A 57,671-nucleotide genomic window follows, 5' to 3' on the forward strand; every position below is an offset into this window, starting at 1 on the left:
GCCGGCGTCTCGGTTCAACCGGTCGGCTTCCTCGTCGTCCACGGCGGAACTGTTCGCCTGTTGCCCGTTGACGGCAATGCCGTGATGGATCGATTGATCGATCTGGCGCCGCAGGTGCTGGATCGCATCCGGGACATGGTCGCCGATAAAGAGGAGGAAAAGGAAGAGTGTCTCGAAGAGTGCCATGAGGCAGACGAGAGGGCTCACTAAAGGCGAAAACAAAGAACAGAGCGGCGATCCGGAAAGTCGGGTCGCCGCTCTGTTGCGTTTTAGCCTATTCGAAGAGGCGCCAATGATCCTCCGGTGGATCGGTGGGATGCGGCATTGGAACGTTATCTGACGGGAGCGGCTCTCTGTCGGCGCGACCGAGGGGAGGCGCCTTGATTGAATCGGGCGCCGGTCCATCGGGTGATGATGTTCCCGGAACCGGCCGTTGCGGCGCCGGTTGTGCAGGCGTTGTGGCCGGCGGGGGACCCGTCGAGGGGGAGGGAGTGGTCGATGGAGACGCCGAGGGGGGAGAGGTGGACGGCGTTTGGGGAGGCGCTCCGCCGGACACCGAAGAGCCAGGCGGCGAGCTATCGACAAGATTGGGAACCGGCGACGTATCGGGCGCCTGTTCGGCCCGCTCCTCCCTTTTTGGACCGGGGCGAACCCAGGGGTCGACATCCTTCGGACCCACGTAGCGGGCCGTCCGGTGCGCATCATACCCCTCCGGCTGCGCAAAGGCGGCGACAGGATAATCGTGAAGGGATGTGCTCAGCACCTCCCGGAACATCTGGGCGGGATAGGAGCCGCCGTAGACCTGTTTCAGGTAATGCTGGCCATCGGTGCGGTCATAGCCCATCCAGACGGCGCAGGTCACTTCCGGTGTATAACCCACAAACCAAGCGTCCTTGTTGCCCTTGACGTTCTTAAACTCGGGCAGGGGCGGCAGTTCTGTCGTCCCCGTTTTTCCGGCGACGGGGCGGCGCATCTGCGCCCGGTAGCCGGTGCCTGATTGGACGGCCGTGATCAGCATGTCTGTCACCCGGTAGGCGGCCACCGGCGACAACACCTCGTCCTGCTTCGGCTCGATGATCTTCTCCTTCCCCAGGGCGTCGACGACGCGGACGACGGCGTGGGGTTCCACATAGACGCCGCCGTTGGCCAAGGCCGCATAGGCGCCGGCCATGTGCAGCGGGGCGACCCCTTGGGTCATGCCGCCGAGGGCCAGTGAAAGGTAGCGGTCTTTGTCGGTGAGCGGGAGGCCGACTTTTTTGGAGATCTCGACGCCGCGGTCTGTCCCCACTGTTTTCAATAGGTACACTGCCGGGATGTTGATCGAGTAGGCCAGCGCCTCCCGGATGGTGATGGCGCCTCGGAATTTGCCGTCATAGTTGCCCGGCGCGTAGCCGTTGAAGTCCATCGGCCCGTCGTAGACGACATCCTCGGGGATGAAGCCGTTCTCCATGGCGGGGGCATACACCATGATCGGCTTGATGACCGATCCGGGTTGGCGGCGCAGTTGGGTCGCCCGGTTGAAGCTGCGCCGGCCGTCATAGTTGCGACCGCCGCCGATGGCGACGATCTCGCCGTTATGATGGTTGACGACGACCATGGCGGACTGCACCGGTTGGTCCGCCGGTCCGGGCGGATAGAGGGATTCATCGTTGATCACCTCTTCCACGCGCTGCTGAACAACCGGCTGGAGCGACGTATAGATCTTCAAGCCGCCGCGAAAGACCTGATCCTCTGTGTAGCCGTGGCGGTTGCACAGTTCGAAAACGACATGATCGATGAAGGCTGCGAATTGGCGATTCGGCGTAAACCCGTGCAGTTGCTGTGGGAGCGGTGTTTTTTTGGCCTCTTCCATCTCTGATTCGCTGACCAATCCGTTCTTGGCCATGATGGTGAGGACAGCGTTTCGCCGATCGACGGTGGCCTCCGGATTGGCGATGGGTGAGTAATAGCTGGGCGCTCGGGGCATCGAGGCGAGCAGGGCGGCTTCGGCGAGGTTCAGGGCGGAGACGCTTTTGCCGAAATAGGTCTGCGCCGCTGCCTGCACGCCATAGGCGCCGTTGCCGAAATAGATGCGGTTGAGGTACATTTCCAAGATCTGCTCTTTGCTGAAGCGCGACTCGATCTGAAAGGAGAGAAAGGCTTCCTGGACCTTTCGCTTGATCGTTTTGTCATTGGTGAGAAAGGTGTTCTTTACCAACTGCTGGGTGATTGTGCTGGCCCCCTGGGAGAAGCGCCCATCCTGGAAGTTGGTCACCAAGGCCCGCCCGATGGCTCGAAAGTCAACGCCTTGGTGATCGTAGAAGCGAACATCCTCAGCGGCAATGATGGCGTTCTTCATGGCCGGCGGGATTTCATGCAAAGCGACGGGGATCCGGTTTTGCTCGCCGTGCAGGGCCGTGATCAATCCGCCTTCATAATCATAGATGAAGGAAGTGGCGGCAAGGGAACCCAGGGTCGAGGCGTTCAGTTCCGGGCGGTCATGGAGGTAGTAGACAACGAGACCGTAAAGGCTGACGAGAAAAAGGAATAAAATGCCCAGGGTGACTTGCAGGAGCCTTTTTCCCAGGGAACGAGAACGGCTGGGCGGGGGGCTTTCGGAGGGCAGGGTTTCATCGCTCCATGCCGGAGAAGGCTTGGATCGCTGGGACATACGGTGACACCTCCCGCAGTCATAGGCGCCGACTGAATCACACCGGCAGTCGGGATAAAACTAAAATTTACTGTAATATATTAACATAAATAGAGCTGAAAATCCATTTTTTTATTCACCTGCCTCTTCATCAGTTGCCGGCAGAGGCGCCGGTTCTAGCCTGTCCCCGCCTTTCATAGTTTGTACCGTCGAAGGGGGGATTGGGATGAACGCCATTTGGCTCTTTTTCCTTTTGGGCGGAATCGGCATCGCTGCCGCTCGGGGAGATGTGCAGAAAGTGACCGACGGGGCTTTAAAAGGGGCGGAGATGGCTGTTGAGGTCGCCTTGGGCCTGATCGGGGCGATGGCGCTCTGGCTGGGCATCATGCGCATCGCCCAGGAAGCCGGTTTGATCGATCTCGTAGCCCGGATCGCTCGTCCCTTTCTGATCCGGCTCTTTCCATCCATCCCGCCCAACCATCCCGCCCTCGGTCATATCCTCATGAACCTGAGCGCCAATGTGCTGGGTCTGGGGAGCGCGGCGACTCCCTTCGGCATGAAGGCCATGCAGGCGATGCAAGAACTGAATCGGAATCGGCCCGAGGCGTCAGAAGCCATGTGCACCTTTTTGGCGCTCAACACCTCCTGCATCACCCTGATCCCGGCGACGATCATCAGCGTGCGCGTCGCCGCCGGTTCGGCAAATCCCACAGAAATCGTCGGACCGACCATCCTGGCGACCATGGTGGGCATGACCGTGGCCGTCACGGCGGATCGGTTGTTGCGCAGCTATTATCGGCGACGGGGGGATTGACTATGCCTACAGCGATCATGGACACCTTGTCCCAGTGGACGGTTCCGGCGCTCTTTGCGATCGTGCTGGTGGCGGGGGCGCTGCGCGGCGTCAAGGTCTATGACGCCTTTGTCGCCGGCGCTGAGGAGGGCTTTTCCATCGCCGTCAAGCTGATCCCTTATCTGGTGGCCATGCTGATGGCCATCGGCATATTTCGCGAGACCGGCGCCATGGACATGTTGATGGCCTTTCTGGAGCCGGTCACATCCGTGTTGGGGATACCCGGCGAAATCCTTCCCTTAGCGATGATGCGACCCCTGTCGGGGAGCGGCGCCCTCGGCGTGGCCACCGAACTGATACAGACCTTTGGGGCCGATTCCTTTATCGGACGCCTGGCTTCAACGATGCAGGGGACGACAGATACCACCTTTTTTGTTTTGACCATTTACTTCGGCGCCGTTGGGGTGCGCCGGTACAGATATAGCCTCTACACGGGATTGCTGGCTGATGTGACCAGTTTTTTGGCGTCTGTCTATTTTTGTAGAATTTTCTTTAAATGATTTGCAAAGTTGTTCAAAAAGTACTTTCCCTCACAAAAGGATTATGGTATGATAGCAACCAGAAAGAGTTGCGCGTCTATTCTGAAAAAAAGAAATTTGATGAAAAATGTCCCCCTGTCAGTCGTATTTTTTTAAGGGAAAATGGAATCCTCTACCTCGAACGGTTTTTTGTGAGTAAAAATGGAAGAGAGGTGTGCCAACCATGCCCACGTCCCCGCTTTTTCAAGTCGGAGATCGCGTCCTTACCTACAATTCTCAACCGGGGACCGTCGTCGATGTCATCACCGATGACGACAATGCGAAGATACTGTTGATCAAAATTGACAACATGCCTGGGGAATATGCCTACGAATTTACAGAGGTCATGCCTGTTCAATCGACAGGAACCCATAAAGCGAAGAAGTCCGATCCCCTCTTGGATTTCACCATGAAGATGAAACGCCAATACGCCTGACGAGAGCCTGAACCGTTGTTCGTGGGCAGAAAAGCGAGTTTGACGGGGAAGATTTCGTGACATCAGGGATGATGCAGAAATATGAGGGAATCGAAAGGGCCTGCCGGCGACGCGGGCCTTTTTGTATGCCCGGGCGGGTTTTCATGGTATAGTGTGGGCAGATAGGAAAAACTAAGCCGGAATTGGCTTCGGGAAATGAGGGCTTCTATGGATAGTCAAACCGTTCGTTTACAAAAGTTGCTGGCGGCGCATGGTGTCGCGTCTCGCCGGGAAGCGGAAGCGATGATCCGGTCGGGGCGGGTGCGCGTCAATGGAACCATCGTTCGGGAACAGGGAGTGCGCGTCGACGAAGCCCATGATGTGGTTGAGGTGGACGGTCGCGCCCTCGAACGGCGCGAAGCGCCTGTCTACTATGCCCTGTACAAGCCCAGGGGGGTCGTAACGACCTGCAAGGATCCCCAGGGGCGGCAGACGGTGATTGGCCTCCTGCCCGGCGTTACCTCACGGGTCTATCCCATCGGGCGGCTTGATCAGGATACGGAGGGTCTCCTCCTGGTGACGAATGATGGGCAATTGGCCTTCCGGCTTACCCATCCCCGTTTCGGTGTCGAAAAGACGTACCGCGCCCGCCTGCGCGATGATGTGAGCGAGGCAGCGCTGAAGGCGCTTGCGACGGGCGTTCCGCTGGAAGACGGGATGACGGCGCCGGCCGAGGTGCGCCTCCTCCGCCGCGAAGGGGGAGCCACCTGGATCGAGATCAAGATCCACGAGGGCCGCAAGCGCCAGATCCGCCGGATGGGCGATGCCATCGGACACCCGGTCATCGATCTGGAGCGGATCTCCTTCGGCCCGATCACCCTGGGCAAACTAAAGCCCGGCGAGGTTCGCCCCTTGACCCCGGCAGAACTGCGGGCGTTGCGGGCGGCGGCGGGAATCACAGAGGCGGCTGAGCCGAACCGGGGCAGGGATTCCCGCCGGCAGCCGGCGAAAGCCGCTGCGGTGGCGCCCCCGGCCGGTACGGGGGGAGCGCCGTCGGGACGAGCGGTGGCTGCTCAGGCAAAGCGAGGGGGCGCCTTTTCAAAGGCCAACAACCCGCAGGAACGAAACAAGCGATCCGTTGCCGGTCCGGGTCGTCCCGATGGGCGCAAACGGGGACCAGCGGAACTGGACGAGCGCAATCCGGCCAGGTATAGTGATCAGCGGGAAAAAGAGAAAAGCGCCCAGGCTCACCGGGAGCCCAAGGGGCCCGTAAGAAGAACGGAAAAGGGGCCCGGTAAGGGGTTTGATAAGGGGTTTGATAAGGGGTTCGATAAGGGGTTCGATAAGGGCACTGCCAAGGGCTTTAAAAAGGGAACGGCAATGGGACGGGCCAAAGCACCATTGGAAGCCCCGGCAAAAGGGCCTTATAAAGGGCCCTATAAAGGACCTGCCAGGGATTCGGCCCAGGGTGCTGCGCAGGAAACGGGAAGAGGTCCCAAGGGATTCCGGGAAGGAAGGGACGGAGGCGATCGGCGTGACAAGAGCGCGTCTGGAAAAAGGCTTGATTCAGGTGTACACGGGAAATTCAAAGGGAAAAACGACGGCGGCCCTCGGTCTCGCTCTGCGGGCCCTCGGTCACGGGTTTAAGGTCTATATCATCCAATTTATGAAAGGCAGTTCTTATTATGGAGAACTGTTTTCCCTGCAGCGGCTCTATCCCGATATTCAACTGGCCCAGTATGGCCGCAACTGTCCCCATGATCCCATGATCCGGCAGGGTGAGATGCAGTGTGTCGGCTGTGGCGGTTGCTTCGTCCGCAAAGGCCATGCGACCGAACAGGATCAGGTCATGGCTGATCGCGCCATGGAACGGGCGCGCGAAGTGATCACAAGCGGCGATTACGATATCGTCATCCTCGATGAGTTGTCCAATGCCCTCTGGTTTGAGTTGGTCACCATCGAGGCGGCGCTGGAACTGTTGAAGGCCAAACCGGATCATGTGGAAGTGGTGATCACCGGCCGGAACACGCCGCCAGAAATCCTGGAGAAAGCCCACCTGGTGACGGAGATGCGCGAGATCAAGCATCCCTATCAGATCGGCGTTCCCAGCCGCCGGGGCATTGAATACTAATCCCGTCGGCGCCCTGGATCGCAAGGCCATGGCCGCCGCCCGCGCCCACTGGGACGGGCTGATCAAACCGCCCCAAGGGCTGGGCTCTTTAGAGGAGTTTGTCATCCACCTGGCTGGCATCACCGGTTCTGCCAGGCCCAGCCTGCTTCGCCGGCGGGCGCTGGTGATGGTGGCCGAACACGGGGTAGCCGAGGCGGGTGTCAGCGCCTACCCGCCCGGCATGACGCGCGAGATCGTGAAGGCCTTTTTAGAGGAAAAATCGGGCACCGCCGTTTTGGGCCGGGAGACCAGAACAGAGGTGCACCTCATCGATGTGGGGCTGAAGGATGACTGCGGACCAAAGGGCAGCCTCTTTGCCATGCCGGATCGAGACCGGTCGGTGACGACGCTGCGCTGCCGCAAGATCGCTCCGGGCACGGGTAATTTTCTCCGGGAACGGGCGATGTCGCGGGAACAGGTTTTCCAGGCTTTGCAGACCGGATCGAGCCTTGTGCGCGAGGCGGTCAGGGATGGGGTGCAAGGACTGGCCCTGGGGGAAATCGGCATCGGCAACACGACCGCCTGCAGCGCCATCACGGCCGCTTTGCTGGAACTGCCGCCGGCAGAGGTTGTCGGTCGAGGCTCCGGCCTCTCGCCGGCCAGTATGGAAAAGAAGCGCCTGGTCATTGAAGAGGCTCTGGCCTTGCACCGTCCGCCGGCCGGTGACGTGATCGAGGTGCTTTCCATGGTCGGCGGTCTCGAGATCGCCGCCCTGGCCGGCGCCATTCTGGAGGCGGCCCGTTGCCGGACGCCGGCCGTCCTTGACGGATTTGTGACCTGCACCGCCGCCCTGTGCGCCCATCGCCTCGACCCGGCCATCGGCGACTACCTGTTGCTCAGCCACCGCTCGAAAGAACGGGGCCAGCAGCAGATCGTCGAACGCCTCGGTCTTCAACCGCTGCTGGCCTTTGACCTGCAGTACGGGGAAGGCGTTGGGGCGGTGCTCGCTCTGCACCAGGCCTACCTCGCCACCTGCGTCTTGCGAGATATGGGGATGTGGCCGAAAAAAAAGGATTTTTAGCCCCATAGCTCGAATTATGGAAAATAATGAAAAGACGTGGTTGGAGTGGTGGCTCTGTGGTCGCCGGCTGACCTGATCGTGGAGTGACAAACGTGGCGAACGGAATCAACGGGGACGAATGGCGCCGTCCGGCCTTGCGGGCGCGGGTGCGCTTTGACTTTCATACGCCCATCCGCAAAAATAGGCTTTTTTTCGGCGCCCCTGACGTGGATAAAGAGGCCGAGATGATCCGCGAGCAGCAGGTGGCCCTGCTGCGCAACGTGCCCATCCAAGGGATCACCGTTGAGGACATCGATATGGCCATCGACATCTATATCCTGCTTGATGAGGCGACAGGCAGGGAGATCGCCTTTGCGCCTGTCATCGTGACCGTCGGCGCCGACACGCTCGAAGACCTCTTGCGGTTCACCCTGCGCGACGAGTATCGCAAGATCGAACTGATTGAACCGGAACAGTTCTTCCTCCATCGCTTCGAACTGGAGCGTTTCATCTTCCGGATCAACGAGGACCAAAAGCAATACCGCCAGGCGCTGGAACGGCGTCTGACACCGCGTTGACATCCAGCACATCTTGGGCGAGAGAGCAATAGGGAGGCAATGACGACACTGGATACGGCAAGGATCATCGTCATCGGAGGGGGGGCCGCCGGCTTGACGGCGGCCATCATGGGGGCCAGAGCAGGGGCTCCCCTTTTGCTTTTGGAAAAAAACGATCGATTGGGAAAAAAATTGCTCATCACCGGCAAGGGCCGTTGCAATGTGACCAATGACACGGACACAGAGGGCATCATCGCCAACCTGCCCGGCAATGGCCGCTTTTTGCACAGCGCCCTGCGGGCTTTCGACGCCCGGCAGACGATGCGCTTTTTTGAAGAGGAACTGGGGCTTCCCTTAAAAGTAGAGCGGGGCAACCGTGTCTTTCCCCAGAGCGACCGCGCCTCTGATGTGGTCGAGGCCATGGTCCGCGAGTTGAAGCGGCTGAAAGTGGAGGTGCAGACGGGGCGGACGGTGACGGCCATCGAGCGGGACGGGAGCGGCGCGGTCCGCGGCGTCCGCACCGCTGACGGCCAATTCTATCCCGGCGCCGCTGTCGTCGTGGCGACGGGAGGGAACACCTACCCGGGCACAGGCAGCAGTGGCGACGGCTTTCGTTTCGCCGGTGAGTTGGGCCATGCGGTGACGACGCTGCGACCGTCCCTGGTGCCCTTGATCACGGCGGAGCCTTGGGTCAAGGAGTTGCAGGGGTTGACGCTGAAAAACGTGCGGGTGTCCCTCCAGGACAAGGCCGGCAAAAAGCTGGGCGAGGAGTTCGGCGAGATGATCTTCACCCATTTCGGCGTCTCGGGCCCGGTGATCCTCAGCCTCAGCAAGCACGCCACGAACTACTGGGAAAAGAAAGGCGCTCCCGAGAAAAACCCGCTCCTCGTCAAGATCAATCTGAAACCGGCGCTGACGCCGGAGCAGTTGGACGCCCGGATCCAGCGCGATTTTGCCCAGTTCCAGCGCAAGCAGTTCAAAAACGCCCTCGGCGATCTCCTGCCCAAGTCGCTGATCCCGATCGTGATCGCCCTTTCAGGGATTTCGGAGGACAAGTTCGTCCACCAGATCACCAAGGCAGAGCGGCGCAACCTCTTGGAAACGTTGACGGCGCTGACGGTGACGGCCACCGGCCATCGGCCCATGAGCGAAGCCATCGTCACCGCCGGCGGCGTGGACATCCGGGAGATTGATCCGAAAACGATGGCCAGCAAGCAGATTCTCGGTCTGTTCTTCGCCGGCGAGGTGGTCGATGTGGACGGCTATACAGGCGGATTCAACCTGCAAGCGGCCTGGTCGATGGGTTATATGGCCGGTCGGGCGGCGGCGAAGCTTGTCAAGGCCCCGCAAGGGGGGCTATAATGGGCATACCCGGTGCTGAATCGGGAAGGATGGGAGGACGGTTCATGGGAGGCAATCCGGGAAGCAAACGCGTAGCGACGGCCGCCTTGCGCCTGGCGATGAGCGAGAGCCGGGAGGACGAACACCAGTTGCGGCGCCTCTACGCCGAAGAGGGGATCCGGACTGCAGCCGTTGATTACGGCGGAGAGTTCGTTCCGGCAGTGAAAAAAATCATCGAGCGGGCAGTTGTGGCGGCCAAGCGAGAAGGGGTCATCCGGGAAAGCCACCCGGAAGAAGGCGCCGTGGCCGGCGCCACCCACGAGGCGTTGACCCAGATCCTGCCCAAAGCCGTTGGGTTGAACATCGGCGGCAAGGTGGGGATTGCCCGGTTCCATGATCACATCAGTGTGGCCGTCTTTTTCGGCATCGGCCTCCTTCATTTGGACGAGGTGGCTGTCGGTATGGGCCACCGGGCGGCTCTGTAGTACGGTAGGGGGGGAAAATATGACAGTCAACTATGTGCGCGGCATTCGCGGCGCCGTCACTGTCGACGAGAACTCGAGGGAAGGGATTCAGCAGGCGACGAAGGAATTGATGCGGGAGATCGTCGAGGCCAACGGGCTGCGGCTGGAAGACATCGCATCGGCCATCTTTACGGTGACGCCCGATTTGAACGCCGATTTCCCGGCCTATGCGGCCCGGGAGATGGGGTGGCACCAGGTTCCGCTCATGTGCATGGGGGAGATCGACGTGCCAGGCGCGCTGCCGCGCTGTGTCCGTGTGTTGATTCATGTCAACACACCAAAAGGGCAGGACGATATGGTCCATGTCTACTTGGGTGGCGCCGTCAAACTGCGGCCCGACCTGCGCCGGTGAACATAGGAAGACGTATATTTAAGAAGCTTTTGTGGCCGCTCCGCTTGGAGCGGCTTTTTCGCGCCCTTTTTTGGTGAAGATTTGAGCAAAACCCTCGTTCATAAAAAGGGATTGCCCCGGTTTTATAGAATGTTATTATTATGTTTTATCAGGATTTGTTCTAACTTGAACGCGAACAGATGCCTGAAGGTGAACGGAAGTGAAACAGTCGGAGGGCCCAGGGATGAATCAACGGGTTGGATCGACGAACCAGTCGATCAACACCCCTGCTGGTGTGACGGAACGCCAAGGAGTGGAGTTGGAGATTCAATCAACTGATCCGGTGCACGAAGATGGGGAAGGAGACGGTGATGTGCCCGAGGTAGCGCCGCTCATTCAGGAACCGGCCGCCGACCGGATGATTCTCCTCGCCGAGGACAATCCGGTGAATCAGAAACTGGTCTTATTGCAGTTGAAAAAGCTGGGCTTGCATGCCCATGCCGTCATGAACGGTCGTGAAGCGGTTGAAGCGGCGCGGAACGTCCATTACTCGCTGATCCTGATGGATTGCCAGATGCCGATCATGGATGGCTATGAGGCAACCCAGACCATCCGTTCCCTGGAGAGTCAATCAGGCAGGCGCACACCCATTATTGCCATGACCGCCTATGCGATGCAAGGCGACAAGGAGCATTGTCTCCAGATGGGGATGGATGATTACCTCAGCAAGCCCTTTGTCATTCAGGCGTTGCGCCGGGTCCTCGAACGATGGCTGCCCGACCGCCCCTGTGACAGCGCCGCCATCGATACAGGCGCTATCGACGCGGGCGTCTTGGATAGTTTGCGAGAGTTGCAGGAAGAGGGCGAACCGGACATCGTCGCTGAGGTTGTCGAGATCTTTTTGCGCGACACGCCGCCGAAGATTGCGGCGCTGCGCGAAGCGGTCCAACTGCAAGACGCGCGGTTGCTGACCAACCTGACCCACAGCCTCAAATCGAGCAGCGCCGGCATCGGCGCCAACGCGCTGTCGGCATGCAGCAAAGAACTGGAGGCCATGGGACGGCAAGGTTGCCTCGATGCGGCGCCAGCTAAGGTGGAGCAGGTGAGCCGTGAGTTCGAACGCGCCCAAAAAGCGCTCCAGCAGTTGGTTCGTCACTGCATGAAGTAAGCGGTTTTTTTTGCAATGTGCAGGAATCGACAATCCTCTATGGAATATTGTCCTAATGGAAACAAGTACGCGAGGTTCGTGATTTCCCTGACAGAAGCAACGGGACGACAGGGAAAGAAGGGAAGGCCATGAGCGATCAGTACAGTCAAATCAGCGCGATCTTCGAAGACAAACTGCCCCAGTTGTCGGAGGCGATCCTTGTGCGCCAGTCGGTGGCGCCGACAGAGCTGACGGAAAAGTTCAACGACATCGGGCGCTTGCGCGCCCTGCAAGACATCCGGGCGCAGTTGTCTTTTCTTTCTGAGGCGGTGGCGACGAAAAGCCCGTCCCTGTTTACCGATTATGTATCCTGGGTGAAGGTGCTTCTGTCCGGTCGGGGCATCCCTGTGACCGATCTGGCGAAAAACCTGTCCTTCACCAAGGATGTCCTCCGGGAGATGCTTCCTGCCGATTTGAACCATATCGTTTCAGCCTATCTCGATTTGAGCATCAACGGTCTCGATGAGATGCCGGTCGATCCGCCGACCCACTTTACGCCCGATGCGCCCCTGGCCGATCTGGCGCGACAGTACCTGGAAAGGCTGCTGCAAGGGGAGCGGCGCGAGGCGACGCGGCTGATCATGGACGCCGTCCACTCTGGCACTGCTGTTCGGGATATCTACATCCATGTCTTCCAGCGCTGCCAGTATGAGATCGGACGGCTCTGGCAGATGAACCGGATCAATGTGGCCCAGGAGCATTACTGCTCGGCGGCGACGCAAATGATCATGGCCCAGTTGTACCCCTTTGTGTTTTCCGGCCCCTCCAAAAGGCGCCGGCTGGTGGCCACCTGTGTGAGTGGCGAACTGCACGAGATCGGAATCCGCATGGTATCGGATTTTTTGGAGATGGACGGGTGGGATACCTATTACCTGGGGGCGAGCACACCGGCCGCCAACGTCGTCCAGGCGCTCCGGGACAATCAGGCCCAGGTGCTGGCCCTTTCGGCGACGATGACCTTCCATGTTCGGTGTGTGGAGGAACTGATCCGGGTGGTGCGCGCTACGCCGGATCTGGCTACTGTCAAGATTATGGTGGGCGGCTATCCCTTCAATGTTGATAATGAACTGTGGCGGCGGGTCAGCGCCGATGCCTATGCCGGGGACGCGCTTGAGGCGATCGAAGTGGCCAACCGTTTGGTGACGGGCGAGTGACCGCGGAGGACCCTCTCGCCGAAAAAGGAGTGTTCTCCCGATGAGCGCAGTGGAGAATGGCAACGGAATCACGCTGCTCTGTGATTGGCAGGGAATGATCCTGCGTGTGAACAGCAACCGGCTGGGTTTTTCAGCGCGGATTCGCTCAGGTCAACCCTTTCCCGGCATTGTCGACCGGAGTTGCGCCGATAAGGCGCTTAACTTTTTGGCGGCACTGCGCAAACAGGGATCTGTCTTCAACTGGGAACTGAACGTCCCTCTCGGCGATCAGGTGCTGGGCCTTTACTTTGCCGGCTGCGCCAGCGAGGGAAAGTTGCTCATCGCCGGGGCGAGAACGCGCTCCACCATGGCGCGCCTCTATGAGGAGATGGTGGACAGCGGCAGCCAGACGCCGGCGTTGCGATCGACCTTGAAGGACCTGGCCGCCCAGACCGGCACACAGGCCGACTGGGACAGCGAGCTCTATGAAGAGGTGACCCGCCTCAACAACGAACTGGTCAACCTGCAGCGTGTCCTTGTCAAGAAACTGGAAAAGAGCGAGGAACGCTACCGGCTGCTGGCCGAATACGCCTCTGATCTGATTTCCCGCCATACGACGGAAAACCTTTTTCTCTATGCGTCACCGGCCTGTCGCTCCCTTTTGGGCTATGAGCCGGAAGAGATCCTCGGCCGTTCCGGTTATGAGTTTTTACACCCCGAGGACATGGACCGGGTGGGCGACAACCTCCGCGAGACCATGAATCGCCAGGAACCGCGCCTGTTTCAATACCGGATGCGGCGCAAGGAAGGGCGGTACGTCTGGTTTGAGTCCACCGTTCGTCCTGTCCAGAATGTCGAGACAGGGAAGGTCCAGGAGGTCATCTTTGTCACCCGCGATATTACGGAACGCAAGCGGGCCGAAGAGGAGCTTCAGGCGGCCAAGGAGCGGGCGGAAACGGCCGATCGCGCCAAGAGCGCCTTCCTGGCCACGGTGAGCCATGAGATCCGCACGCCTCTGCACGGGATCATCGGGATGATTGACCTCCTGCTGGACACAACCTTGACGGAGGAACAGGCCGACTACGGGCGCACCATCGGCGAACTGTCCCGGTTGCTTTCGTCGATCATCAACGACATCCTCGACTTCTCCAAAATCGAGGCCGGACGGATCGAGTTGGAGGCTGTCGACTATGAACTGCGGCTTGTGATCAACGATGTGATCAACCTGCTGCGCGTTCGCTCAGAGCAGAAAAACCTCGATTTCACCTGTGACATTGACAGCGAGATCCCCCGGTTTTTGCGGGGCGATCCGGTTCGTTTGCGCCAGGTCATGATCAACCTTGGCGGCAACGCCGTCAAGTTCACGGAGAAAGGAAAAGTGGCCCTGCGGGTCACGGCGACGCCCCAGGCGGGGAAAAGCGGAGCTGGCCATGAAGCCGCTCGCGTTCTGCGTTTTGAGATCCATGACACCGGCGTCGGCATCAGCGATGAGGTGGCGCCCCGACTCTTTCAACCCTTTTCCCAGGCCGACATGTCGACGGCCCGGCGCTATGGGGGAACGGGGCTGGGGCTGGCGATCGCCAAGCGGCTCGTCGAGATGATGGGCGGCGAGATCGGTTTTCAGAGCATCTCCGGGCTGGGGACGACCTTTTGGTTTACGGCGCCGCTGGTGGAATCGCCGTCCCAGACGTCTGTTGACACGCCGGCGATGGCGGATCTGCTCATGCCGGAGTTGCCGGAAAAACAGATCTTGCTGGTGGAGGACAACCCCGTTAACCAGAAGTTGGCCTCTATCCAGTTAAAAAAGTTCGGCCTCCGTCTCCATGCCGTATCCAACGGACGGGAGGCCGTGGACGCTGTGCGGCGGGAAACCTATAGCCTCGTCCTGATGGACTGCCAGATGCCGGAGATGGACGGCTTTGAAGCCACCCGCGAAATTCGCCGGCTTGAGGATGCACAGGGCGGCCATGTCCCCATCGTGGCCATGACAGCCCGGGCGATGCGGGGCGACCGTGAGGAATGCCTGGCCTGCGGTATGGACGATTATATCAGCAAACCCATCCGCACCGCCGACCTGCACCGGGTCTTGAACCACTGGATCTTCTCCGTTGATGCGGCCAAAACGGATGCGTCCGGTCCCGGCGCTGAACTGTGACATGAAGTGGAATAAAGCGGCTCCCATCCGCGATGGCGGATGGGAGCCGCTGGCTTTTATTTCAGTTTGCTGTTGACGGCATCCCAGAAGCTCTGATCCTCGAAACCCAGACGCCAGATGCCGATGCCGCCGAGGCTGTACTGGTTGACGAGGTCCAGTTTGTAGCCGGTCGATTGCGCGTTTTCATACCATACCGTATGGCTGCGGCTATAGCTGTCAGTGTATGTAAACCAGGGCGATTTGGAAGCGTCATCCCAATTCGGTGTCACGCCGTATTGGCTGAGCAGTTTCGGCACGGTGAGGTAGTTGACCGTCTTCGTGCCGCTGCTGTACCAGTCGTAGCCGTAGGTGGCCACGCCGAGGAGGATTTTTTCCTTGGGCATCGTCGTCAGGGTGTACTGGACAGCCTTGGTGACGTAGCCGATGGAGGCGACGGGGCCGGGGGTTCCGCCGGGGTAGTGCTCGTCATAGGTCATGATCTGCACGTAGTCGGCGTACTGGCCGATGGCGTTGAAGTCAAAAGCGCCGCCCCAACTGGATGTGGTGTCGTTGTAGGTCTTGCCGATGACGGAGAGGATGACCTTGTAACCCAGGGGGCCGAGGGCGTCCTTCACCTCTTTGACGAACTGGGTGTAGTTGCTCCGGTCAGCCGGGTTGATGTACTCGATATCGATGTTGACACCGGCGTATCCATTGGCCGGCAGGATCGTCTTTAACTGGGTGATCACGTTCTGGCGGGCCGCCGCGCTGCCGAGCAGGGAGGAGGCGATGGTCTGACTGAATCCGCCGTTGCTGTAGTTGTGGATCATGGCGTAGGTCTTGATGCCTTTCGACTTGGCCAGGGTAAGCCCGTCAGTGGGGGCTGTGCCGGTCAGGTTGCCCTGCCCGTCCACCAGGTAGGTAAAGGTGGCGATGGCGTTCATGGAACTGCCGTAATTGGCGAGGGAGTTGTAGGCGGTCTTGTCGCCCACATAGTCAACAGGATAGTAGCCGAGGATGACACTGCTCGAACTGGTGGTGGTCGGCGTTGTCGTGGTGGTGTCATAAACGGAACTGGTAACCGTGGAAGTCGTGGTCGTCGTGCTGGTTGTTTTGGTGCTTGTGCTTTTCTTGGCCGCAAAGGCCATACCGGGAAGGAGAAGGGACAGGATCAGGAGCAGTGGCACGATGAGGCGCAGTTTTTTGGACATGGTCTGTGCACTCCTTTTTGATGTAAAGTTTTGTGTCGCTTGTCCCACCACCAATGTACCATACGGATAAATTTTCAGATATAAGACTCCAGTCCTGAAAAATGTTTAAAAAAGAAGGAAAAACCGTCCTATTGCGGGCGGTTTTTCCGTTCCTCATTCCTCGCGCGGGGCGGTGGGATCACAGGTGGGGCGCGGGATCCGGGAGGCCATCGACAGTTTGATCAGGTAGTAGCACTCTTCCCGGGCCATATGATCGGGGACAAGGGGGAGGAGGAAGCCGAGGACCTCCTTCGATCTTCTTGTGGCCTCCACCTCCTGCAAAAAGGCGGTGAAGGCGTTGATCTCCTGCTGCACCTGGCGGTTGAAGTAGTCGAGAGAGGGAAACTCCCGCAGTCCTGTGCGCAAAAAGCCGGCCAGGGTGACCGCCTTCTTGTAGAGCATATCGAAACGATTTTCATAGATCATGCTGGAGTCGATCAAGGGCTTTTCCACCGGATCGAGTCCCGATGCGATCATGGCCGCGTGTCCTGAGGCGTCGGAGAGCCAGAGCAGGTGCAGTTGCGGCAGCGACAGGGGCGGGCATTGACCGGCCAGGAGGAAGCGGAGGTTGCGCAGGTAGTCTTCCACCTCGTTCACCATGTGATTAAAGAGCGTGGGCGGGAGATTGATCTTGATCGGCTCGGTAAGGTGGCGGCGGATCAGGCGCAATTTGAAGGCGCGGATCTCCTGCGCTTCCCGCTGGGCCTGCCCGTTTAAAGCTTGCAGATCCGTCTCCGGTCCCGCCTGCCGCGCCGCTTGCAGCAGCCGGTCAAACTCGCTGATGAAGTGTCGGGCTCGCTCGATCTCTTCCCCTTCGTCAGGGGCGAGGCCTGTGTAGATGAACCGGGCATGATCCCCGAGGATTTGCAGCCAGAAACGGTGCTCAAAGAGCGCCGTCTCTATGTAGGCGTTGCCGTCCAAGGCGGTCCCTCCTTTGCTCAACCGGTCGCCGTGGGGTCTGTTGCCCCGGCCTTTCCTGGCGCTCAAAGGGGCAATAGATCATATGCCGGCTGAAGTGGAAAGGTTCCTCTCTGGTATACCGTTCGTAAGCTTTAGGAAGATTAAATGACGGCAAGATCGTCCGTTTATTGTCCCGTCTGTGGCGTGCGCCTTTTTACTGTGCCTGTGAGATGACGTGAGCGCCAAGCCTTTGGAAACCATAGGGGAAGATCGGAAAACGCGTGAAGGGGTGGTCATGGCAGCATGAAAAAACTGCGCGTCGGGATCATTGGGGCCGGTATGGCCTTGGAACAACTCCATTATCCCGCCTATCAGGAACTGAAGGATCACTACGAGATCAAGGCGATCTGCGACATCAACCGGGGGAAGGCAGCCGAATGGGCGCGGCGACTGGGGCTTTCCGACGAGGATGTGTACACCGACTACCTGCCCATGGTGATGCGCCCTGATTTGGATGTCATCGACATCATGGTCCCCATTGAGTTTAACTACAAGGTGACCGCCGAGGTGGCCGAGGCGATTTCGGAAACAAAAAAGGGCATCATCTGCGAAAAGCCGCTGGCCCCCACGCTGGAACAGGCAAAAGCGCATGCCGAACTGCCCAGGAAGTACGATGTGCCGATCTTGATCGCCGAAAACTACCGCTACAATGAGGAGACCAACATCCTGCGCGATCTGGTGCGAACCAAGCGTGTCGGCGATATCTGCTATTTCGTGCAAAACCGGGTGGCCTGTTTCCCCTGCGAAGTGGGCCAGCCGAACAAGTTCCCCAACAGGGAGTGGAGAAAGCATCCCGATTACCCCGGCGGTGCGATCATGGACACAGGCGTCCACGATATGGCGGCCTTGCGCCACATCTTTGGCCCCATTGACAAGCTCCATGCCTTTGGCGCCCCGCTTCATGACGGCGAGTACGCCCCCTATGGGACGGTCTGCGTCAACTTCCGCTTCAAAAGCGGCGTCGTCGGCCAGTTCTCATTCTTCGCGGCCGGCAAGGAGATGCAGCGCCCCTTGGTGGGACTGCGCATCTTTGGGACGACAGGGATGATCTACTTAGAGGAGCGGGACTGCGGATTCATCAATGTGGCCTACAATGACGGCAAGACGGAACAGATCCCCTACCGGCCGCAGCGGGGCTACTACAATGAACTGCTCAATTTCTACAAGGCCATGATCGGACAGGAGCCGATCGCCGTATCGCCCGAGTTGGAGTATGGCGATACGAAGACGATACTGGAGATCCTGCGATCGGCCGAGGAGGGGGATGTCGTCGATGTCGATGAGGGGTGGGATTTTATTCCCATCTATGATAAGGCGCGGCGAGCGGAGGAACATGCCGATTGGCCATGGCTGTGAATGTAATGTTGCCGTCAGATGACGGATGGGCCGATAAAAAAGAGGCATGACAGAGAAAAGGCTCAGGATGCTCATCCTGGGCCTTTCTCTGCGAAAAAATGAAAATGTAGTGGAACTGAACTTAGGGCTTGCTGATCCGCACTTCCCTGGTATCCTCATTAAAATCAACTTGGAAACCCAACGACTCACTGAGCACCCGCACCGGCGCGAGGACGCGGTCGTTGACGACCGGCAGGGGTTCCACATCGGCGAAGTGCTGTTGATTCAACTGCACTTCGCCGCCGTAGAGGGGGATGTCGAGAACCTTGCCATCGACGGTGACGGTCGCCCGTTGGTCACCTTCGCGATACTCGACCGTCCCGCCCAAGGCCTCACCGAGGAAACGAAGGGGAAGGTAGGTACGGTCATCTTGGATGACGGGAGGGTTCACGAGGGTTAAGGAATCGTTGGATACCGAAGCCTCCTTCTGATCGAGGGTCAGGCGCAGTTGCTTGGGGTGGGGGGGAGAGAGGACATCCTTCGCCCGGATCAGTTGGAGCGGCTCTAATTCGACGGGTTGATCGGGCGTCAAACCGACCTTGTCGACGGGATGATCCAGGGCGGTGGTGTAGCGGGCGATGGTCAGCTTGAGCACGCCGCCGGATTTAATATTGAAGAAGGTCTGCACCGATCCCTTGCCATAGGTCCGGGTCCCGATGAGCGTGGCGTGGGCCCGATCGCGCAGCGCGCCTGAGAGCAACTCTGAAGCGCTGGCGGTGCCGTCGTCAACGAGGACCGCCATGGGGAGGGGCCTTTCCTTGCCGGTGGTGGAGAAGGTTTCTTTGGGCAGTTTCCGTCCAGCCATGTGGTAGAGGGGTCCCTCGGGGAGGAGGAAGTCGCCCACCTCTTCGGCTGCTGTGACCTCTCCGCCGCCGTTTCCGCGCAGATCAATGATCAGTTGCTTCATGCCGGCCCCTTGCAGTTTTTCGTAAGCGGCTTTGAATTCCTTCCCGGTCCGGTCGCCAAAGGTGCTCAGGTGGATGTAGCCGATCGTTCCTTCCAGCATCTTTCCTTCTACTTGCGGGAGATCGATGCGCTGCCGTTTCAGTTCGATCGTCCGTTCTTCCTCTGACGCGGCCGGCCTCAGGACGAGGCTGACGGTGGTGCCTTCGGGGCCGCGAACTTTTCCGGCCAGCTTGTCCACAGACAGGTCATGGGTCGATTCCCCGTTGATCTGGATGATGGCGTCGCCGCTTTGGATGCCGGCTTTTTCGGCGGGCGAGTTGGGGAAGGTTTTTTCCACGAGGGGATAGTCACCGCCAGGCGCGATGACCATGCCGACGCCAAAGTAATTCATGTTGACTGATTCCAGGAGATCTTTGAATTCCTTTTCATCGAGGTACAGGGAGTGCTTGTCGCCGAGGGCTTTGATCGTGTCGGGAATCGTGTTTTTTTGAAAGACCTCGGTAGCGGGGGGATCGACGTAGTACTCGGAGATCAGTTGGCGAACCTCGGCCAGTTTGGCATCGTCTTTGGACGATTCAGCGGCGTTCGCCGCGCCGAGGGGATAGAGAATGGTTGCCCAGCAGGCGAACAAGAGGGCAATCATAAAGGCGGGAATGGGAAGGGACCGTTGTTTCATCCTGTTCAGCGGGGTTCACTCCTTCTTTATGTAGGGACCTTTCCTTATGTACAAGGTACTCCATGGGTTGGCCCAATGCAAGTAAAAAAGCGATGGCGCTGCTTCCGAAAAATCGTTGACAATTCCATACAGTCATGGTATTTTTGTCGTGAGTTGAGTTTTAGAGCAGTTGAGCGGAGTTCAGTGGAGTCGAGCGGAGAGGCGGTTTATTCTGATTTTGTCAGGAAACCGGTCTACCTTCGGTGGGCCGGTTTTTTTGTACGCTTTTTTCCGGTCTCGCTTCGCTCTCTGCCAGGAAGGAGGGTGAACCTTGCCTATGCAACGCACCGCCCCTGATGCGGTTGAGTTCGTCCGGCTGAGCCGGGAATACCGGTACATTCCCATATGGACATCCTTCAGCACCGATGAGGATACGCCGATCACGCTGTATCGCAAGCTCGTCGGCGAGGGGTTGGGTTACCTGCTGGAAAGTGTGGAGCGGGGCACCGTCCTCGGGCGCTATTCCTATGTCGGCGCCGACCCCCTAAACTTTTTCCCCTGGCCGCCTCAACCGGCCGGGGAGGGTGGAACGCCCACGGCGCCTTTTGCCGGGCAGCCCCTCAAATGTGTGGAACAGTGGCTGTCCGACCTGAAGGTGGCGCCCGTTCCGCCGGAGGCTGGATTGCCTCCCTTTTACGGCGGTCCGGTCGGGTATTTTTCGTATGATCTGATTCGCCATTATGAGCGGTTGCCCGAGCACAGCGTTGATGACAGGCATCTGCCGGAGATGATGCTGATGATCACCCGCTTTACCTTGGTCATCGACCACCTGCGCCACCGGGGGATCCTCGTTCTGTTGGCTGAAGCCGGCGATGAGGCGGCCTACCGCTACGGCCAGGCCCAACTGGGGGAATTGCTCCGGCGGTTGCGGGAACCGGCGCCGCCGCTGACGGTGGAGCGGCCATCGAAGCGGCCATCGGAGGAAAATGCCAATATAGGCGTCAACAAGGTCGCTGATAGGGACGCCAAGAAAGTCGCAGAGGCGGCGGCTGAGAAGACTGCCGAGTTCGTGACAAAGGTGGCAGAGGGAAGGGAGATCACGTCGACCTTTGACCGCGCCGGCTACTGCCGAGCGGTGGAACGCTGCAAAGAGTACATCGCCGCCGGCGACGCCTTCCAGATCGTCCTCTCCCAGCGGCTCACCCAGCCCCTGCGCACCCATCCGCTGAATGTCTACCGGGCGCTGCGCTCCTTGAATCCGTCGCCCTACCTGTTTTATTTGAACCTGCCGGGGATGCAGATCGCCGGTTCGTCGCCGGAAGCGCTCTTGTGTGTCGAGGGCGGGCGGGTGGAGACGCACCCCATCGCCGGGACGCGGCCGCGCGGTCGTGACGCTGAAGAGGATCGGCGACTGGCCGAGGAACTGATGCAGGACGAAAAAGAGCGGGCCGAGCACCTCATGCTGGTTGATCTGGGCCGCAATGACCTGGGCCGGGTCTGCCGGATCGGTTCGGTTCGGGTGGAACAGTTTATGGAAGTGGAAAACTACTCCCATGTGATGCATATCGTCAGCCGCGTCGCCGGGGAGTTGCGACCGGAAGTGACGGCTCTGGAAGCGCTCAGCCGGGTGATGCCGGCGGGCACCTTGAGCGGCGCCCCCAAGATCCGGGCCATGGAGATCATCGACGAGTTGGAGCCGGTGCGCCGGGGACCTTACGGCGGCGCTGTGGGCTACCTCAGCTTTGACGGCAACCTGAACACCGGCATCACCATCCGCACCGTGCTGATGCGCGACGGGAAGGCCCAGATCCAGGTTGGCGCCGGGATCGTCGCCGATTCGGAACCGGAGACGGAGTATGAGGAGACGATGAACAAGGGAAGGGCGCTCTTTGAGGCGCTGGCCCTGGCGGAAGGGGGATTGCAGTGATCGTCGTCATCGATAACTACGATTCCTTTACCTACAACCTGGTCCAGTACCTGGGCGAAATGACCGGTGAGATCAGGGTTTTTCGCAACGACGCCATCGCGCCCGAAGAAGTGGCGGGCCTCGAACCCTCTCACATCGTCATCTCGCCGGGTCCCTGCACCCCCAACGAGGCGGGCATCTCAATGGCGGTGATCCGCCAGTGCGCCGGCCGGATTCCCATCCTGGGCGTCTGCCTGGGCCACCAGTCCATCGGGCAGGTCTTCGGCGGTCGCGTCATCCGGGCGCCCCGGCTGATGCACGGCAAGACATCACCCATCTGCCATGACGGTCGCACGATTTTTGCCGATCTGCCCAATCCCTTTACAGCCACGCGCTATCATTCGCTGATCGTGGAGGAGGAGAGCCTGCCCGATTGCCTGGAGATCACGGCGCGCAGCGACCAGGGCGAGATCATGGGATTGCGCCACCGGGAGTTTGCCCTGGAGGGCGTCCAGTTTCATCCCGAATCGATCCTGACGGAAGCGGGGAAAGGGTTGCTCCGCAACTTTCTCTCCCTGCGGGCCTGACGGAGTTTTCTATCCTTATATATCAATCAGAGGTGAGTTGAGATGAGCCAGTCCATAGAGATAGCCAAGCACAGCCTGCAATGCTTGCTGAGCGGAGAACGACTCGGCGAAGGGCGGGCCGAGGAACTGATGAACGCTGTGATGGAGGGGAAGGTTCCCTCAGTCCAACTGGCGGCGCTGCTCGTGGCCCTGCGCCTGACCGGCGAGGGAGAAGAGGAGATCGCCGGATTCGCCCGGTCCATGCGCAGCCGCGTGGGCCGCGAATTGGCCGAATACATCCCTGCCGGGTTTGAGGCGATACGGATGCAACTGGTCGATACCTGTGGCACCGGCGGCGATGGCGCCGGCACCTTCAACATCTCCACGACGGCTGCCCTGGTCGTGGCCGCCGCCGGTGTGCCCGTGGCAAAGCACGGCAACCGGGCCATGTCAGGCCGGGCTGGGTCGGCTGACGTGTTGGAGGCCCTCGGTGTGACCGTCGATCTGTCGCCCGATCACGCCTATCGCTGCCTGATGGAGACGGGCTTCGGCTTCTTTTTCGCGCCTCAGTGCCACCGCGCCATGGCCCATGCGGCGCCGACGCGGCGGGAACTGGGCGTGCCCACGGTCTTCAACCTCCTCGGCCCCTTGAGCAACCCTGCCGGGGCGGTTCGCCAACTGCTGGGTGTCAACAGCGCCGAACGGGTGCCGGTGATCGCTCAGGTGCTTCGCCGTCTCGGAGCGACATCGGCTTGGGTGGTTCACGGCGAGGACGGCCTCGACGAGATCACCCTGACGGGGCCGACGACGGTGGCCCGTCTCAATGCGGGCGAGGTGCAGGTGGAAAGCATTGACCCGCGCGCCTACGGATTTGATCTCTGCGCCCCTGACGATCTCAAGGGTGGAGACCGCAACGAGAATGCGGCGATTACAGCAGCCATCTTGAACGGGGAAAAAGGGCACCGGCGACACATCGTCATCTTGAACGCCGCCGCCGCCCTTTGTATCTCCGGGAAAGTGAACAGACTGGAAGAAGGGATCGCCCTGGCCCGGTCGATCATTGACGGCGGGGAGGCGGCAGGCCTGCTGGAACGGGTCAAGAAGGTGACGGCGCAAGCGGCCTCGCTCCGGGAAGGCGGGATGAGCGCATGAGCGATCGGAGCCCCGAGGTTGCCCTGACCGGTTTTTTACAGACCATGTGGGAGATTCAGGCCGAGCGGGTGCAAATGGCGCGCCGGGAGGTTGCTTTTTCCGAACTGGCGCGCGGCGTCGCTTCAATGGGGCCCGTCCTGGATTTTGCTGGGGCGCTTCGGCGGTCATCGGGACCGGTCCGGGTCATCGCTGAGGTGAAGCGGGCGTCGCCGTCGAAAGGTCCTCTGTTCCCCGGCGCGAAGGCGGGCGATCTGGCGGCCCGGTATGAGCAGGCCGGCGCGTCGGCCTTATCCATTTTGACCGAAGAAAGATACTTTTCCGGTCATCTCGATGATCTGCAGGAGGCGAAGGCGCGTGTCGGCCTGCCGGTGATGCGCAAGGACTTTTTGATCGACCCCTATCAGGTGCTGGAGGCGCGCGTCTGCGGCGCCGACGCCTGCCTGCTCATCGCCGCCATGCTCGGGCCGTCGCTTCTAGCGGAGATGTGCGCTGTGGCGCTGGAATACGGGATTCACACGCTCATCGAGGTCCATGGCGAGGAAGACCTGGCCTGGGCGGTGGAGGCGGTGGCGAAAAACCGCTCCCGTCGCCCCGAGTGGCTCCCCGTCGTCGGCATCAACGCCCGCAACCTGGCCACGTTGACCGTCGACAAAGAACAGGTGCTGCGTCTCGGCGCGGCGCTGCCGGAAGACGTCGTCAAGGTGGCTGAGAGCGGCATCCGCGACGCCGGTGACGCCCGGCGTGCCCTGGAGGCCGGTTTTGACGCCATCCTGGTCGGCGAAGCCTTGGTGACGGCCGTTGATCCGGGAAAAGCGCTGCGGGAGCTCATCGGGGCGCCCCGTTAACCGATACTTCTCACTTGGCCCATGGGTGGCCCCATCGATAGCCGAATGATAGCCGAACGTTAGCCCGATAGATGCCCCGCATAGGAGGCCCTGTCATGTTCAACCATCCCCGCGTAAAAATCTGCGGCATCCGTTCCTTTGAAGACGCCGAAGCGGCGGTGGGCGCCGGCGCCCATGCCATCGCTTTCAACTTTGTGCGCGGTTCCCGCCGTTATCTCAACCCGGAGGCGGCCCGGGAGATCATCCTCCGACTGCCGCCCTTCGTCTCTGTCGTCGGTGTCTTTGCCGATGAGCCGAGATACAGCGCCGAGGAGATCGCCACCTTCTGCCGGCTCCAGGTCTTGCAGTTTCACGGCGAAGAGACGCCGGAATACTGCCGCCGCTGGTCCTATCCGGTGATCAAGGCCTTCCGCCTGGGCGATGACGCGCCGGAAGCGAAAAAAGGCGCCACCGCCTTCACCGAATGGGAACAGCTGGCCCAAGAGGCCCACGAGTATGACGTCAACGCCTATCTGATCGACGCCTACTGCCCCGACGCCCTCGGCGGCATGGGCCGGACCTTCGACTGGTCCAAGATCGGCGGCAGGCTGCGCCGCCCGCTGATCTTGGCAGGGGGGCTCACACCGAACAACGTCGGCGAGGCCATCGCCCGCGTCCGGCCTTATGGCGTTGATGTCGCCTCCGGTGTGGAGACCGGTGGAAAAAAAGATCCCCTGAAGGCGGCTGCCTTTGTGGAAGCAGCGCGGTTCCGGACCCGCGATGATCATGGTTATGATGATCATGATGCCAAAATGGCCGAGGAGCAGTCGCACCGGCTGCGTCTTCGATAATTCAAAAAGAAAGGGGTGTTCGCCTTGACTGGACAATTTACCCTTGATGGTCGTTTTGGCGCCTTCGGCGGCGCCTTTGTTCCCGAAACGCTGAAGCCGGCCCTGGAAGAACTGGAGGCCGCTTTTCGACAGATGACCGACGACCCCGCTTTTCAGGAGGAGTTTTTAAGCCTCCTCACTGAATACGCCGGCCGGCCCAGCCGGCTCTACCTGGCGCGGCGGCTCACAGAGCGCCTGGGCGGCGCCCGCATCTATCTGAAGCGGGAAGACCTGAACCATACGGGCTCCCACAAGATCAACAACACCCTCGGCCAGGTGCTGATGGCCAAGCGCATGGGCAAAAAGCGCGTCATCGCTGAGACCGGCGCCGGTCAGCACGGCGTGGCGACGGCGACGGCCTGCGCCCTCTTTGGGATCCCCTGTGAGGTCTATATGGGCGCCGAGGATGTGGAGCGGCAGGCGCTCAACGTGCTGCGGATGCAACTGCTCGGCACAAAGGTGATCGCCGTCACCTCCGGAACGAAGACCCTCAAAGATGCCATCAACGAGGCGATGCGCGACTGGGTCGCCCATGTGCAAGACACCTTCTACTGCTTCGGCACCGCCGCAGGTCCCCATCCCTACCCCTCCATTGTCCGTTGCTTCCAATCGGTCATCGGCGCCGAGGCGCGGGCGCAGATCCTGGAGAAGGAGGGTCGCCTTCCCGACGCCGTCCTCGCCTGTGTCGGCGGCGGCAGCAATGCCATGGGCATGTTTTCCGGCTTTTTGTCCGATCCGTCGGTCCGCTTGATCGGCGTCGAGGCCGGCGGCGACGGGGTGGAGACGGGGCGGCACTCAGCGTCGCTGACGGCCGGCATCCCCGGCGTGCTGCACGGCGCCGTGTCCTACCTGTTGCAGGATGACGACGGCCAGATCCTGGGAACCCATTCGATCGCGGCCGGCCTCGACTACCCCGGCGTGGGGCCCCAGCTCTCGTACTTAAAAGACAGCGGTCGAGCCGAATTTCTGGCGATCACTGATAAAGAAGCCCTGGAGGGCGTGCGCCTGTTGGCGCTGACAGAAGGCATCCTGCCTGCCCTGGAAAGCGCCCACGCCGTCGCCCAGGCGGCGAAAATGGCGCCCCAGATGAGCCCGGACAGCCTGTTGATCGTCAACCTGTCGGGTCGCGGCGACAAAGATGTGCACACACTGGCCGGGGAGGTGGGCTGAGATGGAAGAACTTCGCGGAACAGAACGGTTGGCGGCCACCTTCGCCGCCTTGAAAGGCGAGGGCAAGCGGGCCTTCATCGCCTATGTGACGGCAGGCGATCCCGATCTGGAGACAACGCGGGAACTGGTGCTGACGCTGGAGCGAAAGGGCGCCTCGATCATCGAACTGGGCGTGCCCTTTAGCGACCCTGTCGCTGACGGCCCTGTGATCCAGGAGGCGGCCGGGCGAGCGCTGGCCGCTGGGACGACGCTGCCTAAAGTGCTGGAGACGGTAAGGCAGCTGCGCCGGGAGACGTCGATCCCCATCGTCCTCTTGACCTATTACAACCCGGTCCTGCGCTTCGGCCTGTCGCGCTTCGCCCGTGAGGCGGCGGCCTGTGGCGTCGACGGCGTCATCGTGGCCGACCTGCCGGCGGAAGAGGGCGATGGGCTGCGCCAACCCCTCGATGAGTCAGGACTGGCCTTGATACCCCTGGCCGCGCCCACATCGACGCCGGAGCGGATCCGGCTCATCGCTGAGAAGGCGCGCGGCTTTATCTACTGCGTCTCCCTGCTCGGGGTGACGGGGATGCGTGCCGATCTGCCGCCCGACGCCGCGGCCTTGCTGGAGCGGGTGCGGGCGATGACCGACGTGCCGCTGGCTCTGGGCTTCGGCATCTCCACGGCGGAGCATGCGGCCATCGTGGCGCCCCAGTGTGACGGCGTCATCGTGGGCAGCGCCATCGTCAAGCTGATCGCCAAAAACCTCGATAACCGGCCGCAGATGCTCGACGAGGTGGGCGCCTTCGCCCAGGCGCTAGCGGCGGCTGTCGGCTGAACAACTGGCTGAACTGGGAACATTCGAACAATTGGAAATGGTTGCAGCCTGGTGGAGGCTGTGCTATATTGGATATTGTAGGAGATCATCTCATGGAGATGATCAAGGTAGCGGAGGCGATTCGGTCGCCCTCCGGTGCAGGATGAAGGGCCGCGAGCGCCCGCCGGTGATGATGCACATTTTTGGTAGCATGGAAGTATGGTAGGAGTCTGTCTGGCGATTTTGAGGTACTCCACCTGCTGGGGTACCTTTTTGTCTTCTTGGGCCGACGATTGCCTGCCCTTCCGACCGGACACATTAACAGAAGGATAAGGGAGGATTTGTCACATGATCATTGTGATGAGCGAAGGGGCAACGGCCCAACAGGTTGACGCGATCAAGCAGCGCCTCGAAAAAGAAGGGCTGCAGATTCATCTATCTCAAGGCGTCGAAAAGACGATCATCGGCGTCATTGGCGACAAGTCCCGGCTCTCCGCGTCGACGCTGGAGGCCCAACCGGGAGTGGAGAAAGTTATGCCTGTGCTTCAACCCTATAAATTGGCCGGCCGATCATTCCGCCAGCAGGACACGATCATCCGCATCGGCGATGTGGCGATCGGCGGCGAGGAACTGCAGATCTTTGCCGGTCCCTGCGCCGTGGAAAGCTGGGAACAACTGCTCGAATCGGCCCAAGCTGTCAAGGCAGCCGGCGCCAAGATCCTGCGGGGCGGCGCTTTCAAGCCCCGGACCTCCCCCTACGCCTTCCAAGGCCTCGAAGAGCAAGGGCTCAAGCTCCTGGCCCAGGCGCGGGAGGAGACGGGCCTCTTGATCTGCACAGAGGTCATGGACACCCGCAGCATCGAGATCATCGCCGAATACAGCGACATCCTGCAGGTGGGCACCCGCAATATGCAAAACTTCCACCTGTTGCGAGAACTGTCCCGGGTCAACCGGCCGATCCTGCTCAAGCGCGGCCTCTCGGCCACGATCGAGGAGTGGCTGATGGCGGCGGAATACATCATGGCCGGCGGCAACTACAACGTCATCCTCTGTGAACGGGGCATCCGCACCTTTGAGACGCAGACGCGCAACACCCTCGACCTGAGCGCCATTCCGATCATCAAAAGCCTCAGCCACCTGCCGATCATCGTCGACCCCAGCCATGGCACGGGCAAGCGCAACCTCGTCCGGCCCATGTCGATGGCCTCTGTCGCCGCCGGCGCCGACGGGATCATGGTGGAGGTTCACCCCAACCCGGCCGAAGCGCTCTGCGACGGTCCCCAGTCCTTGCGGCCCGAGGAGTTTGTCAGCCTCATGGATGACTTGCGCCGGGTCGCCGGCGTGATGGGTCGGACGGCCTAAAGGGGCACAACCGGGCCGAAACGGGGAAGAGAGAGTGGATGCGTCGAAGCTCCCCGCGAAAAAATGTGACTTGCCGCCGCTGTAGGAAGGATCGGGAAGAGGATTTCGAGAAATCCTGTCGATGACAGACGACAGCGAACAGCGGCAAGGAGACGGATTTGTGGAAATGATGACTGAGCGACAATCGAAAGGGCCCGCCGGCGCCGTCAATGGGCCGGTGGGCTATCTGGGGCCTGAAGGCACCTTCAGCGAAGAAGCGGCCCAGGCCTTTTTTTTACCGGAGACGACGTTACGGCCTTTTTCCAGCATTTCGGCCGTCTATGAGGCATTGAGCCTCTGGGCGATCGAGGCCGCCATCTTGCCCTTGGAAAACTCCATCGAAGGCACGATCAACCAGACCTTGGATGAATTGGTGGAAAACCCGGGCCTGTTCATCTTCGGCGAACTGATCCTCTCTGTCCATAACCAGTTGCTCGTCCCGCCGGGGGTCGATTGGACCCAAGTGGTTGAGGTCTACTCGCATCCGCAACCGCTGGCCCAGTGCCGCAAGTTTCTCGATGCGAAACTCCCCAACGCGCGGCCCATCGCCACCTCATCGACGGTGGAGGGGGCCAAAAAAGCCCTCGAGTTGACCACGCCCGGGTCGCCGCGAGCCGCCGTGGGCTCGGCTTTTGCCGCTCGCCGGCTCGGCCTCGAGATCGCCCAGTCGGAGATCCAGAGCCGGCCCAACAACAAGACCCGTTTCGTCGTCGTCGGGCGGCAGTTGACAGAACCGACGGGCAATGACAAGACATCGCTCGTCTGCTCGCTCCCCCAGGATCGACCGGGCGGCCTGTATGCGATCTTGAAGGAGTTTGCCGAGCGGGAGATCAACCTGACGCGCATTGAATCGCGGCCCACCAAACATGAGTTGGGCCAGTATCTCTTTTTCATCGACTTTACCGGCCACCAGCGCGATCGCAAGGTGGCTGAGGCGCTCAACGCCATCGGACAGTTCACCACCCTGATCCGTGTGCTGGGCAGCTATATCCGGGGGTGAACAGATTGGAACAGGCGGAAGGAGCCTTTCGCCGCGTGGTCATCATCGGTTTAGGCGTTATCGGCGGTTCCTTAGCGATGGCGCTGACCCAGGGGCAGGTGGTCGAAGAGGTGATCGGCGTTGACCGCGACGAAGAAACGCGGGCTTTGGCCCTGGCCACCCGCGCCGCCCACCGCGTCGAAGCGGATGCCGCCAGGGCTGTCGCGAATGCCGATCTGATCGTGCTCGCCACGCCGGTTCGCACCTATCCGTCCATCATCGAAGCCATCGCGAGCCGCCTGAAGGCGGACGCGATTGTCACCGATGTGGGCTCGACAAAACAGTGGGTGCTGGAACAGATGGGGAAATTGCTCCCGCCGGGGATTCGCTTTGTCGGCGGCCATCCCATGGCCGGCTCAGAGAAGCAGGGAATCCGGGGGGCGGATCGCTATCTGTTGGAGAACGCTGTCTACGTGTTGACACCCGATGGGGATACAGACGCCGCCGCGTTGCAGACCGTCAAAGACCTGATTCAGGCTGTCGGCGCTCGGGTGTTGCTGCTCGGCGCTGAAGAGCATGACCGGATGGTCGCCCTGGTCAGCCACCTGCCCCACATGATGGCGGTGGCCCTGGTGGAAACCTTGAGTGATGTGGCGAAGGCCTATCCGCAAGCGCCCATGCTGGCGGCCGGGGGATTTCGCGATACGACCCGCGTCGCCGCCGGCGATCCCCAGATGTGGGTGGACATCGCCTGCACCAACCGGGCGCCGTTGCTACATATGATCGGCTGCTTCCGCAAGGCCTTGGATCGGCTGGAAGGTCAGATCAGCGCCTGTGGCGGCAGCGGCGCAAGCGGCGATGCCGGTGGCGCAGGTCAAGGCTGCACAGGAAAAGACGATGCAAGAGAAGTCGGCCCGAGAAAAGGCAGCCCAGCCGAAAGCGCCGCCGGCGCTCCCGTCGAGGCGCTTCGGCACACCCTGGCTCACGCCCGGGAGGTGCGGCTGTCGATCCCCCGCAAGGCCAAAGGGATTCTGCCGGGCATCCATGAGATCGTCGTCACCGTTCCCGACGAACCTGGCGTCATCGGCACGATGGCCCGCATCCTGGGCGACAACGGCGTCAACATCGCCGACATCGAAATCCTGCGGGTTCGCGAAGGCCATGGCGGCACCATCCGCATCGGTTTCTATGAAGCGCCCGATGCCGACCGGGCCGTCGATGTCCTGGCCGGGGCGGGGATCATCGTCAAACGTTGGTAACAGGGAAGGTCAAGCGGCGCAGGGCCGGCGGCGCGCTCCTTCTCGATGATTCAGGCGGTTGTTTCGACGCTTTGGCGCGAAAGACAACCGCCTTTTCTAAAATACGCGGAAAAAGGAGACCCTGGATTCTATGAGTGATACGCAAAAAGAGTTGCTCAAAACCCTTGCCGTCAGACCGGGCCGGCCTTTGCGCGGCGAGACCGATGTGCCCGGCGACAAATCCATCTCCCACCGGGCTGTCATGTTCGGAGCGCTGGCGACCGGCGTGACGCGCGTCCACCGTTTTTTGCCCGGCCAGGATTGCCTGTCCACCATCGATTGCTTCCGCAAGCTGGGTGTCCGGATCGAGCGGCCCTCTCCATCGGAGGTGGTTGTCTACGGTCAGGGACCGGGAGGATTGAAAGAACCTTCTGAGGTGCTTGACGTGGGCAACTCGGGCACGACGATACGCCTGATGAGCGGCATCTTGAGCGGCCTGCCTTTTTTGTCGATCATCACTGGCGATGCCTCCATCCGGCGGCGCCCCATGGGTCGCGTCACCCGGCCGCTCCTGGAGATGGGCGCTTCCATTTGGGGACGGGAGAATGCGACAAAAGCGCCCTTGGCGATCAACGGCGCCTCCATGGCCTTGGAAGCCATCGACTATGTCAGCCCTGTGGCGAGCGCCCAGGTGAAGTCGGCCGTGTTGTTGGCAGGGCTTTTCGCCGAAGGGCGCACCAGCGTCCGGGAGCCGCTGCTGTCGCGGGATCATACGGAGCGGATGCTGACCGCTTTCGGCGCCAAGATCGAGCGGTCGGCCGATGGCCGGACGGCGTCTGTCGAAGGCTTTCCCGAGCTGCGCGCACAGGAGATCGAGGTTCCCGGCGACATCTCCTCGGCGGCCTTTTTGCTCGTCGCCGCATCGATCGTGCCCGGCTCGGAGTTGGTCCTGCGCAACATCGGCCTTAACCCGACCCGTGACGGCGTCATCGAGGTCTTGCGCGCCATGGGCGGCCATGTGCAGGTGGAAAATGCCCGTGAGGCGGCCGGCGAGTTGGTGGCCGATCTGGTAGTCCGGAGCGCCTCGCTGAAGGGGACAACCATCGGCGGTTCCATCATCCCCCGGCTCATCGACGAACTGCCGATCATCGCTGTGGCGGCCCTCTTTGCCGAGGGGACGACTGAGATCCGTGACGCCGCCGAGATGCGGGTGAAAGAGACGGACCGCATCGCCGTCATGGCCGGCGAACTGCGCAAGCTTGGCGCCGATGTGGAGGAGCGGCCTGATGGGATGATCATCCGGGGCGGCGCTGCGCTGCGGGGCGCTGAGACGGAGAGCCACGGCGATCACCGGGTGGCCATGGCGATGGCTGTCGCCGGCCTGCTGGCGGAGGGGGAGACGGTCATTCACGACGCCGGCAGCATCGACGTGTCCTTCCCCGGTTTCGCGGCCCTGTTGGAGCGGCTGCGCTCGTAGCGGGGTGATGTGCGTTGTGGCCGGGATATGTGGTAAAATATCGGCAGAAAACTTGAATCGTGATCGCTCCTAGTGGCGGGGGTGCGCCGACAGCCTTCGCTAAGAGCTCCGCGGCTACTCGCTCCGCCGCTCCGCTCGGGCGCCAAACCTCTGGGCTTTTCTGCATGTGAACCGTGGCGCCCTTGACGCTCCGCAGCGTTCGCTCGCTGACGCCGCTCCGCTCAAACCGCTCAGGCTGTCGACGCACCCTGCCAAACGAGCGAATCACGATACTGCGAAGGGGATAGAAATTGTGACCCACGCCGGAATCCAAGTAGCCATCGACGGTCCGGCCGGCGCCGGCAAGAGCACTGTTGCCCGGGAGTTGGCCAAACGCCTGGGCTATCTCTATATCGACACGGGCGCCATGTATCGCGCCTTGACCTGGCTCGCCTTGCAAAAGGGGATCGCCCTGTCTGACGACGCGGCGCTGGCGCGGCTCGCCGAAGCGGCCGATATTGTGCTGCTTCCCGTCCCGGGCGGTTTGACGGTTCTTGTCGACGGGCAGGATGTGACTGACGCCATCCGGACGACGGAGGTGTCTCGCCATGTCTCTCGTGTCTCCGCTGTGGCCGGCGTCCGTGTGCCTATGGTGCGCCTGCAGCAGAAGATGGCCATGCGGGGCGGCGTCGTCATGGATGGGCGCGATATCGGCACCCATGTGCTGCCCCAGGCGGAGGTCAAGGTCTTCCTGACCGCCTCTGTGGAGGAGCGCGCTCGACGCCGTTTCAAGGAGATGAGCCTGAAAGGCGCGGACGTGGATCTTGAACAATTGCGCGCCGACATGGAGCGGCGCGATCGGGAGGATATGACGCGGGAAACGGCGCCGCTCGTGCAAGCGGCTGACGCCGTCTACCTCGATACAACCGGCCTTGCCTTTGACGAGGTTGTGGGGCGCTTGCTGGATATGGTACATAGCCGGGCGGAGGATGGGCGATGACTGAATCGATCCGATCCACCGTTGCCGATCCGGAAGAAATGGAACGCCAGGGGATGGCCTCGGCCTATTGGCTCTACCGGTTTTTGCGGGCCTGTTTTCGCCTTCCTTTTCGATATTTTTGCCGTTGGCGGATCAGCGGACTGGAGCATGTGCCCATGGACGTCCCCCTGATCGTGGTCAGCAACCATGTTTCCAACTGGGACCCCGTCATCCTGGCCTGCGTCCTTCCCCGGCAGCTCCACTTTATGGCCAAGGCGGAACTGTTTAAGATCCCCCTTTTGTCCCAGGTGATGACCGTCTGTGGCGCCTATTCGGTGGACCGGGGAAAATCAGGTCGCCAGGCGCTGAAAAAATCGCTCGATATCCTGGAGCAGAACAAAGTGATCTGCATCTTCCCGGAAGGAACGCGGAGCAAGACCGGCGAAACGGGCGAGGCCAAGGCGGGCACCGCCATGATCGCCGCCAAATCGGGGGCCTATATTTTGCCGGTGGGCCTCCATAACAGCGGGAACGTCTTCTCCGGCGGGTGGTTTCGTCCTTTTTCCGTCGCGATCGGTCAGCCTTTCCGGATCGCCGCGGCGGAAGGGGAGCGGTTGTCGTCACAACGGTTGCATGAGATGTCCGATGATATGATGGAAAAAATCACGGAATTGGTGAATCGAGCGAAGGATATATAACAACAGGCGAATGAGTAGCCCCACCTTGTTTCCAGGGTGGGGCTTACGTTATGCTTTCTTTTTGCTCTGTCGGTTGCAGAGGCGGTTTTGGCGCGTACGTCTCTGCTTTGACCTAGAGTATATTGATCATCTTGCTTTGGGATGCACCAAATGCTGGCGTTTGCCGGTAAGGGACCACCTGGTCTTGATTATGGTTTCCACATATTGCATAAACGGAAGTGGGCCAAATGCCGTTGTTTATTGTGCATTAAGTGATATAATACACGTGCGATAGTTCCCGAATTCACAAACCACCATCCAAAAAGGGAAGGGGCATGCTGTGAACACAGAACATCTGGGCAGCCGCTTTCAACTGGACCTCTCGAAACCGCTTTATGAGCAGATACTCTATCAAATTCGTCATGCCGTGTCCAGAAAGGAAATCGCCCTCGGCGAGAAGATTCCATCCATTCGGGAAATGGCGCAGCAGTTGAAAGTGAACCCGAACACGGTGATGCGAGCCTACCAAGAATTGGAGCGAGACGGCTTGACCGAAACACGGCGCGGACAGGGAACTTTTATCACCACCTCCCCTGAAAAGATCAACCAGGTCCGGAAGATCCTCGCTGAAGACGCTATCAGAGGCTTTATCGCTTCCATGAAAGACTTAGGGATGGACCAAGCATCCGCCAAAAAAATGCTGGAGGAAGTAGATTGGTCATGAACAACGCTGTTGAGATTCAGGAACTTGTCAAAACCTATGGCCCCAAACGGATTCTCAATAGGCTGAGTGTCGAAATTCCTGCAGGAACGGTCACTGCTCTGCTGGGTCCTAACGGCGCCGGTAAATCGACACTTTTTAAAATCCTCGTGGGGCTGGCTCATGCTGACGCGGGTCAGGTCCGAGTGCTGGGCGAAGGCCCTTCTTGGCGACAAAATGCCGACATCGCCTACCTTCCCGATCGGGGACATTGGTATCCCTTTCAAACGGTTGGACAAGCGATCGCCTATGCCGAACAGGTCTTTCCGCGATTCAATCGAGCCTGGGCCGATCAGATGGCTGCCTTTACCGGACTCGATCTGACGATGAAAGTCAGCGCCCTTTCTAAGGGACAGGAGGCGCGTTTGCAATTGTTGCTCTGTCTTGGCCGGGAGGCCAAGTTGCTACTGCTCGATGAGCCCTTCTCCGGGATTGATCTGGTTTCTCGGGAACGCATCATCGAAACCCTCGTATTGACGATGAGTGAACGGCAAGACCAGACAATGGTGATCAGCACCCACGAAATCGCAAAGGCGGAAAGTCTCTTTGACCATGTGGTTTTTATCGATCACGGGAAGATTATCCAAGCGGAAAGAACGGACGATCTCCGTTCTCGCCGCCAGTCAGTCGAATCGACCTATAGGAGGTTATTTCATTGAATCCCTTTTGCGCATTGGTTGCCAATGATCTGAAGCTAAAGAAAGCCCGCCCTCACAGCCAGACGCTGTGGTGGAAAGCCTATATGGCGATGATTGGCGCGACAGGCATCGCCCTGTTCGCTTACGCCATCCTCCGGGGATTCCTGCATCCCGAAGACATGCTGAGTGGCATTCCCTTTTTATTGTTTCTCGGTTTTGGGCTATCGATCCGCACGCTGAAACAGGAATGGCACAATGGGACCGTCAGTTGGTGGCTTGCCTTGCCCTATTCACGGACGGTTTTGCTGGGAGCCAAGGCGGCATCCGCCTTTGTTCGCTTCCTCTACGCCCTCGCCAGCACACTGGCGGTATTTTTCCTGTTTACCATCACCGGCTTGTTTTTGCGTCCCGATATCTGGAATGGACAATCGCTGCATGGGTTGGTCGCTCATGCATTGCCGGGATTGTTGCTCTTGCTTGTCGCCAGTTCACTGCCGATCATGCTGGGCATCGTCTGGATCGTCGTGAGCAAATCGAGACTGAGACCGGTTCTGCCGGCGATTTGGTTGGCCGTCATCGCTTTAGGCACGTTCATTCCGAATTACTTTTTTCCCAAGGATAAGGCCGGCGGAATCAGCAGGCTGCCGGAAAGGATAACCTCAGCGTCGCTGATCGAAGCAGTCGCATTTATGGCGCTGATTGCCGTCCTCTGCTTTGTCTTTTCCAGCTATGTGCTGGAAAGGCACGTAGAAGTGTAAATAAATTGCTAAAATGAATGGATACCCTGAGAATCACGGAATATCCTATTTTAACCCGATACCCCTTTTCTTCTAAAATTCAGAGAGATTTTGAGAGTACAAGCAGGATTTATCCGTTTTATCACGAAAATAAAACCTGACGAACAGGGGAGTGATGGGTTTGCAAGTCCTCCTGGCGGAACACGCTGGGTTTTGTTTTGGTGTCCAACGGGCGCTCGATCAAGTGGAGAAGGAAGTCAGCCAAGGCAACCGGGTGGCCACCTTTGGGCCGCTGATCCACAACCCGCAGGTCGTTGAGCGTCTGGCCCAACAGGGTGTGGGAGAAGTGGAAGATCTCGAAGCGGCATCTCCCGGGCGGCTCGTCATCCGCTCTCACGGCGTCGGACCCGAGGTCTTCGAGCAGGCGAAACAGCGCGGCTTTGACATCGTTGATGCCACCTGTCCTTTCGTCCATAAGGTGCAGAAACTGGCCAAGGAGTTTACCGACCAGGGCTGCCAGGTGATCGTCGCTGGCGACCGGCATCATCCGGAAGTGCAGGGGATCGTCGCCTGGACGGGCGGCAAGGCCTTCGTCGTTGCCGACGAGCGAGAGGCGGAAGCCCTTGATCTTCGGGGTAAGGCGGCGTTAATCGCACAAACTACCCTAAAAGAGGCTACCTTGCGCCAAATCGAGTCGGCTTTGCGCGTCAAGGCTGATGATCTGGAAGTCCGCAACACCATCTGCGCAGCGACAAACAAGCGCCAGGAAGCGGCCCGGCGTTTGGCGGACGAAGTCGATGTGATCGTCGTTGTCGGCGGGCGCAACAGTTCCAACACAGCCAAGCTGGCCCAGATCTGCCAGAGCGCCGGCGTCCCCACCTACCATGTGGAGACAGCCGACGAGTTGGAACTGGATTGGTTTTTAGGCAAGCAAAAAGCGGGGGTAACTGCGGGGGCATCCACCCCCCGTTGGATAATCGAGGAGGTAGTACAAAGAATGACCGATGTGAACCAGGAACAGGCAACGACCGAACTGTTGGAACAAAATCAAGAAGTTCTTGAAGTCCAAGAGCCCGAGCAAGAAGTCGAGGATATGGACAAAATGTTCGCCGAATCCCTCAAGAAGATGGAAGAAGGCCAACTGATCACCGGTATTGTCGTCAAAGTCAGCCATGACGAGGTGCTCGTCGACGTGGCCGGCAAGTCGGAAGGCGTCATCCCCATGCGGGAACTGGCGACCCGGATTCCTAGCTCGGCTAGCGATATTGTCAAAGTGGGCGACGAAGTGAAAGTCGTCATTCTCAAGGCCGAATCGGAAGACGGCACCCTGGTCCTGTCCCGCCGCCGCGCCATCGAACGGGAGAAAGTTGTCGCCCTGCAAGAAGTCAAGGACCGGGGCGATATCATCACCGGCGAAGTCATTGCCGTCGTCAAGGGCGGCCTGCGCGTTGATGTGGGCGTCATCGGCTTTGTTCCCGCTTCCCAGGTGGAACGGGGCTACGTGGAAAATCTGGAAAAGTACATCGGCCAGACCCTGCGGATGAAGATCATGGAGATCGACACCCGCCGGAACAATGCCGTTTTGTCTCAAAAAGTTGTCCTGGAAGAAGAGTACAAAGAAGCCCGGACCAAGACATGGGAAGAGATCGAAGAAGGCCAGACCCGTCGCGGCGCTGTTCGTCGCCTGACCGACTTCGGCGCCTTTGTCGACCTGGGCGGTGTGGATGGCCTGCTCCACGTGTCTGAAATGTCCTGGGGCCGCATCAAGCATCCCAGCGAAGTCGTCAAAGAAGGCGACGTCATTGACGTCTATGTCCTCAAAGTCGACCGCGAGAAGGAAAAGGTATCCCTCGGTCTCAAGCAGGTGCTGCCCAATCCTTGGAGCACCGTTACCGAGAAATACCCCATCGACTCCATCATCACCGTCACCGTTGTCCGTCTCACCCCCTTTGGCGCCTTTGCCGAATTGGAGCCGGGCGTTGACGGCCTGATTCACATCTCCCAACTGGCTGACCGCCGCGTCAACAAACCGGAAGATGTCGTCTCTGTCGGCGAGCAGGTCAAGGTGAAAGTTCTCGACATCAAGGAAGCCGAGCGCCGCATCTCCCTGAGCATGCGCGCCGCCAAAGAGGAAGAGGCCAACGCCGAAGTCCAGGAATACATGGACAATCAGGACCAAGAGTAAGGTCATCGTCATTGAGTTGAAATACCGTGGGTAGCCAAGCGGGGCAGAGGATGCCCCGCTTTTCTCATCCCCGGGGGAGGACGTTTTGAAGATACTGATCATTGCCGAGAAACCTAGCGCCGCCGAAGCCATCGCCGAAGCCGCCGCCGGTTCCTTTCAAAAGAAGCGCGGGTACCTGGAAAGCGCCGACTATTATGTCACCTGGGCTGTCGGCCATCTGGTCCAACTGGCTGAGCCGGAGGACTACCGTTCCAGCCTCAAGCGCTGGCGTTTCAATGATCTTCCGATCATCCCTGATTTTCAACTGCGGCCGGTAAAAAAGACCGAATCCCAGTTGAAGACCATCGCGTCACTGGCCAAAAAGTGCCGGGGTTTGATCAACGCCTGTGACGCCGCCCGGGAAGGGGAACTGATCTTCCGCTACATCGTCGCCTACCTGCGCCTGGAAGGAATGCCGGCCTGGCGGCTGTGGACAGCTTCCCTCACCGGCGAAGCGATTCGGGCGGCCATGGCCGAATTGCAGCCGCTGCAACGGTATGACAACCTGTTCAAATCGGCCCGTTGCCGAAGCGAGGGCGACTGGCTGATCGGCATCAACGCCACCCGGGCCTTCACAACCCGCTTTGGCGAATTGCTCTCTCTGGGCAGGGTGCAGACGCCGGTGCTGGCCATGATCTGTGAGAACCGTCGCCGGCGAGACGCCTTTGTCCCGGAGATCTACTGGGAGGTCTGGGCGCGCTTTCAGGGTGACGGCTGTGACTACCGGGGCGTGTGGTTGCAGGATAAAGGGGAGACGCGCCGCCTCAGTGAGCGGGAGAAAGGGGAGGCCATCGCCGCCGCCGTCAACGGCCGCCAAGGCGAGGTCTGCCAGGTGGATGAAAAAGAGTCCCGCGAGCTCCCTCCCCGGCTCTATGACCTGACGACACTGCAGCGCGAGTGCAACCGCCTCTTCGGTTTTTCCGCCAGCAAGACCCTGAAGATCGCTCAAGAACTGTATGACAGCAAGTTCATTACATATCCTCGCACCAACAGCCGCTTTGTCGACCGGCACGGCCTGTCCTTGCTCCGGCGCGTTGTCTCCCATCTAGCGAATCACCCGGTCTATGGCCCCTTCGTCGCCAGGGGGAATCCGCAACTGGTCCATGAGCGCAACCGGAATATCTGCCGCCCGGAGGCGGTTGAAGACCACCACGCCCTGCTTCCCACGTCGCTCGTGCCCTCCGGGCTGGTGGGGGACAAGCAGAAGGTCTATGACCGGATCGTCCGTCGGGTGCTCGCCCATTACTATCTGCCCGCTCGCTACCGGGAACGGGTCGTCTTGACTGCCGTACCGGATGGGACCCTATCCGGCAACGAGACGACCGTCGCTGCGCCGCCCAAGGCGTCTGCTGATCGGGGCGTCCATCTCTTCCGGAGCTCGGAGAAAGCCATCGTCGACCCTGGCTGGAAGGTCGTCGACGGCGGCTGGGCGCCGCCGAAAGCACAGGAACGACTGCCGGAGCGCGCCGGCTTGACGGTGCGCTGCGCCGGCGCAGAGGTGCTGGAGAAGCAGACAGAACCGCCGAAGGCCTATACGGAGGGCAGCCTCCTGGCGGCCATGGAGACAGCCGGCAAGCAACTGGACGATGAGGAACTGCGGGAGATCATGAAGGATGCCGGTCTGGGAACGCCGGCCACTCGGGCCGCCACCATTGAACGGCTGAAAGAGGTCGGCTACATCGAACTGCAGGGCAAGCAGATCGAACCGACGCCCAAGGGGATGGCCCTCGTCAGTTTAGTCGAAAAGTCCGACATTCCTGTTCTCCTCTCGGCAGAGATGACAGGCCGCTGGGAGAAGTACCTGAACGAGATCGCCCGCGGCAACGGCCAGCCCGCCGAGTTTAACCGCCGCGTATCCGACCTGGCTGTCCACCTGGTCAAGCAATTGGAGAGGGCCGAGAAAACCTGGTATGACAAGGGCGCCTGCGCCCGGCGGCTCGCCACCTGCCCGCGCTGCGGCGGCGCCATCGTGGAAAATCGCAAGGCCTATGCCTGCGCCAACTGGAAGGATGAAAACTGCCCCGTCACGATCTGGAAGACCTTCCGTGGCAAGCGGATCACCGAGAAGACGGCGCTGGCTTTGTTGGAGAAGGGGCGCTCGCCGCGCCTGCGTTTTTACACCAAAGAAAAAAAGCCCTATCCGGCGGTGATCGTCTTTGACGCCCAGACAGGGACAATGAATATCGAATTTTCTTCGGCCGCGACGAAGTCGACGAAATCGGCGAAGGCGACAAAGGAACAAACACCCAAAGCCCCCAAAGCGCCGAGGGTCCGGAAATCAAGTGCGGTAAAAACACCGGAAGAACCGAAGGCGCCCACGGGATCTAAATCGCTGAAAGCAACGGAAACGACGGACCTATCGGACGCAACAGCGACGGAAACAACAACGGTTATCGAAACGATGGAATCGGGAAATCATCCCGCAAACGAAGAGAAGCCTCGCCGTCGCCGGACCAAAAAGGACGGGACAGGCGGAGACGGTGCAAAAAGTGTCTCCTGATCCGGAACCTGGTTCAGTGCAACCGGCGCGCCGGCGCTGCCGCTTCCACCCACTCCAGAAGCGTTTTCGCCCGGTTCTCCCACGTCATCGCCGCGACGGCGTCTCGGCATTTCTGCGAGCGTTCGGGCGACCAGTCGAAAAGCGCCTTCTCCAACAGGGCTATCACTTCCTCATGCCCTTGGCCCACGTAAATGGCATCTCGAAAACGCAAGGCGCTTGGCAAGGCTGTCGATAGAACAGGCTTGCCTGTCGCCATGTACTCATACAGTTTCAAGGGGTCTGAGGCCAGTGAGTGGGGCGCGTAGTTTCGGGGCAACAATAGAACATCGAATTGGTGCAAAAAATGAGGCACCCGTTGCGGCGGTACAGGACCAGTGAACGCCACCCGAGGGTGGTCGGTCAATCGCGCGAACAGGTCGCGAGAAATGGCCTCCTGAACGACGGGACCGGCCATGACCAGCGTGCCCTTGGCCATCCTGTCCGCTATCTTTAAGAGCAGTTCCAGGTCAATCCAACTGGTGATGGCGCCGACGAAACCGATCAGGGGCCGTTCCAGTCCCCGCAACTCGGCAATTTCCTTTGAATAGTCAGGGCAGTAGGAGTAACGGCGTACATCCACCCCGTTCGGCAGCAGCTTGATTTTTTCCGGCTGTTGATTGGCGAGTTTCTGATAGAGATAATCGGAGACAACTGTCGCAACGGCAGACCTGGCGAGCAAGGCGGCAAAAAAAGCTTCCAGCATGGCCTTCTCCCTTGGTGAGATGCCGGGAAAAGCAAGGTTGTCGTCAAGGATGTCCAGCGCCATCAGCGGCGCGCCCAGCGCTTCCGCCGTCTCATAGGACTGGGCGATGCCGCCGGAGGACACATATAACAGGCTTTCTCTTCTCCAGTCTTCGCCGAGAATGGATGCGATGAAGCCGTTCAACTGACGGAGGGTCCAACGATGTTTGACCTTTCCCAAACCGAAGGATGCGGGGACGGTTTCAAGGGGCCGCGTGCATACATGAACAGCCTCGTCTTCGACCGATGTCCAGCGAAAGCGCAAGGCGTAGTTTTCCTTTTGGGCACGTGAGAAACCGACACTGGGGTTGATGAAGACCGGCCTGACGCCGGAAAAGGCTTTTGTCATGGAACGCATCGTGTCACTGATCTGATCGTCATGCCAGGGGTAGGGGTGCATCCCCAATACAATCACGTTCTTGATTCTGTTGATGACGTATCCATCCCTTCCCTTACATATAAAGTCATTATTAAATTAAACCATAAATATACAATAAAAACAAGCCCTCCGACAGCTGAGCCGGAGGGCTTGTGGCGTTATAACTCACTCTTCTTTTTTCTCTCGATTGACCGGTTCTTCGTTGCCGCTGTCCTCTTCGATGACACCCTCCACCGTCTCTTCCCTGTCGCTCATGGTCATCATGGCCTCTTCTGCGGCGGCGTCACTCTCGTCATCCGCCGCGAAGACGGGCAGGTCGGCAATCGCATCATCGGGTGCAGGCGCGGCGGTAAGCGCCGCATCGGGACCAAAGGTCACCTTGATTGACGAGGTAGGGGAGGGCTTTTCTTCGGCGCTCATCGGGATGATCAGCGTGGGACGCCGGCTGGGGCGCGGGAGTGACCGGCTGCTGGGGGGGCGAGTCGGTGTGGGAGATGGGGCCGGACCAACCTCTGGCATCCAACGGGCCGGTTGCTCCACCGGGGAGAGATCGGCCGGCATCGGGTTTCCGAGAGCGCCGGGGATCTCCGGCGCTCCCGGCGTCAGCAGCATCCCAGGCATGACCGGCATGGGGTACCAGGGTTGCGGAACCGGTTGCATCGACGCCGGGGAGGTCGTTCCGCAGCCAGGATAGGTTCCCTGCCAATATTCACGCGGATCGATTGTCCCCATCATGTCCGAGACCGTACCCCGCATATCGTGGTAAAGGCGGGAATACATTTCGGCGCAGCGATCCTGCACCATCCGGCAGACGTGACGATGCATGGCCTGCAGCAGATAGGGCTCCTGCGGGCAGGCGTACCGGCAGTCGGGTTGCCGTCGCGCCGGCGACAGGCCCATCGTGTCTTCGGGGCCACAGGAATATGTGCGATCAGACATGAAACAGAATCCCCCTCACAAGTCGGCGGCAAAATCCGTAGTCTCCATTTCGCTACCATACTATGAAGGGGGATAGGAAAAGGTTAGAAAAAAGTCAGGCCCAGAAAAAGTCAGCGCGGCCGGTCATTGACGCGGTAATTTCTTTGATCAGCCTGATGCCAGGCGATGCCGATGGCGCCGAAGCCTGTCCCATCGGGCCGGTGACGGACGATCCATGCCGGATCGAGCGGTTTGCCTTTGAGGGCGATGGTCGCTTGAAAAGGGTCGCTGCAAGAAAAGGTGATGCCGCGGATGTCATTGATCTCAGGAGTGTAACTCCCAAGGTGGGGATCGTCGATGGCCGATATGTCGATGGTTACGGCGCCGCTGACGTCATCCCGAACAGCCGTCCAGCGCACAAAGAGGTCGGCCAGGTTGTAGCGCAGCAGCCGCGAGGTGCGGGCGACCAGGATCTCGCCTTGTTCCTGCTCGCGAGCGAGTAACTGAAGCGGTTCGTATTCGAGGGGACGAAAGGGCGGATTCAGGTTGGACGGTCCCCCGAGGTGCTGGGCAAAGGCGGCGTAGCCGCCGCTTTCCTTCAGTTGACGGAAGTTCTCGGTGTTTAACTGTTCCTTGAGCAGGTGTGGGCTCCAGATCCAGCGAGGACTGTTTTGCCCGTCCAAACCCTTATTCGTATACCGGTAGAATCCCCACATGCGTCGTCCGTCCCGCAGGGTGCGCCGGTAGATCAGGCTGGGGCGGCTGAGACGGGACTCGAAGGAACCGCGCGTCGAGCCCCAGACGAAGCGGATGTTGGGCAGCAGGTCGGTGTGGTAATAGGGAGAGGCGGGGTCGTCGCCGGCCTGGTAGTGGAGATCGTCGCGATCGGCGCCGCCGAAGTTTTGCACATTGGCGTTGTTGCCGTGATCGATCCAGACTTCGAAGCGCTTGTCCATTCCTGTTCGCTGCCATTCCTTCACAGCCGCTTCGGCCAAAGAGCGAGCGAAACGCACATCGGCCGGGTTTGTGCGGGTGAAATCGCCGTAGGAGTGGATCGAATCGATCCAGCCGCAACGCAGGTAATGGCTGATGGCGTCCGCGCAGTAAGGCTGTTGGCTTGTCCCCTTCCGATAGGTCATCTGGCAGGTCATGTCGCGTCCGTCAGGATGCACCTTGGCCACCACATCTGTGGCGTTGTACATCCAGAAGGAATCGCTGATATCCAAACCCAACCCTTGGCCCATGGCCGTCATCGTTTGGGTGTTGAGGTATTCGTGAATGGCGCCGAATTCGTCCAGGGTGGAGCCGTCAATGTCTGAGGTGATCGCCACAGCGGCCCGGTACGGATAGGGAAACTTCCGCCGGCTCAGCCGGAACCCCGAGAGATCGACCCAGCGGCCTGGCTGGTTGATCGGAAGCGGTTCTGCCATGGGGTCTTCCGGGACGATACTCTGGGCGACCGCCGGCGCAACGGACAGACGCCGGCGCAGCCCGTAAGCCGCCAAGCCGATGCCGCAGGCCCCGGCAAGACCCAGGAAGGTCCTGCGGTTAAACATACGGTCTAACATATAATTGTCCCCTCGATGATGGCATTCGTCTTTTCGACGTCAGCCTAGAAGTATAGCAAAAGTATAGCAAAGATTATGTCTTTGCGGGTCCATCGAGGGCGAAAAAAGGTTTTCCCTTACTGACAAAAAGGCAGTCTGAGTGAAAAAGCAACAATAGAACCGCACTGAGGGGAGGGAGAAGATGCAGAAAACGCCGCGGTCCCTGGGGAGAGCGCTGCTCCGAACGGCGGGGCACCTCTGGTTGATGGTCTTTCTGATCGCGCCTTCCTTCCTCTTCGTTTCGCCGGCACAGGCCTTTGAAGCCCTTTTTCCCGCACACCGGTTCACGTCGATCCGGCCCGACGGGCCGGTGCTGGCCCTGGATCAGAGCATCCGCATCTATGGGAGGCTCTTTCACGCCGGGCAGACGGATTACTTTACCGTTCATGGGCAGAGCGGAGAAGAACTGCGCCTCGAACTGGCCGTTCCGCGCCTGGATGGGTTGGAGCAGTTTCGCCCATCCATCGCCGTCATCGGACCAGGATTGCCGATGGGTGATCGTGACGGAACCTATTTCACCGTCCCCAACGGACTCGGCGCCCATGTCATCGAGCCGGCGGCGCGAGAGCGGGAGTTGGTCGACGCCATGTCGGGCGCGCCCTTTCGGCTGACACAGGCCTTCCAATTCCGCCTGCCTGCCGCCGCCGATTACTATATCGCTGTTTTTGACAAGTCCGGGGAGCGGGGAAAGTATGTCCTTCACCTGGGACCGGCCGAGGAAACAAGCGTCGTCACGGCGCTCCGGCATCCGATCCGATTTTTTGAGATCCGCGCTTGGTACCATCCAACCCAACTGTTGGCCGTTTTTGCGCTGGCGGTCATGGCCTCGGCTGTCTTTTTCGCCGCCTGGCTCGGGCGAAGGAGAAAAAGAAAGTAGTTTCACACCGGCAGGATCAGTCCTTTCGGACGAACAGCGCGATTCCCGTTCCCGTAGAAGATAGACCGATAAGTTAGGACGTTTTTCCTAGCTTTGGGTATTGCACAAACCTTAAAAATCTGATAACTTTATTTATTAGGAATGATTACTGAAATTTTTTGGAGTGATACATATGACGAATAACAAAAAAGCGATCGTCGTCGGCGCCGGCGCCGGCGGTTTAAGCGCTGCTGTCCGCTTGGCCCACCAGGGTTGGGATGTGACGGTGCTGGAAAAGGAAGCCGCTCCGGGCGGTCGACTGGGCGCCATTGAGGAAGCGGGATACACCTTTGACATTGGTCCGACGATCATGATGATGGATGATGTCTTTCGCGACTTTTTCGCCGAAGTGGGCCGGAATATCGACGATTACCTGGAGTTGGTCCGCCTCAACCCCCTGTACCGGCTCAACTACCAGGACGGCACCGTCATGGCGCTGCCCAGTGACATGAAGGCACTCCTTGACGAGATCCGCCGCATCAACCCCGATGATGTGGATGGGTATCTGCAGTTCCTCTCCCAGATCCACAGCCGGTACATGGCGGCGCGCAAAAAGTTCATCGAAAAGCCCTTGAACAAGCTGGAAGAGTTCTTGACCCTGGACACGCTGACCGGCATGGTCCAGTTGAAGACGCTGAACAACATGTACTCTGATATCAGTCGCTTCATTAAAGACGAGCGCTTGCGCATCGCCCTCACCTTCCAGTCCATCTACCTGGGGATCTCGCCCTTTGACGCCCCTTCCATCTATACGATCATCGCCTACGTGGAGCATGGCGTGAGCGGCGTCTGGTACCCCAAGGGCGGCATGAACGCCATCGGCAAAGCCCTTGTCCGTCTGTTGGGCGAGTTTGGCGGCAAACTGCGCCTGAATGCGGATGTCCAGTCCATCGTCATCGAGGGCGGGCGGGCGCGCGGCGTGCGCCTGGCCAACGGCGAAGAGCTGCGCGCCGATGTGGTCATCTCCAACGTCGACTTCCCCACCTCGATGGAGACGCTGATCGCGCCGGAACACCGGGGCAAATACACGCCCCAGAAGCTGGAGAGCATGACCAACTCCTGCGGCGCCCTCATGCTCTATCTCGGCGTCAATCGCCGGTATGAGAACCTGGATGTCCATAACATCTACTTCACCCGCGACTACAAAGAGACGTTGGACCAGATCTTTGAGCAGGATGCCTTGCCCGATGATCCGGCCATTTACCTGTATTCGCCGACGCGGATCGATCCGTCTGTTGCGCCCCAGGATAAAGAACTCATCTATGTGCTCGTTCCTGTGCCCAACCTGTCGAGCGGCATCGACTGGGAGACGGAATTGCCCCGATTCCGCGAAAAGGTGATCGCCAAGCTGGAGCGAGCCGACCTGCCCGATCTGCGCCAGCACATCGAGTTCGAAAAGATCTATACGCCCCACACCTTCAAGCAGCGCTTCAACCTCTTCCAGGGGGCGGCCTTCGGTTTGGCGCCGACGCTGCTCCAGTCGGGTTACTTCCGTCCCCACATCTCCTCTGACGATGTGGAGAACCTCTACTTTGTCGGCGCCAGCGTCCATCCTGGCGGCGGGGTGCCTGTCGTCATGACCTGCGGCAAGCTGGCAGCCGATCTGATCCTGAAGGAAAACGGCGCGCCAGCGGTCCAATGGCCGAAGCCAGCCGTGTAGCCGGAGAGACGACGAAAAAAATAACGTTGTAAACCAGAAGGTGAGAATAATAAGGAAAGCGTGGCCTCTTCATGAGCGGCCACGCTTTTTCACATCGAGGGGAAATTTTATGAATTCTTATCTTGGGGTTGCCGAAGTGCAGACAAAACCGATATAATGTCTACCATACAGAGAAACATTCCTCCCCAGATGGACAGAGGTGAAATCAGTGAACGATGGGGGAAAGCGTTTCTACCTGGTCGACGGCGACATCCTTCCAGAAGCGATCCTGAAGACGGCTTTGGTCAACGAGATGTTGGCCAAAGGCGAGGTGACCAAGGTGAGTGAAGCGGTCGAAAAGGTGGGTCTCAGCCGGAGCGCCTACTATAAATATAAGGACGGCGTTCTGCCTTTTCGGGAAACCGGACGTTCCAACATCGTATCGGTCAGCCTGATGCTCGAACACCACCCCGGCATCCTCTCGCGGGTGCTCAACACGGTGGCGGCGATGGAGGGCAATATCCTGACGATCAACCAGTCCGTTCCGGAAAAAGGCCTTGCGCCTGTGGCTTTTGTGTTGGATAGAAGCCGGATGTCTGTCGACCTGCCGCGGCTCCTGGCCGAACTGAGGCAGTTGACCGGCGTTCGGAGCGCCCAGTTGGTGGGCAGCGAAGAGGAATAGCGGAAGAATAAGTGAGGTGCATCGAATGAAACAACCTATCATGGTCGGTTTGCTCGGGCTGGGAACGGTCGGCGGCGGCGCCCTGCGCATCCTGCAAAACCGGGTCGAGGACATCGCCCAGCGTTTGGGCCGGCCTGTGCAGGTCAAAAAAGTGCTCGTCCGCAACCTGCAGAAACCGCGGCCGGTGGTCATCGATCCGGCCCTGTTGACCGACAACCCCGCCGATATCCTGGAAGACCCTGAGATCTCCATCGTTGTCGAACTCATGGGGGGCATTCATCCCGCCCTTGATTATATCCGATCGGCCCTGAAAGCGGGCAAAAATGTGGTCACCGCCAACAAGGACCTGATGGCCGTCCATGGCCGGGAACTCTTTGCACTGGCGGAAGCGAAGGAACTGGATCTGGAGTTCGAAGCCTCCGTCGCCGGCGGCATCCCCATCATCCGTCCCCTCAAGGTCTGCCTGGCCGCCAACCGCATTGAGGAACTGAAAGGCATCATCAACGGCACGACCAACTTCATCCTGACGAAGATGACCCAGGAAGGCAGCGATTTCGGCGAGGTGCTGAAGGAAGCCCAGGCGCTGGGCTATGCCGAGGCCGATCCGACGGCTGATGTGGAGGGTCTCGACGCCGCCCGCAAGCTGGCCATCCTGGCCTCGATCGCCTTCAACTCCCGGATCACCCTGAATGACGTCTATGTCGAAGGGATCACCAAGGTGACGGCCCGCGACATCCAATACGCCCGCCAGATGGGCTACACGATCAAACTGCTCGGCATTGCCAAAGAGGTGGAAGGCAAGGTGGAGGCTCGCGTCCATCCGGCCATGATCCCTGACTGCCACCCCCTGGCCGCCGTTAACGACGCTTTCAACGCCATCTTTGTCAAAGGTGACGCCGTCGGCGAGACCATGTTCTACGGCCGCGGCGCCGGTGACATGCCGACCGGCAGCGCCGTCGTCGGCGATATCATCGATGTGGCCCGCAACATCATCAACGGCCACACGGGCCGCATCTCTTGCACCTGCTACCACCAAAAGCCGGTCCGCACGATCGGCGAGATCGAGTGCAAATACTTCCTGCGCCTGGTGGTGACCGAGAAGCCCGGCGTACTTGCCTCCATCGCCGGCGTCTTTGGCGACCAGGGCGTCAGCATCCAGACGCTGATCCAGCAGGAGACGATGGGCGACAACGCCGAGATCGTGCTGGTCACCCATCCTGTCCGCGAAGACAACCTGAAAAAAGCGCTGCAAACGCTGTCGGAAATGCCGATTGTCGAGCGCGTCGGCAGTGTCATCCGCGTGGAGCGCGGTTGAAGAAGCGAGAGGAGAAAGAACCAATGATTAGGCAGGGCATCATCCCTACATTTAAAGAATATTTGCCGGTGACCGACAAGACGCCCATGGTGTCCCTCTGTGAGGGCAACACGCCCCTCATTCCGGCGCCGCGGCTGTCGAAACAGATCGGCGCGGAACTCTACTTCAAATATGAGGGCCTCAACCCGACGGGCTCCTTCAAAGACCGGGGCATGGTGATGGCCGTCGCCAAGGCCGTGGAAGAGGGCGCCCAGGCGATCATGTGCGCCTCCACGGGCAACACCTCGGCCGCCGCCGCCGCCTATGCCGCCCGCTGCGGCATCAAGTGCATCGTCCTCATTCCGGAAGGCAAGATCGCCCTCGGCAAGCTGGCCCAGGCGCTGATCTACGGCGCCAAGGTCATCGCCATCGAGGGCAACTTCGATGAAGCCCTGAAGATCGTTCGCGACATCTGCGCCAAACACCCCATCACCCTGGTCAACTCGGTCAACCCCTACCGGATTGAAGGGCAGAAGACGGCGGCCTTCGAGGTCTGCCAGCAACTGGGCGACGCGCCCGATTACCTGGCCATCCCCGTCGGCAACGCCGGCAACATCACGGCCTACTGGAAGGGCTTTGTCGAGTGGAAACAGGCCGGCCAGGTGGATAAGACACCCAAGATGATCGGCTTTGAAGCGGAAGGCGCCGCCGCCATCGTCTTCGACCGCGTGATTGAAAAACCGGAGACGGTGGCGACGGCCATCCGCATCGGCAACCCCGCCTCCTGGCAGGGCGCCGTGGCGGCCGCCCGCGACTCCGGCGGCTTCATCGATTATGTGACTGACGAAGAGATTCTCGAAGCCTATGGCATGCTCGCATCTCAAGAAGGCATCTTCTGCGAACCGGCGTCAGCGGCTTCCCTGGCCGGTGTGATCAAAAAACGCAAGGCCGGCATCCTGCCGGAAGGGGCGAAGATCGTCTGCGTCCTCACCGGTCATGGCCTGAAAGACCCTGACAATGCGATCAAAACGGTGTCCGGCGGCCCGATCATGGTGCCGGCCACAGAAGAGGCTGTTCTGCGGGAGGTTTTTTAACGATGCGCCAAGCCGCCTCTCCCACGGTGCGTGTGATCGTTCCGGCGACGACGGCTAATCTGGGGCCCGGTTTTGACTCCCTGGGTATGGCCCTCGATCTCTACAACCATGTGGAATTGACAGAAACGGGCGAGGGGTTTGTCGTCGACGTGGAAGGGGAAGGCGCTGCCACCATCCCCAGAAACGAGACGAACATCGTCTTGCGCGTGGCCCGGCAAGTCTACAGCCTGTCCGGGCGAACGCCTGCTGGCCTGAAGCTCAAACTGATCAACGAGATCCCCGTGGCCCGTGGCCTCGGCTCCTCGGCGGCGGCGTTAGTCGGCGGCGCCGTGGCGGCCAACGAACTCTGCGGCAATCAACTCAGCGATCAGGAGATCCTGGAGATCGTCACCGGCTTTGAAGGCCACCCCGACAATGTGGCGCCGGCGCTTTTCGGCGGTGTCGTTGTTTCGGCCATGATCGCCGAGGGCGACCGGTCGGAAGTGGTCAGCCGCAAAATCCCGCCGCCCTATGGGATGCGCGCCATCGTCGCCATCCCCGATTTTCCCCTGGCCACCAAGAAGGCCCGCAACGCCCTGCCGGCCCAGGTGCCCTTCAAAGACGCCGTTTTTAACGTGTCGCGGACCAGCATGGTCATCATGGCCTTTATCCACAACGACTGGGACTTGCTGGGGAAGGTGATGGAGGACCGCCTGCACCAACCCTACCGGGAGACGCTGATCCCCGGCATGGGCGATGTCTTCGCCGCAGCCCGGGAGGCGGGCGCGCTGGCGGCGGTGCTGAGCGGCGCCGGCCCGACGCTGATCGCCTTTGCCCGGGAAAACACCGTCGAAGTTGCCAAGGCGATGGAAGAAACCTTCGCCCGTCATGGCGTCGCCTGTATGACAAAAGAATTAAAACCCTGCGCCGTCGGCGCAAAGGTGATATAATCTACAACGTGGTTCGACTAGGTATGACAAAAAAAGAGACCCATTCCAGAGGGCGGCTGGATAGTATATACCAATCGTCCGAGTAAATGGGTTGCCGGGTTCTGTTTGGTTGTTCTCTACTCTTTTTGTTCATTGCATTTTTCCTGTCCATTTTATTTTTTCCAGTGCCCATTATGCCCTTTATGTACGATTATCGATCTTTGGACTGAGTAAGGAAGTGAACCGAGTTGGCCATCGTTGTACAAAAGTTCGGGGGTTCCTCTGTCGCCAATCCCGAACGGATCATGCGGGTCGCCCGCCGGGTCGTGGAGACGAAAGCGGCAGGCAACCAGGTTGTTGTGATCGTGTCCGCCATGGGGGACAGCACCGACGACCTGATCGATCTCGCCAAACAGATCACGGACAAGCCGAAGGCGCGCGAAATGGACATGCTCCTGGCTACGGGGGAACAGGTGTCCATCGCCCTCTTGGCGATGGCCATCGATAAGTTGGGCCAACCCGTTCTATCTCTGACGGGACCGCAGGTGGGCATCCTGACGGAACATGTCCACGGCAAGGCGAAAATCCTCGATGTCAATCCCGAGCGGCTTCGCCAGGAACTGGACGCCGGCAATATCGTCATCGTCGCCGGTTTTCAGGGCGCCACGGAGACCGGTGAGATCACCACACTGGGTCGCGGCGGCTCCGATACGACCGCCGTGGCGGTTGCGGCAGCCCTGAAAGCGGATGTCTGCGAGATCTTCACCGATGTGGACGGCGTCTATACGACAGACCCGCGCGTTGTGCCGAAGGCCCGCAAACTCCATCAGATCACCTATGATGAGATGCTCGAACTGGCCAGCCTGGGCGCTCAGGTATTGCACCCCCGCTCAGTGGAAGTGGGCAAGGAATACAATGTTCCCATTCATGTGCGGTCCAGTTTCAATCACAATCCCGGAACCATGGTGCAGTAGGTCGTTGACATGATGGAAAAAGATATGATGGTCAGAGGCGTCGCCTATGACCTGAATGTGGCAAAAATCGGACTCTTTGATGTGCCCGACAAGCCGGGAGTCGCCAGCATGCTCTTCAAATCCCTGGCAGAACGGCGGGTAAACGTCGATATGATCATCCAGAGCGCCATGCGCGATGACATGAACGACATCGCCTTCACTGTCGGGAAGGATGAACTGGAAACGGCCGTTGAGGTTGTCAAGGCGGTCAACGAGGCCGTCGGCGCCGGCGGCCTGACCTTTGACGCCAATCTGGCCAAGGTGTCCATCGTCGGCGCCGGCATGGTCAGCCGCCCTGGCGTGGTGGCCATGATGTTTGAATCGCTCGCCGACGAGGGGATCAACATCGACATGATCGCCACATCGGAGATCAAAGTTTCCTGTGTCGTCAGCGCCTGTGACGCCAAACGGGCCGTCCAGGCTATTCACAAGACCTTTGAACTGGAAGGCGATGTGGCGGCCAATGACGAGGGATTCAAAGCCGGTTGAGTGATTTCTGTGTAGAAGCGCAGCCTTTCGATGGGCATACAAAAGCCTTTCCCGGTCGCAATAACTGGGAAAGGCTTTTTTTCGTTTTTGGGAAGAGTGCTGGGCAGCTTTTTCGCGCGACAGGCCATCGGTTCCAGCTAATACCATAGCTCCTTTTGCATGTGTTCCTGTGTCCCGGGAAAGTATAAAGCCGGACATTCATCAAGGAGGGACTGGAAAGCATGCTACAACAGGGACAACAGGTATACGCCTCGCCGGTGAACGCCTTTGGAACCAACCTGGGCGGCGGGATCGCCGGCATGGGCCGCGCCATGGCATCGGGCGCCACGACCGGCATGGGCATGAACGCGGCCGGCGGGCAGCAGCAGTTCGGCGCTCATGAGGTGTTGATGGTTCATGAGGTCCTGCAAGACACGATCGACGGGCTCAACAAGTTCGAACTCTACCGCTCCCATGTGAAGGATTCGCAACTGGCCCGGATTTTGGATAACCAGATCCAGTTCATGCGCACCTGTTACCAGAATACGGTCAACTACCTGCACCATAAAGGACAGAGCAGCGCCGTTCCGTACCGGATACCGCGCACTTCGAGCCCTGCTTACGGGTTGCGCAATCCCCAACCGCAGGAGCCCAACACCTCGGTGAACCAGATGGATGACCGCGATGTGGCTTCGGGGATGTTGGGAAGCGCCAAGTGGTCGGCCGTCTTGCACACCCAGGCGGCCCTCGAATGCGCCGATCCGACGCTGCGGGCGATGATGGTCAGCGGCGCTCAGTCCTGCATCAATAAGGCCTATGAGCTCTTCCAGTTTATGAATCAGCGCGGCATGTATCAGGTGCCGACGTTGGCGGATAAGACGACGAATACCTTCATCCACTCCTACCAGTCGCCGCAAGGCATGGGCATGCAGATGCAAATGCAGTAAGCGTTCCTTGCGCCGAAACTGCTCAATCAACCTCCCTCGAGAACGACCCGGAAAAGCCGTTTGCGGCTGGTCCGGGTCGTTTTGTCATTCCATTAATTCCAAGACTAATCCACGCCGGACTTCGCATACATTTCAAGGAAGGTCGGCATGGGGAAGGGATTGGCTGATTATTTGCTTCGACTCATGCGAGGGTAGGTGAGAAATCGTGAGAGTAATCTACGCCTTTGGATCCCTGGCGCGAAAAAAGATGCGCTTTCTCATCGCTGGATTGATTGCCGGACTTTTTTTAGGGGCATACCCGTTTTTATTCGCCCAAGGCTTGTTGAGCGGGTTGCCTCTCGGACATTCAGACTCAAAAGCCGATCATCCGCCCCAGGTCCAACCATCACCGGAAGATGTATCTCAAGAGAATACCCATTCGCAACCAGAAGAAGCAGTTCAGGAGCACCCCTACGGTCGACCAGTAAAGGGCCCCCTTCACTGGGAACAGGACCCACGTTTTTTGGAGGTTTGCGCAAAACAGAATGCCACCATCCGCATGGGCGCTTTTCAAACAAGACTGCCAGACCCGCTGCCCGGCGAAGAGTTTAACGCCGCTTATGCGGCTGACCTCTTGGCCGGCACAATCATCGAACCGAATCAGGTGTTTTCCATGAACAATACGATCGGTCCTTACACCAAACAGCGCGGTTATCAGGAAGGTCCCTCATATGTGGGTTCGAAGGTTGTGACAACCATTGGCGGAGGTGTCTGCAAAGTTGCCACCACCCTGTACAACGCGGCTGTCCTGGCGAATCTGAAAATCGTCGAGCGGCATCCCCATCTGATGCAAGTCCCCTATGTGCCGCCGGGACAAGATGCGGCTGTTTTTTACGGCGCCCAAGACATTAAGGTCAAAAACGACACCAAGAGCCCGGTGGTGATCTGGGCGAATGCCAATATGGATGAAAATACACTTTACGTCGCCTTTTACGGAAGCGTTGCCCCTCCAAAAGTGATTTGGCATCATAAGATTCTAAACCGTCAGAAAGCGCCGACGCTCTACCGCGCCAACACCGGTCTGAACGAAGGCGAAGAAAAGGTGCTCGTCGATGGCGCTGAGGGATTACAAGTAAAGTCTTGGCTGACGATTGAACAGAGCGATTCGAAAATCATGACAAAAAATCTCGGTGTGGACTATTACAAACCGATGCCAAGAGTAATCGAACGGAAGTCAAAAACTTAGCCGGAGGGATGACGGTTGTATGCCTTTTGGCTCGCCTTTTTTGGCTCCGTCTGTTGGGGGCTGGCGCCAATCTTCGGGAAAGTGGGACTGAGAGGGATCCCCACTATCGACGGGTTGGCTGCCCGCACGCTGATCACGATACTGCTTGTCGGCTTATGGGTGTTGATCAGCGGAAACATCGCTCGCATCAGTGAGATCAGCACGAAGAGTTGGTTTTTTCTTGGATTGGAAGCCTTTTTCGCGACCTTCGCCGGTGACTTGGCCTATTATGCGGCGATCAAAAGGGGGGATATCGGCCAGACGGCCATCGTCCTGGCGTCGTCTCCCTTTATCAGCGTTTTTGCCGGGTCTTTTTTTCTGGGGGAAACGTTGACGATGATGAAGCTGGCCGGCGCTGCCCTGATCGTCTTGGGCGTCGTCCTGATCGGATTCGATGCCATGGGATGACGCCCGGTTCGAATCGATATGGACATGTCATATGCAGGTGGAGGGAGGTCTTGCGGTGACCACTGTCATGGAGTCCTATGAACAGTATGTCAATCCGGCTGCGGCGCGGCTGTTTCGCCTGATGGGGATGAGCGCCGCCGCTGTGCGGGCCGAAGGGAGCTTCGTCTATGACGAAGCGGGGAGGGAGTATGTCGATTTTCTTGGAAATTTCGGCGTTCTCAGCCTAGGGCACCGCCATCCTCGCGTGATCGCCGCTGCGCTGGATCAGTTGAACCGGATGGCACAAACGGCGCGGTTTTTATTGGACGAGCCGACGGCCCGCCTGGCCGAAACCCTGGCGCGCATCACACCCGGCGATCTGCAGTGTTGTTTTTTCGGTAATTCCGGCGCCGAAGCGGTGGAGGCGGCCCTGAAGATCGCCCGACTCGCCACAGGGAAAAGAAGGTTTATATCGACGCTGAACAGCTTTCATGGCAAGACTTTCGGCGCTTTAAGCGTCTCCGGCCGGGAACCGTTCCGGGCGCCCTTTCATCCCTTGCTGTTCCCGGTGACCCATGTGCCTTTCGGCGACATCTCGGCTCTCGAAAAGGCGTTGGCGAAGGAGAGCGATGTGGCCGCCTTTATCGTCGAACCGGTGCAAGGCGAAGGCGGCGTAGTGACGCCCCCGCCGGGGTACCTCAGCGAGGCGTCAGCCCTTTGCCTCCAGGCGGGAGCGCTCCTGATCGTCGATGAGGTGCAGACCGGTCTGGGGCGGACAGGGAGGCTCTTTGCCTGTGAGGAGGAGGGCGTCGTGCCAGACCTGCTCTGCCTGGCCAAGGCGCTCGGCGGCGGCGTCATGCCCATCGGCGCGACGGTCGGCCGCCCTGCCGTCTGGGCGGCGCTGTCGGATCATCCCTGGTTGCACACGAGCACCTTCGGTGGTAACCCCTTGGCGTGCGCCGCTGCCTTGGCCGCGATTGAGGTGACACTGGAAGAGGATTTGGCGGGGCAGGCGCGGGCGAAGGGCGACTGGCTTCTCGGTCGGCTGGAGGCGCTGGCGAGCCGGCATACCCGGGTGATCGACGGCGTACGCGGTCGCGGCTTGTTGATCGGAGTGGAGGTGACCAAGGAAGGCGCCGGAGGACTCATCATCAGCCGGATGGTGGCAGAGCGGATCATCGTCGGTTATACGCTGAACAATCCTCGGGTGATCCGCCTGGAACCGCCCCTGAACGTGCCTTGGGAGGTTCTTGAACGGGTGACTGCGGTGTTGGAAGAGGCGGTCAAGGAGGCGGAAACTTACATAGACGATCTGTGATGTTGCCTGGCGTCGATAGGGCCAATTGAGCGCCGCGACGTTGGCGCTGGAATGCAGGGAGAAGAGGAGTGGTCCCATGCCCTATGTAGAAGAAAGCCTGTGGATCGGGGGATCGGTGCGCAGCGTCTACGCATTAGCCTGCCGGATGGAGGACTATCCCCTCTTTATGTCCGATGTGCGCTCTGTCTGCGTCGTCGAGCGCGGTGAAGGGTATACGGTGACCGATTGGGAGACCGATGCCGACGGGCGTCTCTTCCGGTGGCGCGAACGGGACGATTTCCTCCCCGATGAGGGGCGGATCATCTACCGGCAGATCGAAGGGGATGTAAAACGCTTCGAGGGGGAGTGGCGTTTTCGGGAACAGGGAGAGGGATGTGAAGTGACCCTGACCGTTGACTTCGATCTGGGCATCCCGATGCTGGCGCCGCTGCTGCACCCGATCCTGGTGAAAAAGGTGCGGGAGAACTCGCGGGCCATGCTGTTCGCCATCAAGGAAAAGGTAGAAGGGTAAGCGAAAAAGGACCGGCCTGGTTGGGCCGATCCTTTTTGCTGCTTTATTTTTGAATGTGGACGGCTGTTCCGACGGAAACCAGCGGGTAGATCTCTTCCACATCCCGGTTGGACAGACCGACACAGCCATAGGTCCAGTCTTTGCCGAACTCGACGGAACTGCCGCCGTGAATCCCGACAGCGCCGCCCAGCGCCGTCTCCTGCGGCGGTGTGAGGCCGTTGTTGTTGGCATAGACGATGGCATTGTAGGTCTGCTGATCGATCAGACCTTGGGCGAGACCGCGTTCACCGGCTTCGATGTTCGGGTAGCTGAGGCGCATCCAGCGGGTGCCCAGGAACTCATCGGCAGGGCTATAGACGATTTTTTCTGTGATATACAGGTTGCCTTCCGGCGTTTTGCGGTCACCCTGCACCTGCTTGTCACCGAGGCCGCCTTCGCCCAGTTCCACGTGATAGGCTTTCAGCGCTTTGCCGTTGGACATGATGGAGAGGGTGTGGTCCGACTTGTCCACGAAAATGGACAGGGTGGACGGACTGACTCCTTTGGCCTTGACGATGTCAGCCAGCGGGCTGCGGGGGATCGCCAGCACTCGTCCCGGCGAGATCAGGCTGGAGCCCATGTTGTTGTTTTGTTTCAAGGCATCAACAGTGACGCCGTATTTTTGGGAAATCAAAT

Annotated in this window: 52 protein-coding genes and 1 pseudogene (2 of these 53 only partly in view); 45 read left to right on the forward strand and 8 right to left on the reverse strand. The window is 59.8% G+C overall.

The annotated features are described in order from the left end of the window. On the forward strand, positions 1-210 hold the 3' portion of the coding sequence (gene ytfJ, locus GTO89_RS01360) for a GerW family sporulation protein (RefSeq protein WP_170294325.1). 204 nt of this gene lie to the left of the window's left edge; only the last 210 of its 414 coding nucleotides appear in the window; the start codon falls outside the window, past its left edge; the stop codon is at positions 208-210. A 64-nt stretch (positions 211-274) separates the two neighbouring features. Here ytfJ and GTO89_RS01365 read toward each other — a convergent pair whose 3' ends face one another. Next, positions 275-2,650, reverse strand: coding sequence for a transglycosylase domain-containing protein (locus tag GTO89_RS01365; protein WP_161260254.1), 2,376 nt, complete (start codon positions 2,648-2,650; stop codon positions 275-277). Between the two features lie 205 nt (positions 2,651-2,855). Between GTO89_RS01365 and GTO89_RS01370 the strand changes: the two genes are divergently transcribed. From GTO89_RS01370 to GTO89_RS01430, 13 genes are all read left to right on the forward strand, one after another. After that, positions 2,856-3,443, forward strand: coding sequence for a nucleoside recognition domain-containing protein (locus GTO89_RS01370; RefSeq protein ID WP_161260255.1), 588 nt, complete (start codon positions 2,856-2,858; stop codon positions 3,441-3,443). 2 nt (positions 3,444-3,445) lie between these two features. Continuing rightward, positions 3,446-3,982, forward strand: coding sequence for a spore maturation protein (locus tag GTO89_RS01375; RefSeq protein ID WP_161260256.1), 537 nt, complete (start codon positions 3,446-3,448; stop codon positions 3,980-3,982). Between the two features lie 202 nt (positions 3,983-4,184). Further along, positions 4,185-4,436, forward strand: coding sequence for a hypothetical protein (locus GTO89_RS01380; RefSeq protein ID WP_161260257.1), 252 nt, complete (start codon positions 4,185-4,187; stop codon positions 4,434-4,436). A 207-nt stretch (positions 4,437-4,643) separates the two neighbouring features. After that, positions 4,644-6,062 (forward strand): pseudouridine synthase, encoded by a 1,419-nt coding sequence (locus GTO89_RS17745; protein WP_161260258.1) that lies wholly within the window; start codon positions 4,644-4,646, stop codon positions 6,060-6,062. Next, positions 5,950-6,546, forward strand: coding sequence for a cob(I)yrinic acid a,c-diamide adenosyltransferase (cobO, locus tag GTO89_RS01390; protein WP_161260259.1), 597 nt, complete (start codon positions 5,950-5,952; stop codon positions 6,544-6,546). The genes GTO89_RS17745 and cobO overlap by 113 nt, the downstream gene beginning before the upstream one ends. Further along, the gene (cobT, locus tag GTO89_RS01395) at positions 6,536-7,606 is read left to right on the forward strand and encodes a nicotinate-nucleotide--dimethylbenzimidazole phosphoribosyltransferase (protein ID WP_161260260.1); all 1,071 of its coding nucleotides are present in this window, start codon (positions 6,536-6,538) and stop codon (positions 7,604-7,606) included. The genes cobO and cobT overlap by 11 nt, the downstream gene beginning before the upstream one ends. Before the next feature lie 92 nt (positions 7,607-7,698). Further along, positions 7,699-8,163 (forward strand): hypothetical protein, encoded by a 465-nt coding sequence (locus tag GTO89_RS01400; protein WP_161260261.1) that lies wholly within the window; start codon positions 7,699-7,701, stop codon positions 8,161-8,163. Between the two features lie 39 nt (positions 8,164-8,202). Beyond that, positions 8,203-9,504, forward strand: coding sequence for a BaiN/RdsA family NAD(P)/FAD-dependent oxidoreductase (locus GTO89_RS01405; protein ID WP_161260262.1), 1,302 nt, complete (start codon positions 8,203-8,205; stop codon positions 9,502-9,504). A 44-nt stretch (positions 9,505-9,548) separates the two neighbouring features. Continuing rightward, positions 9,549-9,968, forward strand: coding sequence for a HutP family protein (locus tag GTO89_RS01410; protein ID WP_161260263.1), 420 nt, complete (start codon positions 9,549-9,551; stop codon positions 9,966-9,968). 19 nt (positions 9,969-9,987) lie between these two features. Continuing rightward, on the forward strand, positions 9,988-10,359 hold the full coding sequence (aroH, locus tag GTO89_RS01415) for a chorismate mutase (protein WP_161260264.1): 372 nt from the start codon (positions 9,988-9,990) through the stop codon (positions 10,357-10,359). Positions 10,360-10,582: 223 nt separating this feature from the next. Then, the gene (locus tag GTO89_RS01420) at positions 10,583-11,506 is read left to right on the forward strand and encodes a response regulator (protein ID WP_161260265.1); all 924 of its coding nucleotides are present in this window, start codon (positions 10,583-10,585) and stop codon (positions 11,504-11,506) included. Between the two features lie 128 nt (positions 11,507-11,634). Beyond that, positions 11,635-12,699: a cobalamin B12-binding domain-containing protein gene (locus GTO89_RS01425; RefSeq protein WP_161260266.1), complete on the forward strand. Its 1,065-nt coding sequence runs from the start codon at positions 11,635-11,637 to the stop codon at positions 12,697-12,699. Between the two features lie 40 nt (positions 12,700-12,739). Beyond that, on the forward strand, positions 12,740-14,833 hold the full coding sequence (locus GTO89_RS01430; protein ID WP_161260267.1) for a PAS domain-containing hybrid sensor histidine kinase/response regulator: 2,094 nt from the start codon (positions 12,740-12,742) through the stop codon (positions 14,831-14,833). Between the two features lie 56 nt (positions 14,834-14,889). Here the strand turns inward: GTO89_RS01430 and GTO89_RS01435 are convergent, their stop codons facing one another. Together GTO89_RS01435 and GTO89_RS01440 are read right to left on the reverse strand one after the other, a co-directional pair. Further along, positions 14,890-16,023: a glycosyl hydrolase family 18 protein gene (locus tag GTO89_RS01435; protein WP_161260268.1), complete on the reverse strand. Its 1,134-nt coding sequence runs from the start codon at positions 16,021-16,023 to the stop codon at positions 14,890-14,892. A 153-nt stretch (positions 16,024-16,176) separates the two neighbouring features. Beyond that, positions 16,177-16,983, reverse strand: coding sequence for a DUF2935 domain-containing protein (locus tag GTO89_RS01440; protein ID WP_161260269.1), 807 nt, complete (start codon positions 16,981-16,983; stop codon positions 16,177-16,179). Between the two features lie 282 nt (positions 16,984-17,265). Between GTO89_RS01440 and GTO89_RS01445 the strand changes: the two genes are divergently transcribed. Then, on the forward strand, positions 17,266-18,378 hold the full coding sequence (locus GTO89_RS01445; RefSeq protein WP_161260270.1) for a Gfo/Idh/MocA family protein: 1,113 nt from the start codon (positions 17,266-17,268) through the stop codon (positions 18,376-18,378). Positions 18,379-18,499: 121 nt separating this feature from the next. On the opposite strand, the gene GTO89_RS01450 is transcribed toward GTO89_RS01445, so the two are convergent. Next, positions 18,500-19,999 (reverse strand): S41 family peptidase, encoded by a 1,500-nt coding sequence (locus GTO89_RS01450; RefSeq protein ID WP_161260271.1) that lies wholly within the window; start codon positions 19,997-19,999, stop codon positions 18,500-18,502. A 316-nt stretch (positions 20,000-20,315) separates the two neighbouring features. On the opposite strand from GTO89_RS01450, the gene trpE reads away from it, so the two are divergent. The 18 genes from trpE to GTO89_RS01540 all read left to right on the forward strand — a co-directional run bounded on the left by trpE (position 20,316) and on the right by GTO89_RS01540 (position 40,871). After that, positions 20,316-21,905 (forward strand): anthranilate synthase component I, encoded by a 1,590-nt coding sequence (trpE, locus tag GTO89_RS01455; protein ID WP_161260400.1) that lies wholly within the window; start codon positions 20,316-20,318, stop codon positions 21,903-21,905. Further along, positions 21,902-22,471 (forward strand): anthranilate synthase component II, encoded by a 570-nt coding sequence (locus GTO89_RS01460; RefSeq protein WP_161260272.1) that lies wholly within the window; start codon positions 21,902-21,904, stop codon positions 22,469-22,471. Before trpE ends, GTO89_RS01460 begins: the two co-directional genes overlap by 4 nt. 42 nt (positions 22,472-22,513) lie before the next feature. After that, positions 22,514-23,602 (forward strand): anthranilate phosphoribosyltransferase, encoded by a 1,089-nt coding sequence (trpD, locus tag GTO89_RS01465; RefSeq protein ID WP_161260273.1) that lies wholly within the window; start codon positions 22,514-22,516, stop codon positions 23,600-23,602. Further along, positions 23,599-24,447 (forward strand): indole-3-glycerol phosphate synthase TrpC, encoded by an 849-nt coding sequence (locus GTO89_RS01470; protein WP_161260274.1) that lies wholly within the window; start codon positions 23,599-23,601, stop codon positions 24,445-24,447. Before trpD ends, GTO89_RS01470 begins: the two co-directional genes overlap by 4 nt. A gap of 95 nt (positions 24,448-24,542) precedes the next feature. Further along, complete coding sequence (locus GTO89_RS01475) at positions 24,543-25,277, forward strand: phosphoribosylanthranilate isomerase (protein WP_161260275.1); 735 nt, start codon at positions 24,543-24,545, stop codon at positions 25,275-25,277. Between the two features lie 15 nt (positions 25,278-25,292). Further along, positions 25,293-26,486 carry a tryptophan synthase subunit beta gene (gene trpB, locus GTO89_RS01480; protein ID WP_161260276.1) on the forward strand — a complete coding sequence of 398 codons (1,194 nt, stop codon included), beginning with the start codon at positions 25,293-25,295 and terminating at the stop codon, positions 26,484-26,486. Between the two features lies 1 nt (position 26,487). Continuing rightward, positions 26,488-27,303 (forward strand): tryptophan synthase subunit alpha, encoded by an 816-nt coding sequence (gene trpA, locus GTO89_RS01485; RefSeq protein ID WP_161260277.1) that lies wholly within the window; start codon positions 26,488-26,490, stop codon positions 27,301-27,303. A 327-nt stretch (positions 27,304-27,630) separates the two neighbouring features. Next, on the forward strand, positions 27,631-28,644 hold the full coding sequence (gene aroF / locus GTO89_RS01490; protein ID WP_161260278.1) for a 3-deoxy-7-phosphoheptulonate synthase: 1,014 nt from the start codon (positions 27,631-27,633) through the stop codon (positions 28,642-28,644). A 166-nt stretch (positions 28,645-28,810) separates the two neighbouring features. Next, entirely contained in the window at positions 28,811-29,683 is an 873-nt protein-coding gene (pheA, locus tag GTO89_RS01495; protein ID WP_235920183.1) for a prephenate dehydratase, read from the forward strand. Between the two features lie 5 nt (positions 29,684-29,688). Then, positions 29,689-30,921, forward strand: coding sequence for a prephenate dehydrogenase (locus GTO89_RS01500; RefSeq protein ID WP_161260280.1), 1,233 nt, complete (start codon positions 29,689-29,691; stop codon positions 30,919-30,921). 130 nt (positions 30,922-31,051) lie between these two features. Further along, on the forward strand, positions 31,052-32,377 hold the full coding sequence (gene aroA / locus GTO89_RS01505; RefSeq protein ID WP_161260281.1) for a 3-phosphoshikimate 1-carboxyvinyltransferase: 1,326 nt from the start codon (positions 31,052-31,054) through the stop codon (positions 32,375-32,377). 292 nt (positions 32,378-32,669) lie between these two features. Next, complete coding sequence (gene cmk, locus GTO89_RS01510; RefSeq protein ID WP_161260282.1) at positions 32,670-33,356, forward strand: (d)CMP kinase; 687 nt, start codon at positions 32,670-32,672, stop codon at positions 33,354-33,356. Beyond that, positions 33,353-34,033, forward strand: a complete 681-nt coding sequence (locus tag GTO89_RS01515) for a lysophospholipid acyltransferase family protein (RefSeq protein ID WP_161260283.1) — start codon at positions 33,353-33,355, stop codon at positions 34,031-34,033. The genes cmk and GTO89_RS01515 overlap by 4 nt, the downstream gene beginning before the upstream one ends. A 319-nt stretch (positions 34,034-34,352) precedes the next feature. Beyond that, complete coding sequence (locus GTO89_RS01520) at positions 34,353-34,736, forward strand: GntR family transcriptional regulator (protein ID WP_161260284.1); 384 nt, start codon at positions 34,353-34,355, stop codon at positions 34,734-34,736. Beyond that, complete coding sequence (locus GTO89_RS01525) at positions 34,733-35,431, forward strand: ABC transporter ATP-binding protein (RefSeq protein ID WP_161260285.1); 699 nt, start codon at positions 34,733-34,735, stop codon at positions 35,429-35,431. Before GTO89_RS01520 ends, GTO89_RS01525 begins: the two co-directional genes overlap by 4 nt. Continuing rightward, positions 35,428-36,168 (forward strand): hypothetical protein, encoded by a 741-nt coding sequence (locus GTO89_RS01530; protein WP_161260286.1) that lies wholly within the window; start codon positions 35,428-35,430, stop codon positions 36,166-36,168. Before GTO89_RS01525 ends, GTO89_RS01530 begins: the two co-directional genes overlap by 4 nt. Before the next feature lie 154 nt (positions 36,169-36,322). Beyond that, positions 36,323-38,332, forward strand: a complete 2,010-nt coding sequence (locus tag GTO89_RS01535; RefSeq protein WP_235920156.1) for a bifunctional 4-hydroxy-3-methylbut-2-enyl diphosphate reductase/30S ribosomal protein S1 — start codon at positions 36,323-36,325, stop codon at positions 38,330-38,332. An 85-nt stretch (positions 38,333-38,417) separates the two neighbouring features. Beyond that, positions 38,418-40,871 carry a type IA DNA topoisomerase gene (locus GTO89_RS01540; protein ID WP_161260287.1) on the forward strand — a complete coding sequence of 818 codons (2,454 nt, stop codon included), beginning with the start codon at positions 38,418-38,420 and terminating at the stop codon, positions 40,869-40,871. 13 nt (positions 40,872-40,884) lie between these two features. Here GTO89_RS01540 and GTO89_RS01545 read toward each other — a convergent pair whose 3' ends face one another. The 3 genes from GTO89_RS01545 to GTO89_RS01555 all read right to left on the reverse strand — a co-directional run bounded on the left by GTO89_RS01545 (position 40,885) and on the right by GTO89_RS01555 (position 44,516). After that, on the reverse strand, positions 40,885-42,066 hold the full coding sequence (locus GTO89_RS01545) for a glycosyltransferase (protein WP_161260288.1): 1,182 nt from the start codon (positions 42,064-42,066) through the stop codon (positions 40,885-40,887). 129 nt (positions 42,067-42,195) lie between these two features. Next, complete coding sequence (locus GTO89_RS01550) at positions 42,196-42,969, reverse strand: hypothetical protein (RefSeq protein ID WP_161260289.1); 774 nt, start codon at positions 42,967-42,969, stop codon at positions 42,196-42,198. 110 nt (positions 42,970-43,079) lie between these two features. Continuing rightward, on the reverse strand, positions 43,080-44,516 hold the full coding sequence (locus GTO89_RS01555; RefSeq protein WP_161260290.1) for a hypothetical protein: 1,437 nt from the start codon (positions 44,514-44,516) through the stop codon (positions 43,080-43,082). A 181-nt stretch (positions 44,517-44,697) separates the two neighbouring features. Here GTO89_RS01555 and GTO89_RS01560 point away from each other — a divergent pair, with 181 nt between their 5' ends. From GTO89_RS01560 to GTO89_RS01615, 12 genes and pseudogenes are all read left to right on the forward strand, one after another. Further along, complete coding sequence (locus tag GTO89_RS01560; protein ID WP_161260291.1) at positions 44,698-45,432, forward strand: hypothetical protein; 735 nt, start codon at positions 44,698-44,700, stop codon at positions 45,430-45,432. Between the two features lie 172 nt (positions 45,433-45,604). Further along, on the forward strand, positions 45,605-47,131 hold the full coding sequence (locus tag GTO89_RS01565; protein WP_161260292.1) for a phytoene desaturase family protein: 1,527 nt from the start codon (positions 45,605-45,607) through the stop codon (positions 47,129-47,131). A 208-nt stretch (positions 47,132-47,339) separates the two neighbouring features. Continuing rightward, positions 47,340-47,792 carry an ACT domain-containing protein gene (locus tag GTO89_RS01570; RefSeq protein ID WP_161260402.1) on the forward strand — a complete coding sequence of 151 codons (453 nt, stop codon included), beginning with the start codon at positions 47,340-47,342 and terminating at the stop codon, positions 47,790-47,792. Positions 47,793-47,817: 25 nt separating this feature from the next. Continuing rightward, positions 47,818-49,107, forward strand: a complete 1,290-nt coding sequence (locus GTO89_RS01575) for a homoserine dehydrogenase (RefSeq protein ID WP_161260293.1) — start codon at positions 47,818-47,820, stop codon at positions 49,105-49,107. Between the two features lie 23 nt (positions 49,108-49,130). Continuing rightward, positions 49,131-50,180, forward strand: coding sequence for a threonine synthase (gene thrC, locus GTO89_RS01580; protein ID WP_161260294.1), 1,050 nt, complete (start codon positions 49,131-49,133; stop codon positions 50,178-50,180). A gap of 2 nt (positions 50,181-50,182) precedes the next feature. Next, positions 50,183-51,109 carry a homoserine kinase gene (gene thrB / locus GTO89_RS01585; RefSeq protein WP_161260295.1) on the forward strand — a complete coding sequence of 309 codons (927 nt, stop codon included), beginning with the start codon at positions 50,183-50,185 and terminating at the stop codon, positions 51,107-51,109. A 227-nt stretch (positions 51,110-51,336) separates the two neighbouring features. Beyond that, positions 51,337-52,590: pseudogene (locus GTO89_RS01590) on the forward strand (aspartate kinase). A 221-nt stretch (positions 52,591-52,811) separates the two neighbouring features. Continuing rightward, positions 52,812-53,516 (forward strand): spore coat protein, encoded by a 705-nt coding sequence (locus tag GTO89_RS01595; RefSeq protein WP_161260296.1) that lies wholly within the window; start codon positions 52,812-52,814, stop codon positions 53,514-53,516. Between the two features lie 247 nt (positions 53,517-53,763). Continuing rightward, positions 53,764-54,741 carry a VanW family protein gene (locus GTO89_RS01600; protein WP_161260297.1) on the forward strand — a complete coding sequence of 326 codons (978 nt, stop codon included), beginning with the start codon at positions 53,764-53,766 and terminating at the stop codon, positions 54,739-54,741. A 15-nt stretch (positions 54,742-54,756) separates the two neighbouring features. Further along, positions 54,757-55,188 (forward strand): EamA family transporter, encoded by a 432-nt coding sequence (locus GTO89_RS01605; RefSeq protein ID WP_161260298.1) that lies wholly within the window; start codon positions 54,757-54,759, stop codon positions 55,186-55,188. Positions 55,189-55,243: 55 nt separating this feature from the next. After that, positions 55,244-56,485 (forward strand): aspartate aminotransferase family protein, encoded by a 1,242-nt coding sequence (locus tag GTO89_RS01610; RefSeq protein WP_328793842.1) that lies wholly within the window; start codon positions 55,244-55,246, stop codon positions 56,483-56,485. Between the two features lie 76 nt (positions 56,486-56,561). Then, the gene (locus GTO89_RS01615) at positions 56,562-56,996 is read left to right on the forward strand and encodes an aromatase/cyclase (RefSeq protein ID WP_161260300.1); all 435 of its coding nucleotides are present in this window, start codon (positions 56,562-56,564) and stop codon (positions 56,994-56,996) included. Between the two features lie 43 nt (positions 56,997-57,039). Here the strand turns inward: GTO89_RS01615 and GTO89_RS01620 are convergent, their stop codons facing one another. Continuing rightward, positions 57,040-57,671, reverse strand: partial view of a L,D-transpeptidase gene (locus tag GTO89_RS01620; protein ID WP_161260301.1) — the 3' portion only. The gene runs 292 nt beyond the window's last position; the window shows 632 of its 924 coding nt (coding positions 293-924); the start codon falls outside the window, past its right edge — the gene reads right to left on this strand; it ends in the stop codon at positions 57,040-57,042.

Origin of the sequence: Heliomicrobium gestii (assembly GCF_009877435.1) — a bacterium.
GTDB lineage: Bacteria > Bacillota > Desulfitobacteriia > Heliobacteriales > Heliobacteriaceae > Heliomicrobium > Heliomicrobium gestii.

Bases quoted from the DNA above. Each gene is read 5' to 3' on its own strand.
- GTO89_RS01365 (WP_161260254.1), bottom strand. From the start codon at position 2,650: ATGTCCCAGCGATCCAAGCCTTCTCCGGCATGGAGCGATGAAACCCTG.
- GTO89_RS01370 (WP_161260255.1), top strand. From the start codon at position 2,856: ATGAACGCCATTTGGCTCTTTTTCCTTTTGGGCGGAATCGGCATCGCT.
- GTO89_RS01375 (WP_161260256.1), top strand. From the start codon at position 3,446: ATGCCTACAGCGATCATGGACACCTTGTCCCAGTGGACGGTTCCGGCG.
- GTO89_RS01380 (WP_161260257.1), top strand. From the start codon at position 4,185: ATGCCCACGTCCCCGCTTTTTCAAGTCGGAGATCGCGTCCTTACCTAC.
- GTO89_RS17745 (WP_161260258.1), top strand. From the start codon at position 4,644: ATGGATAGTCAAACCGTTCGTTTACAAAAGTTGCTGGCGGCGCATGGT.
- GTO89_RS01405 (WP_161260262.1), top strand. From the start codon at position 8,203: ATGACGACACTGGATACGGCAAGGATCATCGTCATCGGAGGGGGGGCC.
- GTO89_RS01410 (WP_161260263.1), top strand. From the start codon at position 9,549: ATGGGAGGCAATCCGGGAAGCAAACGCGTAGCGACGGCCGCCTTGCGC.
- aroH (WP_161260264.1), top strand. From the start codon at position 9,988: ATGACAGTCAACTATGTGCGCGGCATTCGCGGCGCCGTCACTGTCGAC.
- GTO89_RS01420 (WP_161260265.1), top strand. From the start codon at position 10,583: ATGAATCAACGGGTTGGATCGACGAACCAGTCGATCAACACCCCTGCT.
- GTO89_RS01425 (WP_161260266.1), top strand. From the start codon at position 11,635: ATGAGCGATCAGTACAGTCAAATCAGCGCGATCTTCGAAGACAAACTG.
- GTO89_RS01430 (WP_161260267.1), top strand. From the start codon at position 12,740: ATGAGCGCAGTGGAGAATGGCAACGGAATCACGCTGCTCTGTGATTGG.
- GTO89_RS01435 (WP_161260268.1), bottom strand. From the start codon at position 16,023: ATGTCCAAAAAACTGCGCCTCATCGTGCCACTGCTCCTGATCCTGTCC.
- GTO89_RS01445 (WP_161260270.1), top strand. From the start codon at position 17,266: ATGAAAAAACTGCGCGTCGGGATCATTGGGGCCGGTATGGCCTTGGAA.
- GTO89_RS01450 (WP_161260271.1), bottom strand. From the start codon at position 19,999: ATGAAACAACGGTCCCTTCCCATTCCCGCCTTTATGATTGCCCTCTTG.
- trpE (WP_161260400.1), top strand. From the start codon at position 20,316: ATGCAACGCACCGCCCCTGATGCGGTTGAGTTCGTCCGGCTGAGCCGG.
- trpD (WP_161260273.1), top strand. From the start codon at position 22,514: ATGAGCCAGTCCATAGAGATAGCCAAGCACAGCCTGCAATGCTTGCTG.
- GTO89_RS01470 (WP_161260274.1), top strand. From the start codon at position 23,599: ATGAGCGATCGGAGCCCCGAGGTTGCCCTGACCGGTTTTTTACAGACC.
- GTO89_RS01475 (WP_161260275.1), top strand. From the start codon at position 24,543: ATGTTCAACCATCCCCGCGTAAAAATCTGCGGCATCCGTTCCTTTGAA.
- trpA (WP_161260277.1), top strand. From the start codon at position 26,488: ATGGAAGAACTTCGCGGAACAGAACGGTTGGCGGCCACCTTCGCCGCC.
- aroF (WP_161260278.1), top strand. From the start codon at position 27,631: ATGATCATTGTGATGAGCGAAGGGGCAACGGCCCAACAGGTTGACGCG.
- pheA (WP_235920183.1), top strand. From the start codon at position 28,811: ATGATGACTGAGCGACAATCGAAAGGGCCCGCCGGCGCCGTCAATGGG.
- aroA (WP_161260281.1), top strand. From the start codon at position 31,052: ATGAGTGATACGCAAAAAGAGTTGCTCAAAACCCTTGCCGTCAGACCG.
- GTO89_RS01515 (WP_161260283.1), top strand. From the start codon at position 33,353: ATGACTGAATCGATCCGATCCACCGTTGCCGATCCGGAAGAAATGGAA.
- GTO89_RS01525 (WP_161260285.1), top strand. From the start codon at position 34,733: ATGAACAACGCTGTTGAGATTCAGGAACTTGTCAAAACCTATGGCCCC.
- GTO89_RS01535 (WP_235920156.1), top strand. From the start codon at position 36,323: ATGGGTTTGCAAGTCCTCCTGGCGGAACACGCTGGGTTTTGTTTTGGT.
- GTO89_RS01550 (WP_161260289.1), bottom strand. From the start codon at position 42,969: ATGTCTGATCGCACATATTCCTGTGGCCCCGAAGACACGATGGGCCTG.
- GTO89_RS01555 (WP_161260290.1), bottom strand. From the start codon at position 44,516: ATGTTAGACCGTATGTTTAACCGCAGGACCTTCCTGGGTCTTGCCGGG.
- GTO89_RS01560 (WP_161260291.1), top strand. From the start codon at position 44,698: ATGCAGAAAACGCCGCGGTCCCTGGGGAGAGCGCTGCTCCGAACGGCG.
- GTO89_RS01565 (WP_161260292.1), top strand. From the start codon at position 45,605: ATGACGAATAACAAAAAAGCGATCGTCGTCGGCGCCGGCGCCGGCGGT.
- GTO89_RS01575 (WP_161260293.1), top strand. From the start codon at position 47,818: ATGAAACAACCTATCATGGTCGGTTTGCTCGGGCTGGGAACGGTCGGC.
- thrC (WP_161260294.1), top strand. From the start codon at position 49,131: ATGATTAGGCAGGGCATCATCCCTACATTTAAAGAATATTTGCCGGTG.
- thrB (WP_161260295.1), top strand. From the start codon at position 50,183: ATGCGCCAAGCCGCCTCTCCCACGGTGCGTGTGATCGTTCCGGCGACG.
- GTO89_RS01595 (WP_161260296.1), top strand. From the start codon at position 52,812: ATGCTACAACAGGGACAACAGGTATACGCCTCGCCGGTGAACGCCTTT.
- GTO89_RS01600 (WP_161260297.1), top strand. From the start codon at position 53,764: ATGCGCTTTCTCATCGCTGGATTGATTGCCGGACTTTTTTTAGGGGCA.
- GTO89_RS01615 (WP_161260300.1), top strand. From the start codon at position 56,562: ATGCCCTATGTAGAAGAAAGCCTGTGGATCGGGGGATCGGTGCGCAGC.